This is a genomic window from Pedobacter sp. MC2016-24, from assembly GCF_015223055.1.
GTDB lineage: Bacteria > Bacteroidota > Bacteroidia > Sphingobacteriales > Sphingobacteriaceae > Pedobacter.
In genome coordinates, this window is sequence record NZ_JADFBX010000005.1 from 288358 (window position 1) to 346028 (window position 57671).

The window sequence follows — 57671 nt, forward strand, 5'->3', positions numbered from 1 at the left end:
ACAAAGAAGATACTAAACCCGGTTTCCAGGCAATAGATCAGATAGCCAAGAAAAATAGTCAGGAACAACATCAAACGTTCTTTGTTGCGCACATTTAACAGCAATGTTTGCTGCATGAAAATGTTTCCGATCAGGTATACATTAAACCAGACCAGACATAAAATGACAATGCTGATCCAGCTGACCCAACCCAGATTGATGATATTGGTGATGTCAAAGTTGATTTTTGAATTGAGGATCAATCCCAGAAAAACCTGGTCAAACAAAATCGCCATGCCACAAAAGATGATCAGCAAGACCAAATGAAAACCCAGTCCGGCTACCTTATTCCGGCAAAGCCATCCGGGCAGGACATATTTATCCGAATAGGTATAAATAAACAAGACAACCCAGGTAATGGCAATAACATTGAGTAAAAAATCGCCTAAAGAAGGCAGGAAAAAACTTTCTCCAAAAATGGTCGGACTAAAAATCACCAGGTTAAACTGATGGTTAAACCAACCATATTCCAGGTCTGTAACCCGGATGGCAATGAAAAAGAAGGCAATCAATGCTGTACCCAATAGCAACTGGCCTCGTTTTGCCAGCCATGCACAGAAAGAATTGAAGAATAAACAAAAGCTGAAAAGACCGATAACCCAAAGCCATACTTCAATTGCGGCATAAATACTTTTGGAATAGCTGGCTTTCAGTTTAACATCAAAAAGTAAATTGCCTTCCAGGTTATTGATACTGTACACCTCTGTATCGGTAAAGGTTGCCCTGGACAAGGAGTTATCCGGACAGAGCGAAGCGGAAAGGGTATTGCTTAAGTATTGGTTTTGAATGGAGTAATCGTTTTCAATTTCGATCAGAAAAATCAGCGAATAATCACCGGATACTTTCTTGATCACTTCATAATAACCATTTGAAAACTGTTTGAAGGAAGAGCCTTCTTTAATCACCCTCGGACTTGGGGGAAAGGTTTTAAATGAACTCCAGAACTTAAGCTGATCGTTTTTATACGTCAAAAGAATAATCCTTTTGTCGCGGTAATTGTCAATAAAGCTTAAGCCCTGGCTTTCGTTTGCCTGATATTTTTTTGCGCTTTCAACCTGTTGTGTATCGGCTAAAAAATCATAAATAATCCGTTCAGTAGCAGCCAGGTTCTTTTGAAGTTTCCCGGCTTCATGACTTAAAAGATCTTTCTTGGTAATGGAATGTTTTAAAGAGATCGCAGTAATAATACAGCAGGCGCCCAGTATCAATAAAAGAAATCTGATTTTACCTCCTATACTCACGCCAAATCTATTTTAAACATCCATATGTACTTATGCGTTGGTCGCAGAACTTGTTTGCAGCGCTCTGTTTACTTTTTTAACTAAGCCTTGTAATACATTTCCCGGGCCAACTTCAACAAATTCATCAGCACCGTCTGCAATCATTTGCTCAATTGTCTGTGTCCATCGCACTGCACCAGTCAGTTGCGTAATTAAATTTGCTTTAATTTTAGCCGGATCAACATTAGCAACCGGGTCAACATTCTGATAAATAGGACATACCGGAGGTAAAACATTCACCTGCTCGATGGCTTCCTGTAATTCCAGACGGGCCGGCTCCATTAATGGAGAATGGAAAGCTCCGCCAACATTTAATTTTAAAGCTCTTTTTGCACCTGCTTCTGTCAATTTCTGACAAGCAAGATCTACCCCTTCAATGCTTCCTGAAATGACAATCTGCCCTGGACAGTTGTAATTTGCAGCAACAACAACTTCAGGAATCTCATTACATATATTTTCTACAATTTCATCTGCCAGACCAAGAATCGCAGCCATTGTTGAAGGTTGAAGTTCACAAGCTTTTTGCATGGCATTGGCACGGGTAATAACCAATCTTAATCCATCCTCAAAAGATAAAGCTGAAGCGGCAACGAGTGCAGAAAACTCACCTAAAGAGTGACCCGCAACCATATCTGGCTTAAAAGATTCACCTAAAGTTTTAGCCAGAATTACAGAATGCAGAAATATAGCTGGCTGTGTAACTTTGGTTTGTTTTAGTTCTTCTTCAGTACCAGAAAACATGATGTCGCTGATTCTGAAACCGATAATCTCATTTGCCTGCTCAAACAAAGCTTTTGCCTGCTCGTTTTCGTAAAGTTCCTTACCCATGCCCGAAAACTGAGCGCCTTGTCCTGGAAATATATATGCTTTCATTATTTTAATGTAGGTTAGCTGTTATTAATCTTAAAAATTCTGCCCTGGTTTTATCTTTGGCGAATTCACCGGTAAAGGCAGAAGTTGTAGTTACCGAATTTTGTTTCTGAATTCCCCTCATAGCCATACACAAGTGCTTGCATTCAATCACTACGGCAACGCCCGCAGGCATTAAAGTATCCTGAATACAGTCCCTGATCTCATTGGTTAAACGTTCCTGCACCTGCAACCTACGTGCAAAAGCATCAACAATTCGTGGAATTTTACTTAAACCGACAATATGACCATTTGGAATATAAGCCACGTGCGCCTTGCCGAAAAATGGCAACATGTGGTGTTCACACATCGAAAACACTTCGATGTCTTTAACCACTACCATTTGGCTGTAATCTTCTTTAAACATTGCTGAGCGTAAGATCTCAGCAGGATTAAGGTCATAGCCATGTGTCAGGTACTGCAGGGCTTTAGCCACACGCTCTGGAGTTTTAACCAGGCCTTCACGCTCGGGATTTTCACCCAGTTGTCCTAGAATATCTTTATAATGGTCTGCAACAACACTGATTTTACTTTCATTATAACGGTCAATTTTGATGTAACCGTTCTCTTCCTCATCTAAATGATTTGTGTGATTATCCATATGTACAGTTATTAACCGAAGTACTCTACAAAGTTATTTTCGGTCTCGTAAATTTTGATGCTGTGCAGTATTGCACCTGATTCAGCTATAACTTCAACCAATTGATCCCATACTGCAATGGCCAGATTCTCGGTCGAAGCCAGCTTTCCTTTCATGAAATCAACGTCCAGGTTTAAGTTTTTATGGTCAAGTTTATCCACCACGTGAACATTTGTAATGTCTTTCAGCCATTTCAAATCTACCAAAAAACCGGTTTCAGGATTGATCTCGCCTTTCACAGTCACATACAACTGATAGTTATGTCCATGCCAGTTCGGATTGGCACATTTTCCAAAAACCTCTTCGTTATGATCGTCAGACCAGTCGGGTCTGGATAACTTGTGCGCTGCGTTAAATGATGCTTTTCTGGTTATATATATCATTCTGTATTATATTATTGACAAATATACGCAGAAAGGTTAAAGTAGAAAGGTTAATTCTCTAACTTAGCTACTATGAAGATTCTTTTAGTTGTCGCTACAAGGGCTGAAATTGCTTTACTGGCCGAACATTTCAATTTGCCGGAAAAGGATTTCATAGTCACTCCTGCGTTTGATGTCCTGATTACCGGGGTAGGCATGACCGCTACCGCATTTGCCCTTGGGCGGCACTTATCTAAAAACTATGGCCTGGTTCTCAATCTGGGCATAGCCGGGTGTTTCAACAAGAGCATTCCACTTGGCAGTCTTTTTAACATTACGGCCGACTCCTTTTACGAACTTGGTGCAGAAGATAAAAATGACTTTTTAACGATAGAAACCCTGGGCTTCGGAAAGTCAAAATACACCGCCAACAACAATTTACTCCATGACGCGGTCAGTGCATTGCCCAAAGTAACAGGCATCACCGTCAACAGGGTACACGGAAATACAGAAAGTATCGCACGTGTTTTAAAAACAGGCCAGCCAACCACAGAAAGCATGGAAGGTGCGGCAGTCTTGTATTGCTGTGAAAACGCCGAATTGCCTTGTCTGCAAATCCGCAGCATTTCCAATTATGTAGAACCCCGAAATAGGGAAAACTGGCAAATCGGCCTCGCCATCAAAAATCTGAACAATTGGGCAATTGGATTTTTGACAAATACATAACCAACAACCTTTTTCTAGTCCTTATTTTTACCGCATGAAACTAACACTTGGATTTTCTCCCTGCCCCAACGACACTTTTATCTTTGATGCTTTAATCCACCATAAAATTGATACGGAGGGATTGGAATTTGACGTGTTCTTTGATGATGTAGAAACCCTAAATCAAAAAGCCTTCCGCTCCGAGCTGGACATGACCAAACTTAGCTTTCATGCTTTTGCTTATATGACCGGGCAGTATGCCCTGCTGGATTCTGGCAGTGCGCTTGGCTTTGGTGTCGGGCCCTTGCTCATCTCCAAAAATGAGTACCTGGCCAATCACCATGACCACATCAGTGCCGACCTTCGTGTAGGCATCCCCGGAAAATATACAACGGCTAATTTTCTATTGGGCATCGCCTTCCCCCATTTGTTGCAAAAACAGGAAATGGTTTTCTCAGAGATCGAACAATCCCTTTTGGCAGATCAAATCGATCTCGGATTAATCATTCATGAGAACCGGTTCACTTATATGGACAAAGGTTTACATAAGGTTATGGATCTTGGAAATTATTGGGAGCAACAAACCGGCTGCGCAATTCCATTGGGCGGTATTGTAGTCAACCGGAGATTGGATCAGGAAACCAAAGAAAAAATCAACAGGGTACTTCGAAAGTCTGTCGAGTTCGCTTTCGCCAATCCAAAGTCTGGCATTGATTTCATTAAACAGCATGCACAGGAAATGAGTGAGGAAGTGATGTACAAACACATTGACCTGTACGTTAACCAGTACTCTATTGAACTGGGCAAAGCAGGTCGAAAAGCGATAGATGTGATGTTTGCGATGGCTGAAGAAAAAGGCTTAATCCAACCGACACAACAGTCTATCTACTTAATCCCTTAATTACAAGGCCCTTCAGGGATCTCTTTGCTAATTTTCAAAAGTTTGGTAACCACCAGCGTCGAATCAAAATCTGCAGAAACACTCAAACTGTCCGATTTGACAACACGGCACTCCGCTTCGATATAAACGGGCTCATAAGGCTTTTCGAAATTTAAATTACTGTAAGCCAATTCCAGTGTTTTAGCGCTATCTGCTACCCAGTATTCCCTGCCCTCCTCACAATCGGTAAATGATTTCATCTCCGGACCATAGCTATACAAGCCCTTCATAATTCTAACCTGAGTTGCTTTAACGTCAGTACGGTTGGAATTACAGGCAACGATTACCAGGGTAATAGGGATGATCAATAACAATTGTTTTTTAAATATATTCATGATTTTAAAGATCTTGATTTAAATGATTTATCTTCTTCACGCTTAAATTAGATGACAAAGCTGATGCCATAAAAGAAAAGGTACTCACAGTTAAGAAAACAAGTAAAAAATCCTTCCATTTTAATACGCTTGGATAAGCACTTGGTATGGCCAGATTTTCCTGGGACATTTTAACCAAACCAAATTTCTGTTGTAACAAACAAAACAAAAAGCCTATGACCAATCCGGCAATACAACCAGCCATAGTGATCATCATACCCTCAAAAAGAAATATGCGCTTGATTAATTTTTTACCGGCGCCTAAGCTGCTTAAAATGGCTATATCTTTCAGCTTATCAATCACCAGCATGGTTAAAGAACCGATGATATTAAAGATGGCAATAACCAGGATAAAGGTCAAAATAATATATACCATCCATTTCTCACTGCCAAGAATATTATACAACACCTTATTTTGCTGAATCCGGTCTTTAATTTCAAAATCCTTATCCAGGTGCTGGGCAACCTCTTCGATAAACTGATCTACGTTTATGCCTTTATTTAAATTAATTTCTATAGCCGAGACCTTTTCCGGTTCGCCCAAAAGTGTTCTCGCAAAACGTAAAGGAACAATAGCCACATTGTCAAAATCCTGCTGCACTTCAAATACGCCTGAAACCGGAATAGACAAAATGGTAAAATCATCCGCCGGATTGATGCTACTGCTACTCTGCGCCTTCTTTTTAGGAGAGAAAACCTGTATCGGATTAAACGGATCAGTCGTATTTACCATCAAATAGGTTTGAATGGCCGATCCAATAACTGCATAATTTAAGCTCCTGTTCTCCAATTTAAAATCACCATCAATTGTAATGCTGTCCAGACTTTTATTCTTCAGATAGTCTGAACTCACTCCCTTAACCAACGCCACAGATTGTTTATTATTATACCTTAAAAGCGCATTTTCGGCAAGTACCTCAGTATAAGAGTAAATGCGCTTATCTTTTTTTAAAGTATTAAAATAGGCCACATTGGGATCAAAAGTTTTACCTTTTTTAGGTGAAATGATGACCTGAGGGGTGATGGTATTGAACATTTTAAGCACCACTTCTTCAAAACCATTGAAAACAGACAAAATGATGATCAGTGCGGCGCTTCCAACAAAAACACCGGTCACAGAAATGGCCGAGATGATATTGATGGCATTGGTAGATTTTTTTGCAAAAAGATACCTGCGTGCTATGTAAAATGCTGTGTTCAATGTCTCTTTATGGTAAACCTATTGTAGAAATGGATTGTGTTGCTTTTCGAAACCAATGGTTGTCGATTGACCATGTCCAGGATAAACCCGGCAATCATCAGGCAATATAAACAAGTTATTTTTGATACTATTGATTAATTGCAAATGGTTGCCCCCAGGCAGGTCGGTACGTCCGATGCTGGAATAAAACAAAACATCCCCCCCGATCAGGAAGTTATCGGCAGCAGCATAGAAACACAAATGCGCAGGAGAATGTCCTGGGGCAAAAATAAGTTCCAGCTGGCTGCTTCCAAAGTGAACCGTTCCTGTTTCCGGCAGAAATACTTCAGGCTCCGGAGAAAGTTCATACTGTAGCCCCATTTGTGGCAAATAGCCCGGAATAGCCTGCAGTATGTAAAGTTCACCCTGATGAAATTGCGGTTTCAGCCCCCAGTTGTCAAACACAAATTTATTCCCAAATACATGATCGTAATGACAATGAGTATTTAAAAGCAATACTGGCTTTAGATTCTCTGAGCGGATAAAATTAACCAGTACATTTTGCTCAGCCGAATCATACATACCTGGATCAATGATGACGCATTCACCGGTCTCATCATACAAAACGTAAGTATTTTCCCTGACAGGGTTAAAAGTAAACTGCTTAATGCTAATCATGATGTTATTTGTTTAGTCTTTCCATTTAAAGGTACTGATCATTTTGTCGATATCCTTTTTGATAAATGAAACGACGGGTTGAATCGAATCGTATTGTGGGCGCTCATTGAAATAAAGTGCTGCCCTGAAATAATGTTTTACGCTGTCTGTTAAAAAGAACTGAACAGAAGAAGCTGTATTGCCTTCTATGGCGTAATAAATGCCATAAACCTTTTTATCCGGATAACTGATTAGCTTCTGATCAATCGAATTTGCCTTCACCGTATGCTTGAAAGCAAAAGTACGGGCATCTTCCACCAAATTTTCATACTCCTTTTTGGAAGATACATCATAATACGTAAGGTGTAAGCGTCCGTTAAAGCTTGGGAAGGCTAAATTATACCAGCAAGGCTGGGTATCAGAACTTTGATCGGGCAACATTTTCGCATAAGTCGGATATTCAAAGCTATAAGCACAGCCCGATTGAAACTGCTGATATTTTTTTACTGGAAAATCGATTTTAAAATAGCCTCTGGGTTTAGGCGAGTAACCATCGCTTTGACAAGCCGTAAAGGCCAGAATCAGCACACAAGCCGAAAACCACAGCAAACGTTTCATATCTATTTATTCCAAATTTCCCAGGAACGGATGGCCTGCAGATACAACATCTCCAGTCCGTTCTTTGTTTTTCCGCCATGCAAACGAACTTCTTTTAGAAATAACGTTTCTTCAGGATTGTAAACCAGGTCATAGGCCACATGCTGCTCAGTCAAAAACTGGTAAGGAATCTCTGGCTGCGTATCGTAGCTGGGCGACATGCCCAATGGTGTCGTGTTGATCAGTACGGTATATTCGCTGAGCATCGCTTCGTCAACTTCACTATACAGAATACTGGTTTCAGAAGGCTTACGGGTAACCACCAGAAAATCAATGCCCAGCTTACCCAGTACATATTTGATGGCTTTGGCAGCACCCCCATCACCAAAAACAAGTGCCCGTCGGTGTGCTTCACCAAGCATCGGCTTTAAAGATTCTTCAAAACCATAAGCATCGGTATTGTAACCTTTCAGGTATCGCTTTCCGTTTTCCGCCCATTCAATTGAAATGCAGTTGACCGCACCAATTTGTGTTGAAGCCTCATCCATCTCATCCAGAAAAGGCAGAACCTTAACTTTATAAGGAATCGTCACATTCATTCCACACAATTCCGGATCATCCGAAACCAGTGCAGAAAAAAGGTCAATATGTTCAATCGGATAAAGTTCGTAAGCAGCGTTTTTTATTTCCTCTGCGATAAATTTTTCCGTAAAGAACTTTTTAGAAAAAGAATGTGATAACGGATAGCCGATTAAACCAAATTTTCTCATTTAATGATCGATGCGGATAAGCAATTTATATACCCAGGTTTAAGAAATGGTCAAAAGTATCGCCCCTAAGGCCCAGACGTATGGTTTCTAAAGGTATCACTTCTGCCGGTGCAATATTTCCAAGATTGACATTCGCACCAAGTAATTTAATAAACCAAACCTGCTGCTCTTTTTGCGGAGCTTCCCAGATGATGGTTTCTTCAGGTATTTGCGTTAAAATCTCATCAACCAAACCTTCACGAACCTCTCCAGACCCCCTGTATATACCAACATTACCTCCTTCTCGGGCTTCTGCAATCACTTTCCATGATCCGGCTTCGATTTCAGCATTCATCAATTTGATCCATTTGTAAGGGGCAAATATCTTAGTTGCATCTTTTGAGCCTACTTCAGAGATCACGGTTACCTGTTTCGAAAGCTTTTGAATATACTCGCATTTCAAATCATGTTCAATGGTGATCGAACCGTCAGAAACTTCGGCATACTCCATTCCAAACTGATCCAACACCTTACGATAATCGTCAAATTGATTTCGGATAATAAAAGCCTCGAACAGCGTACCACCAAAATAGGTCGGAATACCCGCGTCTCTATAAATCTGTAATTTCTCTTTCAGGTTAGGCGTTACAAAGGAAGTTGCCCAGCCCAGCTTTACAATATCGGTATGTATTCCGGCTACTTCTATAAAATCTTCAGTTTGTCTCAAGCTCAATCCCTTGTCCATAACCATTGTAATTCCTTTATTACGTGGTTTTGCCGGTCGCTCCGGGATATTATTTAATGGGTAGTTCATATCAGTCACAAAGGTGAAAAAAAATTAGACAGTTTTTATCAATCCTGTCTAATAAAAGGCTTTTACTTATTTTACGTATTTACGGATCACATCTACAATCGCATTGTTGTCTTGTAATTGCGGCAAATATTCAAATAAAATGTAGTGTTTCTCCGGATCTGTTGCCAATGCAGTTTCCAGATAAACCAGCGCTTCATTTTTTTCCCCTAAAGCAAACAGGTATGCCACCATCCGATAATACAGTTCTGCAGCATCCGGATTGTTTTTAATGGCATCAGCGATGGTTTCAGAAGCTTCCAGCGTTTTTCCCTGCTCGTAAAGTACGGTTGAAAAATCGAGCCAGGCCTCTATATCCACCGGGTTATATTCCAAAACTTTATAGTATGCTTCTACAGATTGTTCGATCTGACCAAGCTTGTAATATGCATCAGCCATAGCAAACCAGAAGTCTGGATTTTCTCCATCCAGCTCCAATGCTTTTTTGTAAAAATGAAGTGACTCAAAAAAACGTTCCTCAAAATTGAGGGTTACGCCAATTCCGAACCAGGCATCTGCCATGCTGGGATCCATTTTTACGGATTTCTTATAATAAGCCCGGGCTTCATCCATCCGCTCCAGCTTTTCGTAGCATTCGCCAATGGCACAATACGTATCTGCATTGGGCTGCTCGTATTCAAATGTCTGCTTATACACATCAATGGCCTCCTGGAAACGATCCAGTTGTACCAATGCATTTCCTTTATTATAGTAGGCAGAAGCAAAATTATCCTTGATCAGAATGGCATAATCATAAGCGTCAATCGCTTTTTCATACAAATCCAGCTTATGGTAAGAATTTGCCAGATTGTACCAGGCCGCATAAGAATAAGGATCATTGTCAATATATTCCTGGTAAAATTGTATGCTCTCCTCTTGCTTATCCAGAATGTCGTAACAAAAAGCCAGTTCGTACAAGCCATCTTTGTTTTCCATATTCTGCTCCAGGCTTTGCTTAATGTAGACAATGGCGCTTTCGTAATCCAGCATATTCTGGTATACATAAGCGATTTGCAGCAAAATCTCGTCTGTCGTTTCGGCAAAGGTTAGTGCAATCTGAAAATTATCAAGCGCTTCAGAGTAACGTTCCAGACTGTTGTAAATGTTCCCGCGCAAAATATAAATCTCTGCTTCAGAAGCCTCAAGTAGTTCTGCCTTCTGCAGGGCTAAGAATGCGCGTTCCACCTGATCGGTGATAAAAAACAACTGCGCCTGCTTCACTAAAAAAACCGCAGCATAAGGGTGTTGGTTTAAAGCATATTCAATAACCTGCAATGCTTTTACCGGATCGCTCTTTTCAATATAATAATCAATGATGTTTTCAAAAGCCTGTGCATCAAAAAAGTACTGATCCTGATTACGTATCATCTCTTCGTAACGTTCAACAGAACGTTGTGCATCATCGCTAAAATCAAAATAAAATTCCTCTTCCATGTTTTGAATTATTAAAGAACAAATCCCCTAGTTAATTATATCATAAGTTTACAACTAAAAAAACTAGCTTAAATCAAATAATTTTCAACATTCACACAAATTAAGGGTAAGTAACTGATAATATTCACAGTTAACCATTCGTATTTTTGATGTCGAGCTGTGTATTTCTTCTACAACAACAGGGGGGTATGATCAGAATTCTACTGCAAAAGAACACAACTTTATTTAAAAAAAGGTAAAATTCAAGTCACGAAACTCCTTTGACTCCTGGCAACAACTGCGCACGATTGCCTTAAACATAAAAAAAGAGCATGAATCATCAAGCTCTTCTTTTACACCCGGCCCTCCCGTCCGGGGATTTTCCTCCCTTTATTTTTTGCTTCTGGCTTTATTTCCGGCCAGTAAAGTATCGCTCACTTGCGCTGTACTTACAATTAATTCCTCATCTAAGGCTTTTGTTGTAGTATTTACCGCTGCAAATTCTTCCATTTTTAGTTTGGCTACTTTTCCTTTAACAGACATGTGATCTGTAGAAGTTCCTCTTAATTTTAAAGCAGAGTTGTCGATCACGTAAGTGTATAAGCTGCTTGCTGTTGCATTTACATCTGCACGGGCATTATCTTTAAGGAATACCTGCAATGCCTCTGCTGAAAATTTCCCCTTAGTAATTACTGAAGCTGTATTTGAGGCATCGATTCTTTGTAAGTTTTTTACATATACAATAATAGTTATAGGTTGATCTTCATTTGAATTGATAAACAGTTTATCTCCTCTTTGTACTACTGTGGTTAAATCCTTGTTATACTCATTGTAAATGATCACTCTTTGTCTGTCGGCCTGAACCAGCTCTACATGTACATTTCCTTTAACCACCACTTTATTAAAATCGATACCGGACGAGATTGTAGTTAAATTTGTTACCGGACCTGCCGCATTTGAAGTAAATGCTGAAGTAGACAGAACGATTGCAGTTAATGCTGAGGCGAATAATGTTTTTACTGAAGTTTTCATATTTTTAAGCTTTAAGTTTTTTAAATTGTTTACATATAAGTCGCCCCAAACAGCAAAACGTTACAACGTTTTTTTCGCTTTTATGCAAGCTCGATGTAAATCCCGACGAACGGCCTAAATTTTTCGACAAACAGATTTAAAAAATCTGTAATAATTGAGCCTTTTATTTGAAAGCACCTCAATTTGATGTAAGTTTAAAACTTTTTAATTCCTTACCCTTTGATTGTTTTAATCTTCAGCTAATGTTACGTGTAGATAGTTCCAAACCATGCAAAATTGTATATTCATTATGTAAACACGCATATTTTGGCTATTTAATTGAACCACATATCGTTCAGCTGAACCCGCAGGGGGATTTTTCCCTGACTTATCAGCGCTTATTTTCCCATACCGCTAAAGAGTTTGCAAAGCATTTATCTGACACCGATTTTAAACTGATTAAAACGCTTGATGAAATTGAACAGGATTTCATCATTAAAAAGTACCACAAAAAAGTAATCCGGCCTGCAGAGTTTTTTGGGAAATTTTTTAACGACAAGTTCTATGAAACCGTCAGACCTAAAATTGAGAAAAAACTAGCCGAAGTCCTCAATTTCCTGAGGGCAAACGGAACACTATACCTGATGGATAAAGATGGCTGGCCTGCAGAGCGGAAAATTGATATTGCCACCGAACCAGCTACGGTACTTTTCCATTTCCGGCGTAATGAAGAAGAAACCCGGTATTTTCCAACCATCAAATACCAGGGCATGCGGATTGATTTCATGTTTAAAGATGCCCAGGTAGTGAGTAATCAGCCAGCCTGGTTGCTCCTCAATGATGTCCTTTATTTTTTTGAACAGGATATTGAGGGTAAAAAACTTCAGCCCTTTCTAAATAAAAGGTTCATTACCATCCCAAAAGCCACAGAAGAAACCTATTTCGGGAAATTTGTTTGCCCTCTTATTGAAAAATACCACGTTTATGCCGAAGGTTTTGACATCAAAACAGAGAAACATGAACCGAGACCAGTCCTAAAAGTCATTTATGTAGACTCTGGCATTTCGCAATTGCAATTGTATTTCAAATACGGCACACATACTTTTGCCATGGGCAATGAGAAAAAGGTAACCGTTCATCTGCACAAAGAAGACGACAATTACATCTTTACCCGCATCAAGAGAGATGTAAACTGGGAAACTGAGAAATTTCATTACCTGACCAACCTGGGACTGAAAAAGGCAAGCGCACTTTATTATAACCTGGAAGTGGTGCCACATCAGAACGAAGATCAGTCGTATGCCATTCTAAACTGGGTAAATGAACATTTTGAACAGCTAAGCGCCGACGGGTTTCTGATTGATCAGCACCAGGGGCCAAAACGATTTCTTTTCGCTACCAGTAAGATCAATTTTGAAATTAAGGAGGATAACGATTGGTTTGACATCAATGCCATTGTGTATTTTGGGGAACATCCCATCCCTTTCATTTCACTAAAACAACATATCCTGCATAAAAAACGGGAATTTACGTTACCTGATGGTTCCATCGCCATTATACCAGAAAAATGGTTTACCCAATATGGAAGCCTGTTTAGCTTATCAGAAGGCGGAAAAGCTTTAAAGCTAAAGAAACACCACCTGGGACTCATCAATGAACTGGCAGAAGACAGCATTGCCAACGTAACGCTAAGCCGAAAACTTCAAAAACTCAATGACTTTGAAGATATCGCAGATACACAAATGCCGCTGCATTTCAACGGCGACCTGCGCTCCTACCAAAAAGCCGGCTATAACTGGTTTAGCTTTTTAAGAGCGTATAATTTTGGTGGTTGCCTGGCTGATGATATGGGTTTGGGGAAAACCATTCAGACCCTCGCTATGCTGCAAAAACTAAAAGAAGAAAATGAAGCAAGCGGGACCTTCAATACTTCCCTGATCATCATGCCGACCTCCCTGATTTACAACTGGCTAAACGAGGCTAAGAAATTTACACCAGAACTAAAAATATGCGCCCATACCGGTAGCTCCAGGAATAAGGACATTAGTTATTTCGCTGATTTCGACATTGTCATTACTACATATGGGATTACCCGGGTAGACGTTGACTTGTTTAAGAACTTCTATTTCAGCTACATCATACTGGACGAAAGCCAGAACATTAAAAATCCATCATCAAAATCTTTCAAAGCTGTAAAAGCATTAAAATCTCGGCATAAGCTCATCTTGAGTGGTACCCCCGTAGAAAACTCGGTTAGCGACCTTTGGACGCAGCTGACCTTTTTAAACCCGGGCTTACTGGGTACCCAGGCTTTCTTCAATGAAGAGTACGTGCAAGCCATTGAAAAAAGAAAAGATGAAGAAAAAGCGCGTAAACTTCAGGCCATCATCAAACCCTTTGTTTTACGCAGAACCAAAGAGCAGGTGGCTGCAGAACTGCCTTCTAAAACCGAACAGGTGTTTTATTGTACCATGACAGAAGATCAGGCTGCAGTTTACGAAGAAACCAAGTCAGCCTACCGTAACGACCTTTTGAGTGGTATGGAAGATGGAACTGCAGCGCAAAAACAAGTACAGCTTTTACAAGGCTTAACCGCTTTGCGTCAACTGGCCAATCACCCTTTGATGATTGATGAGCATTATCATTCCGATTCTGGTAAATTTGAAAGCGTGATCCATACCCTCGACAATGTATTGAAAGGCGGCCACAAAGTTTTGATATTCTCCCAATTCGTCAAACACCTCAATATTTTCAAGCAATATTTCGAAAAAGAGGAAATTCCTTTTGCTTATCTCGACGGTGCCACAAAAAACCGCGGTGAGATTGTAGCTGAATTTCAGGAAAACCCAGACCTCAAAGTATTTTTAATCTCCATTAAAGCTGGCGGCGTAGGATTAAACCTTACCCAGGCCGATTATGTATTTATACTTGATCCCTGGTGGAACCCGGCGGTAGAACAACAGGCCATAGACAGAAGTCACCGCATTGGTCAGGAAAAAAAGGTATTTATTTATAAATTCATTGCAAAAGATACTGTTGAAGAAAAAATCCTGGCTTTGCAAAACCGCAAAAAGAAGTTGGCCAGTTCTTTAATTACAACCGAAGAAAGCTTCTTCAAATCATTGAGTAAAGCTGATATTCAGGAGATACTTAGCTAAGTATTTCCTGATAAGCATCCCGACTGATCATCTCCGCTCCGAGGCTCATCAAATGGTCATTTGGAAGCTGGCAGTCGATCAGCGTATAGCCCCCTTCCTGACACAACCAGATTAAAGCTGTTTTTGATGCATTACTGACCAGGCTAAACATGCTTTCACCACAAAACACGTTATTGATCTGCACACCATACAGGCCCCCAACCAATTGTTCTCCCTGCCATACCTCCACACTATGGGCATAACCCAGTTCATGTAAGCGGATATAAGCCTGCTGCATCTGTCCGGTAATCCAGGTACCTGGCTGATCTCTTCTGGCTACAGTAGCACAATGCCCAATTACCGAAGCGAAAGCTTCATCAAAGCTAAGCCTGAACACATTACTTTTGAGCACTTTAGCCATGCTCTTGCTCAGCTTCACACGTTCGGGATAAATGACACAACGCTCATGCGGTGCGTACCAGCAAATGGGATCATCTTCATTAAACCAGGGGAAGATACCGTAGTTGTAAGCCAGCACCAAACGTTCAGGCCGTAAATCACCGCCAATTGCCAACAGGCCATCTTCCTCTGCTAAAGCCGGATCTGGAAAAATAATCGCATCGTCATCTAATCTAAAGACCATATGCAATATTACAAACTAAAAGCATTCCGGCCTACTTACTTTTTCTTTCAGCAGGCACAGGTAGTTCTGCGATCAACCCAATTTGGTTCGAGTGTACCATAGCCTCCTGACTGTCGTTAAACAAGCAAGTCTCGATCTGATATTCGGCTTTAACCTCTCCCAATAGCTTTTTCGTTTCAGCTTCTTTAGATTTTCGGATATTACGGATATAAATCGCAGTAATTTTTTCAGGATACTTCTTCGCGATAGTCGCATAAATCACGGGATCCCGCTGAGAGTTGTCGCCAAAAAATACAAACTTCTGGTTTGGAAAGGCATCAATAATGCGCATTACCCGCATCAACTTCCCCTCATGCCCTGTTTTACCGGTCTTAATCAAATCTTTCAATTGCTTAATCTGGTTCAGCAAAAAGGCCCCTTCAGGCAGGCGGTTAAACCTGAAAGTCTCTAACAGGTAATCGTATAAATTCCATTCGCTGCTCGATACGTAAAAAAAAGGGTTAGGCTGCTGTGCATTGGTATGCGATAAGGAAAGCATTTTATAGTGTAACTGGGCTTCAGGAAAAGTTTTCCGCGTCCTGGGATTTTTGATGAACAACTCCCTTAACCTCCGGCCTATGGTAGCCGAGTGAGAGATCATCACCGTATCGTCTATATCTGAAATGAAAGCATATTGTGTAACGTGTGGCACATAAACCAATCCTTCGTTACTGGCCAGCACATCATTATTTTCATCCAGCGCTTCCACCTTAACGCCATGCCATCCGGCAACAACATCCCCTTCGGCCTTCCATTCAAACTTAAAAAAGCCATCGTATGCTGTATTGCTGTACACCGTTTGGCTGTAAAACTTCAACCTCACGCGGGCATGCGGATAGGGCTTTAGCCTGAACAGCCGCAGCAGGTACCGTATGTTTACAAAGATGTTGTCGCTGTAAACCTGTTTGGTTTTGGCTTTAGACTGAAATACGTGGCCATACGCCACCAGATTATGCTTATGCCCATACCCATGATATACTTTAACGCTGACAGATTTATTCATCATGAATTAAAACAGGATAAGGCTTAAGTTGTTTGTGCTATTAAACATTAGGGATGACCTCAATTTCAGATTTAAAAATACTATTTATTGTGAACCCAAAGTCTGGAACAGCACAAGTAAATTTTACAGAACTCATTTCAAGCCAACTCACAGCTAGTAAAACAAAATTTGAAATTTATGAATTACCGAAAGACTGCAGCATCAAAAAACTGAAAGCTGCAATCAGCAAGTCTGCCGCAGACCGTGTCATTGCTGTAGGTGGAGATGGTACTTTAAAAATGGTGGCAGAATGCCTTTTGGGACAAGAAACACCAATCGGCATTATCCCTGCAGGCTCGGCAAATGGCATGGCCAAAGAATTGGGTATTCCAGAAGATCCCGAGGAGGCAATAGCACTGGCCATAAAGGGAAAACCAAAAACCATCCATGCGGTTATCATCAATGATGAACTCTGCATCCATTTGGCAGACATTGGCTTCAATGCCTATTTGGTTAAGAAATTCGACGCATTAACTCAAAGAGGGATGCTGGGTTACGCCAAAGCAGCCTGGACTGCGCTCTGGAACCATAGAAAAATGACAGTAGAGATTCAGTTAAAGGACAAAACTGTTCAGGCCCAGGCAGCGATGGTGGTCATCGCCAATGCCACCATGTATGGAACAGGAGTTAAAATAAATCCAGACGGTAAATTAAATGATGAAGTTTTTGAAGTCATCCTGGTCAAGGAATATTCGGTTATGGAAATCCTTAAAATCAGGTTTACCAACCTGGCATTCAATCCCAAAAACATTGAATCTTTTCAAACCACGGCCTTAAAGATCCATACAAAACACAAAGTGCATTTTCAGATTGATGGAGAATACAGGGGAAAAATCAATAACATTTCTGCGCAAATCAAACAGAAAGCCATACAAATTATTGCTTAAATTACTGGCAGTATTTAGCCAACGCCTCATTCGCTAAGTCTGAGCCCATATATTTTACAAATCGAAAATCCTCACAGGCCCCCTGCATATCCTTTTGTTTGACTTTTTTTAATCCATCGTCTACCCTTTCCTGCAGATATACATCGTCATACCCCAATTCTTTTTTCAATGCAAGAATCCTCGGTTCTTCACCTTCCTTAAATGTCCCCGCTTCTTTATTGCGGTAAAAGTTAAGAATGGTATTTGTCGCCCCCTCATTTGACCGGTAGGCAGCAATGGCCTGTCTAATCTCCGCCTGATTTTTATCTCCGCAATTGTAACCCTCCAGCGTAAATTTAATTGGTGCAACTAAAGAAACCGTGGTATCATGACCGGCAGGAACCTGCCATTTCCCACTACTTAGCCGAATTAAACGCAAGGCCTCGTCATCCAGGTCCGTCCCCATACCGGTTCTGATCTTAGAATAATAAACTTCTCCTTTTTGATTAAGCTTGAAACTAATGGTTACTGTGCCCTCAATGCAGTTGTGCATGGAATAACCCGGATAAACTTTATTATTGGCAACAAAGGCAGCTAAGCCCCCTTTTAGCTGAGGTTGGGTTTGCGCTGCCAGGTCTAAAAAACATAGCGTCAAAAACAGGGTTAGAATCTTTGCCATATACCAATTTACGCATTTCTCATAGAACGAGATGACAAAGAGGCAATTAATCTGCCTCTTCGTTGGTTTCTTTACGATCCTTTGATATTTGATCAAAGATCTTATCCATATGCTGTACGTACTCGTTGGTATCGTCAACAAAGAAAGTTAAAGTCGGAACTACACGTGCCTGGTGGCGAATTCTGGCTCCCAGTTTATACCTGATTTCACTGGCATGTGAATTGACTTCAGCTACAGATAAAGATGTATTATTTGTATTTAAAAAGCTTAAATATACTTTGGCAACGGCTAAATCCGGAGAAACGCGCACCTTGGTAATGGTTACCAGTGTATTTGGCAAATACCCAGCCCCCTCACGCTGAAAAATAGCAGCGAGCTCTTCTTGTAAAATTCCCGCAAATTTCTGTTGGCGTTTACTTTCCATAATGTTTAATATTTATTTAAGGCAATATTAGCCCATTTATCCTAATTAATATAACAGCTTATCGTAGGGATAACGTTCGGTATGTAAACCGACTACTTTATCGTACAACAACTGTTTAAACTCTTCTAAATTCTCTTTATGTAAAGCGGAAATAAAAAGTGCCGGCGCATTGTTTGTGCCCATCCAGCTTTTCTTAAAATCCTCCAACGTAAGCACCTGCGGTTCTTCCTCTTCATGATCCGGCTCCGGACTCACATAAGCATCAATTTTATTGAAAACCATAATTGTTTCCTTATCCCGGGCACCCAGATCCTTTAAGGTCTCATTGACCACATTGATCTGATCTTCAAAATTTGGGTGCGATACATCCACCACATGAATCAGCACATCAGCTTCGCGAACTTCATCCAGCGTAGATTTGAAACACTCCACCAAATGGTGAGGCAGTTTACGGATAAAACCTACGGTATCTGATAGCAAAAAGGGCAAATTCTCGATCACCACTTTGCGTACAGTTGTATCCAGGGTAGCAAACAACTTATTTTCTGCAAAAACCTCTGATTTAGAAAGCATGTTCATGATCGTTGACTTACCCACATTGGTATAACCAACCAGAGCCACACGAATCAGCTCTGTACGGTTTTTCCGTTGGGTTTCATTTTGTTTATCAATCAATTTCAGACGACTTTTTAACAAAGCAATCTTCTCCAGAATCATCCTTCTATCACTTTCAATCTGTGTTTCACCAGGTCCACGCATACCAATACCACCCTTCTGACGCTCCAGGTGGGTCCATAAACGGGTCAGTCTTGGCAACAAATACTGAAGTTGTGCCAGTTCCACTTGCGTTTTGGCCTGCGCGGTTTGTGCCCTTCTCGCAAAAATATCCAGGATCAGGTTACTCCTGTCCAGTATCTTCACCTGCAGCTCACGTTCTATATTTCTCAGCTGCGATGGCGACAATTCATCGTCAAACACAACCAGGTCAATCTCTTCAGATTTGACATAAGCCTGTATTTCTTCCAGCTTTCCAGTACCCACAAAAGTAGCACGGTCTGGTTTCATCATTTTCTGTGTAAATACATGGTCAACCACACCTCCGGCAGTGTCTACCAGAAATGCCAGTTCGTCCAGATATTCCTTGGTCTCTTCGGGGGTTTCACCTTGTCTAATTACGCCAACAAGAACAGCACGTTCAGGTTTAAGCGCGGTATCAAAATATTTTTGCTTTCCCATGTAAAGAACAAAGATACAAAAGTTATACCGAGATCAGCTGACTGACAAAGTCGGCCATCGATGCGCCCGGGTTTTGGGTTTTCATAAAGTTCTCCCCAATCAAAAATCCGTCAAATCCTACGGATTTCAGATCATTGATCGTTTGCGGATCACTGATGGCACTTTCAGAAATTTTCAAAAAGTCATCCGGAATCTCATCCACCAGATCAAAAGACGTCTGGATATTCACTGAAAAATCAGCCAGGTTCCGGTTGTTCACACCGATGGCATCCAGTTCAGGAATCACACTTCTTTGTAGCTCATCCAGATTATGAACTTCCAATAAAACATTCAAACCCAAACTTTTAGCTAGCACCGTGAGGTCTTCAATCTCATCCGGAGTCAGAATCGCTGCGATCAGTAAAATAATATCTGCGCCCATAGCCTTGGCCTCCAGAATCTGGTAGGGATCAATCATGAAATCTTTCCTTAGAATGGGAATCTGATTTGCTGCTCTTGCTGCCAGCAAATCGTTGGTATGCCCACCAAAGAAATCTGTATCCGTGAGTACCGAAAGCGCCGAAGCACCGGCAGCGGCATAACCAGTGGTCACTTCCTCAACGGTCACTTTGTCATTAATGATCCCTTTTGATGGGGACTGACGCTTAAATTCGGCAATAATGCCAGCGCGATTTTCGTCTAGTAAAAAGTCTGCAAAAACATAGGGCACACGGTTAAAGTACAATGCAGCTTCCAATTGTTTGATGGAAACCTGCTGCTTCGCCAATGCAATTTCTTCTCTTTTCCGCAGCACAATTTTATCTAAAATATTCATATCTATTCTTCTAACCAGTTTTTAACCATTTGTTTACCATATTCTGTAAGCACACTTTCTGGATGAAACTGCACGCCACGAACATCAAATTCATTGTGCCTTAAAGCCATAATTTCACCTGTTGAGTCTATCGCTGTAACAGTAAAGCAATCCGGTAAGCCTGCTGCGCTGACTACCCAGGAGTGATAACGGCCCACGTTGATGGTTTCAGGGCAATCCTTAAAAACAACCTCATTGCGGTCAAGAACCGTAATTGGCGTGGCAATACCATGCATCGGCCTGCCCAGGTTAAGCAAAGTGCCCCCAAAAGCTTCTGCAATTGCCTGCTGCCCAAGGCAAACTCCAAAAATACTTTTTGTTGCCGCATAAGTTTTAATCACATCCAGTAATAAACCAGCTTCCTCAGGTATACCAGGACCGGGCGACAAAATGATCTGGTCAAATGCTTCCACATCGCCCAGTTTAAATTTATCATTTCTCCAAACTTCTACATCTCTTCCCAATTCGTTTACCAAATGCACCAAATTATAAGTAAATGAGTCGTAGTTGTCGATCACCAGTACTTTCTTCTGTATATTTTTATGATTCTTCATTCTTTTAAATCTTATTGGCCATCTCCACTGCCCTGCGCAAAGCCGCAATCTTATTATTTACTTCATTCATTTCGCTCTCCGCAACAGAATCAGCAACTATCCCGGCTCCAGCTCTATAGTACAACTGATTATTTTTACTCATAAAGGTACGGATCATAATGGCATGGTTAAACTGATCATTAAATCCCATATAGCCAATTGCCCCGGCATAAAAATTCCGGCCTAAACCTTCATTTTCATCAATCAATTGCATTGCCCGGTATTTTGGTGCTCCGCTCAACGTACCTGCCGGATAAGTATCTGCAACAATTTTAAAAGCAGAAACCTCTTTTTGCAGGTTTCCACTCACTTTAGAAACCAGGTGGATCAGGTGAGAATAGTATTGAACCTCTTTAAATGATTTCACTTCCACACCCGTACAGTGTCGGCTCAAGTCGTTTCTAGCCAGATCGACTAGCATCACGTGCTCTGCACTTTCTTTCGGATCGGCCTTCAACCTGGTGGCAAGTTCTGCATCCTCAAGATCATTACCCGTGCGCTTAAAAGTTCCCGCAATCGGGAAAATGTTAGCCACATTATCTCCAATGGTAATTTGTGCCTCCGGCGATGAACCGAATAGTTTGAAACTGCCATAATCAAAATAGAACAAATATGGAGATGGATTGATCGACCGCAGGCAGCGGTAAACGTTAAACTCATCTCCTGAAAACCCCTGATTAAAGGCTCTGGATGGTACAATCTGAAACACATCACCACGTAAAATATGTTTTTTCAACTTTTCTACAATCTCCATAAAACCCGCATCGGTTAAATTCGATTGCTCTTCACCCACCGTGCTGAAGTTATATTCCGGGAAATTTTTATTCTGAATGATGTATTCGATTTTTTCTAACTCGTCATTATCATCCCCGTTGAAGGTATTTTTAAATAAGGTAACCTCATTTTTAAAATGGTCAATGGCGATGATGTAGCGGTAAATGTGGTATTGCATAACCGGGATTTGCTGATCCTTTGGTGTGGTAGCGCTAAATTTAATATCTTCAAAATGCTGCACAGCATTCCAGGTGAAATAGCCAAACAAGCCACTCGAAATGTATCGGGTATCTTCTACTACGTGTGGTGTAAAAGAGGATTTAAACTTTTCAATTTCTTCAGTAAGTACAAATTCTGTCTTACGCTCTTTCCGTCCATCCGGAAAATAAGTAGACAATACGTTGTCCTGCAAAACAATTCCTGCAACAGGCTCTGCACAAACATAACTTACAGAATTGGACCGGCTGTGGTAATCAGAACTCTCCAGTAAAATTGTATTCGGGAACACATCCCGGAGGCGGAGGTAAATACTTACCGGGGTGGTGGTATCTGCCAGTCTTTTTTTAGACGTTGTATTAATTAGATAATTGGTCATCTTATTCAAACTTTCTTTTATATGCTTTTATCATTCAATTTTTCTGCATCATCAGCAGGCTTAACAATTTCTTAAAGTCTAACCTGCCCTTTCCTTTCAACCTAAATTTTAGCCATAAAAAAACCCGACGTGTGGTCTACGTCGGGTTCAATGTGGTTTGGTTTAGGTTGATAAACTATAAGGTACACAAAGCTACGAGCAGACTCTTTGGAGTGCTACGCCATTGCCAAGTATGTATATTGTTAATCATATGTCACAAAAATATAAATAAATCTTACAAAGCAAAATTAAATTTGCAATTTTTATGAAACGCCAAAGAATGAACGACTTGGATCTACCATCGTCATCTGTATAATTGAGGCTATAATAATGATCAATCCGAGTCCAAAATACAAGGCAACAGAACGATGTTTCACAGCGGCATCAGTACCTTTTTTAGACCTTGCATTGCCTATAGTGACTAAAACAGCGGCAAAGATCATCATACCGATGTGTTCCATTTTCCAATATCTTACGCCGGCTTCTACAAGTGGACTTAAAAAATAAAGCACCAGACCAATTAAAATTTGGGTGTGCACAAAAATCAGGGTAAAGAGATTTAATTTTCTATTTCCCTCGGTGTAAGGCTTTTTACCCAACCATCCTGCTAATGCTTGAATGATCGCAACCACCAATAGAATTAAAACCAGGTAACGCCAACCTGAATGTGCGCTTTTTAAAATCTGATACATAATAGTTTTTCTTTCAAACTTAACCAATTCCTTGCGCATTTGTAAAAAAGGTCTTTTACGAATTCATATTTAAAATGATTATGAATAATCAAAAACAAAATTTCACAATGCAATTATTGGCCATATTATTGTAAGTAATTAAATCATCCAAACCAGCAAATCAATTCCTATGACGTTCAGAATTCCTTTGAATCTTTACTGTATTTTTTCACTAACGGTATTATTGCTCTTTACCGGATGTGATTCTAAAAAATCACAACAAAGCCTAATCTCAAAGATCCCGGATCCCAAAACACTTAATGAAAGCTATGTGAGTAATCCCGATCTCATCTTGTCTGCAGAAACCGTAGCAAGCTTAAACGAACAGCTTAGCGCTCTGGATCAGTCGGGAACAGCGCATATTGATGTGGTATTTGTCAAAAGTATTGGCGACCTTATCCCAAAAGATATTGCCCATGAACTATTCAATACCTGGAAAATAGGCAGTAAAGAAACTGATAACGGACTGCTGATTTTTGTGGTCGAGGATCAGCACCGGATAGAATTTGAAACAGGTTATGGCCTGGAAGGTATACTTCCAGATATGATTTGCCAGCGCATTCAGCAAGAGCATATGATCCCTTATGCAAAACAAGGTGACTACAATAAAGCAATTACCGAGGGTGTAACAGCCGTTATAACCCGGTTAAAGGGAGAAAACACCAGCGCAAATGAAAACCCTGCTCCCCCGGTCGCGGTTGATACCGTTCTTGCCGATGCTATAAAAGCAGATCCTGTAACCATTGTACCCGACATTGTTGTTGGAAATCCAACACAACAGTTTGCCAATACCAATATTCCTCAATCGAAACCTATGGGACCAGTTGGCAACCTTTTTACCTTAGGTATAGCCTTTCTTTTTGTATCTATAGCTAAATTAATTGGCCATAGGCTCCACCCCTCTCCGGGTAAACCAAGCTTTTTAAACCCGGTAACACTGCTTCTTTGTACAATCCCCATCGCACTGGTTGTACTCCTGAACCTCTATTATCCCATAAGCTGGATCAATGTCAGGGCAATTATAGTACTTTACCTTTGTCTTGTTGCCTATATACACCTGCATTTCTTTTTCAAAAGCCGAAGTCTCAAAGCAAAACTCGCTGGTAAAAGCAGGCATGAGCAGTTTATTGCCTGGCGCGATACTTATGAACCTTTGCGCGGCACCAGTAAACTGATTCCGGGCCTCTCTTCCTACTGGAAAAAATATACCGAACAACAGTATTCACTCCGAAATGCGGTCGAAGATTGTCCAAAATGCGGGAAGCCAATGGTACGGTTAAATGAAGAAAACGACGACAAATACCTGCTCAAAGGTCAGGTATCCGAAGAAAAGATCGATGCAGTAGATTACGATGTATGGCGTTGCGATCCTTGTCAAAATACGCTAACCATGGATTATCAGAACCTAAAATCATCTGCAACAACGTGCAAAAAGTGCGGGTTCAAAACCATGCAATATACCAGAAGCCGGATTATTGAAGCGGCAACCACCAGCAGCGCGGGTTGTGGTTGCGCCTATTACACTTGTTACAATTGCAAATTTTCAGAAACAGAAGAATACACGATAGCAAGAATTGCCAGTTCAAGCTCCTCTTCAGGTAGTTCTTCTTCATCGAGCTCTTCATCAAGCAGAAGTTCGTCGTCAAGCAGTCGTTCTTCCTCCAGCGGCGGCTCTTCAGGAGGGGGCGGATCGGGCAGTAGCTGGTAAGAAAAAAAGCCCTAAACAAAAAAAGAGTAATCTCATCCAAGATTACTCGTTTTTAACTAACTTATTATTCATAAAAAAACTGGCTGTTGGGGAAGGAGTCGAACCTTCAAGGGGTAGTTAGCTACAGTTCAAAAATTAATTTGTGGTCAACCCATAAACTGCGTTTATCCATTTATCCCCACCACCGAGACAAGAAGGCGTGTCTGCCAATTTCACCACCCAACAATAACTAAAGTACTAAAATATTAAGTAATAAGTTTGATAGTTTTGGTTCAGGTTGATTGTTTCAAACTTATTACTTAAATGCTGTAGGGGAAGGAGTCGAACCTTCAAGGAGTAGTTAGCCCTTACGGGTTTTCCATTTTCTCCACCACCGAGACAAGGAGGTGCGTCTGCCAATTTCACCACCCTACAGAGTATAAGCATGTGTTAAAGAACTATTTTTTGTTACTTGCTTGATACAAATGTAACAACAACCTTAATACGTTACAAATATTTTAATCAATTAATTTTATTTTTACCATTATTATAATTAATATTGTGTACCGTTAACAAATATCAAAATCATGCTTAAAAAAGAAAGCCAAAATTTAGAAATTGATAACCTGGATATCGACATCTTGAAGCAACTGATGTTAGATGCGACTAAACCGTATACAGAAATTGCAAAAGATCTGATTGTTTCGGGCGGAACGATCCATGTTCGGATGAAAAAACTTCACGAAATGGGCATTATTAAAGGTTCACACTTAATAATTGACCCTCAAAAGGCCGGCTATGACATTTGTGCCTTTTTGGGAATTTACCTTGAAAAAGGAATTCAATATAAAGATGCCGTAGAACAACTGAGCCGTATTAAAGAAGTTGTAGAACTACATTATACTACTGGAGCTTATAGCATGTTTGCAAAAATTATTTGCAGAGATACCAATCATCTCAGACATGTGCTAAATGAAGAAATACAGGCAGTGAATGGAATTCAGCGTACAGAGACCTTGATTTCACTGGAAGAAAGCATCAAAAGACAAATTGAACTATGATCCAAGGTACTGAACCGGGTGGTTCAGTACCTTGGTACCTACATGATAAGTGCAGGCAAAATACAGCTAAAGTACAGCGTCCCCTTACTTCTGCCTTACCTCTTCCTTACCCCTGCTTTACCCTAGAGGTAAAGCAGGGGTAAGGAAGAGGTAAAGAGGGGGTAAAGCAGGGGTAAAGCGGGTCTGTATTTTAGGTGTACTTTAGCTGTAGAAATCCAGTACTTATATAGAACCTTTTCTGATATGAACTTTACCTTTTACAGTGCTTAGTAAAAGTCTTCATCTTTTAAAAAAGAAAACATATCTTTGCACCAATTCCTTCATTATAGAACACTTAAGTATAGGAATCATGACAGAATTTAATAACATATCGCCCCTTTTGCTCATTGCCTAAAACAGGCAGATGTAATTCTGTTTCCCTTTAATTTTATCGGAATTCAAACTGTTCAGCCATAAGCCGCCGAATAGGAACCATTGCGTCTGCCTTTAATTTCAGGCTTCATCGAGCTCAGGAAAGGGTATATCCCTACTGGGAAGAATTTTTGAAATCAACAATCAACAAAAATTTCAAATGAAGTCTAATGGACAACTATGAATTGCCCTTTGATGCCATGCCCTATAAATTGAAAACGGCAAGGCAAAAAAAACGGCTACAAAAAAAAGATTTCGACAAGCAGGTTATACAAATCATTAAAAAAAGAGAACAATACTGGCAACAGCGATGCGACCTGCCCTGGATTCCATTGGCAGTTCCTTACCAAAGGGGCTGGAAACGGCATTTTGTTTTGAGAGCAGATATTAAAAGATCGACATTGGCCGATTTTTACGAAGGATTACTGAAGCAGATCAACACCGTTCAGCATTCCGCAGATCGATCATTTAAAACAAGAAAACGCCGCCGACGAAGGAGAGCTAAGGAAGAGCAGAAGCAATTGTTACATGAATTTCCGGAATGGCAGTGGGACAATGAACGTTATCAACGTCTCAGCCCAATTGAAAAAACACATTTTCACAGGTATGAAAAGTGGGATAACAACAGAAAAAATGTACAACTGTTTTATCGGTTCAATGAACCCTGGAGATATGTTTTGAAAATAGTGCCACACCTGGTGACGCATGTAAAAATGGTGGATGAAGAGCTGGAAGGCCAGATTCAATTGCTGGACAACTACATCCGCAATCACCATTTGGAACCAAAGATAGCAAAGCTAAAAGGCGGCGCTTACCACTACTGGAAATGGGCTGACTTTGATAAACCACGCTATGTCGAAGCTAAAAAACAAGCATTGCTCCAGATTAAGGACGCAATAGCAATTAAAAGACAAGAAAAATTTTAAACGCGATGAGCATTTTAAAAACAAAAGAATTAAGTAAGATAGGTTATACCAATGATAAAGCAAGGAGCCTGGTGATCAACATCATTTCCAAACACTACAAACATCATACAAAAACCGAAATCATAGATTTATTAACCCTGATCTTAAAACAACCGGAGGATTACATCCAGGACGAAATTGTAGGGAAAATAGCCGAAACCCTGATCAACAGGCCAAAGCAATTGAATTTCAACACCTATACCCTATTACAGGAAACTGGCATGCTAAAAATATATGGCGGAAAGGAAATAGACCATGGAGCTAAAAAACAAATGGAAAATACCATGGCCTTACCCATTGTGGTACAAGGCGCACTGATGCCTGATGCACATACGGGTTACGGCCTGCCCATTGGAGGTGTATTGGCGACTAGCAACGCGGTGATCCCATATGCCGTTGGTGTGGATATAGGTTGCCGTATGGCTTTGTCCATTATTGGCGAAAGTGATAGCTTTTTTAAACGTTACTCGCATCAGATGAAAGTAGCGCTGAAGGAGCTGACCCATTTTGGCATGGAAGGCAGTTTAAGCAAACCAGCAAATCACGACATATTAGACAGCCCATTATTTGGCGAAACGGAATTGCTAAAGCGATTGCAGGGTAAAGCTGCCCGGCAACTGGGCACGTCGGGAAGTGGCAATCACTTTGTGGAATTTGGTGAAATTGAATTGTTTGAAGGGAACGATCTGGGATTGCTGCCCGGGAAGTACATGGGTTTATTGTCTCATTCGGGAAGCCGCGGACTGGGTGCCAATATTGCCCAATATTACACTAAAATAGCGATGGACAGTTGTAAATTACCTTCTGAGGTAGCGCGAATGGCCTGGTTGGATATGGATAAAGCAGCTGGACAGGAATACTGGCTGAGCATGAACCTTGCAGGAGATTACGCTAAAGCTTGTCATGATGTCATTCACCAGAGCCTGTTAAAATCTCTGGGTATTGAGGCACTGGCCAAAGTGGAAAATCACCATAATTTTGCCTGGAAGGATACGCTGTTAGATGGCAGGGAGGTGATTGTACACCGCAAAGGGGCAACGCCTGCACACCAGGGTGAACTGGGCATTATCCCGGGCAGCATGACAACAGCAGCCTACCTGGTGCGAGGAAAAGGAATCGCAAATTCACTGTACTCTGCGTCACATGGCGCCGGCCGGGCAATGAGCCGTAGTAAAGCCAAAGACAGCACAACGGCTTCGGATCTGAAAAAGGTTTTAAGTAAGGCTGGCGTGACCTTGATTGGCGGAAGCGTGGAAGAAAGTCCGAAAGCCTATAAGGATATTGAGAAAATCATGGCGGCACAAACAGATTTGGTTGAGGTTCAGGGTAAGTTTAAACCAAGGATTGTTCGGATGAACAAAGACTAATGCCTATCTCAGAAAAAGCGTAAATTAACGTTTACGCTTTTTCTTCAACCAGATGATCAGACCGGTAACCGGTAGACTAGCAGAAATCAAGGCGGCAAGAAAAGCAACTGTTTTTCCAAATAGCCCAAATAATCTGCCGGTATGAAGGTCATAATTTGTAGCCTCCACCAGGTCTGCCCCGTTAAAATCCCGGTAGAGTTTTGCCCGAAGCAACTGTCCACTGCGTTCATCAAAGAAAAAAGTATTTTGGTTGCGCGCCCAACGATAAGGATAAATCAACCGAAGCCGGAGTTCGCCCCCCTTTCGAACAGAGAAACTACTAGATTCCGCCCCTGGGTATTTTTGTACAATGTTTTTGTATAGTGTATTATATCGTGATGCCAAGGGCTCTACTACTGCTGGCTTCACTGAGTTTACAGTTTTACCGTTGCTCAGCTTAAAAGCAAGGATTTTGATTCCTTTTAGATTTCCTGATACTGAGCAGCCGATTGTTCCAGCCTTTTCCTGATTCTGGATGCCAGATTACGTGGTGCCAGAACCTTCATACATTCCCCGAAACCCAGAATTTCTCTTTCCAGTTCAAAGTTTAACACGACATCAATTCTAAAGACCAAACCATCGGGATCTTCTTTGAGCACTTGCTGACTGTGATGCAATGGTTTAGTTAGTACATAAGGCGCATTTTGCTTGTTTACTTTTAGGATTACTTTATGCGGGCGGTCTTTTTCAGATTTGGTTACACCAAGGAGATCTTCGAAATAACGATCAAAATCGATGCCTTTATGTGCTACATAAGGTTCATTTGGGAGTTCCTGAAATTCGACGATGCGATCAAGTGCCAGCGTAAGCAACTGGGTTCCCTTTTTCGCTTTGACAATTACAAACCAACGGTTTCTATATTCTTTTAACAGATAAGGGTAGTAAATATTCTGGCTAGCCTGCAATGCCTTAAAAGAACGATAAACCATAAGGAGTGACTTTTGTTGAAGGATAGCCTGGTAAAGGGGATTGATGTATTCTAAGCCGCGGAGTTGTTTATTGCTTTCAAACTGAATGTAATTTTTACTTGGATTGGTAGATTTATTCAGGTTGTTTTCGAGTTTGGCAATCATATCGCTCATTTCGTCAAAATAATTAAAGCCATTAAACTGTTTTAACACGCCAACAATCTCCTTCATTTTCTCGACATCACCGCCATTGATCGGAACCTTGGTAATGCTGTAAGCCGGGTCACTATAGCTGTAGAATTTCCTGTCCGTAACCACAATTGGCGCGTTATAACCAAGTTTATCGCTTCGCATCAGTTGAATATCTGCCTGAACTGTACGTTTACTGACTCCAGATGTGATTCCCTCATACTCGTATAATCTGGAAGCAACTTTTTCAATGATGTCATCAAGTGTCCATTTTCTAAATCTGTTTCTCAGGCATTCATCAATGGTTTTATATCGGATTAAAGCAAGTTTATTTACTGACATAAAGAGATTAGGGGTTAATAAATCAAATTTAGCGTCACATAAAGATATAAAATGAAATGTACTACGCAATAGAATTGCGCAATTGAAATAAAAAAACAAAAACAAAGTGTTAAATGAAAATTAAATCAACTGACAAACAACTTATTAAGCAATAAATCTGATTTATTTTTTACTGCGCAATTGTGCTGCGCAGCACCTCAAGCATCTTTGTAATGTCAATAGCAATTGGCTTTTGAAAACAAGAAGTATAGCAATTAATACAACGATTATGAAATTCAACTTATTCAACACCAAAAATCAGGTATCCAGAAATTATGAAAATGCAGTAGCATATACCATGAGTCCTGAAATGGAACTGTACACTGCAGTTGTAACTACAGGATTGAATGACTCATTTTACGAATCAGACAAGTTAAGATTGGAAAGAATTAAGTTGCTGATTGCACAATGTGATGCGACGTTCACAGCTAAATTAGCAGTATATGCACGAACTGAAATGCACTTAAGGTCAGTACCCATGCTCTTGTGTGTAGAATTGGCAAAAAAAGCTTCAGGTAATGCTTTACTTGGCAAAACAGTGAATAAAGTGGTGCTTCGTGCTGACGAAATCACTGAACTGCTAGCTTGTTATCAATTATTTAATCAAAGAACAGAAACAAAGAAATTAAATAAACTTTCAAAGCAGATTCAAAAAGGATTAGCTGAATCGTTCAATAGATTTGACGAGTATCAATTTGCAAAATATAACAGGAAAACGGATGTAAAGCTAAAAGACGCGTTGTTTTTAGTTCACCCAAAAGCAAAGGATGAAGGTCAGCAAACCATCTTTAACAAGATAGCCTCAGACAGCTTATCGACACCTTACACCTGGGAAACGGAACTATCCGATTTGGGGAAAAACAAATTTGCGAATGCGTGCGAAAAAACACTTGCGTTTACCAAAAAATGGGAGGAAATGATCGATAGCAAGAAGATAGGCTATATGGCGATGATAAGAAACTTGAGAAACATACTTGAGGCTAATGTTTCTGGTAAACATATTGAAGTGGTATGTGCATATATCTCTAATGAAACTGCAGTATTAAAGTCCAGACAATTGCCTTTTAGATTTCTCTCTGCTTACAGGGAAATCAGCAAGTTAAAGTTCAACTACACGTCATTAGTTTTAACGGCATTAGAAGATGCGGCAATGTGTAGCGCAAAGAACATTAAAGGCTTTGGTTATGATACATCGGTTGTTATTGCCTGCGATGTTTCAGGATCTATGCAAAAACCGGTTTCGGCCAAAAGCTCCATATTGCTTTATGATATCGGTTTGATGCTGGCCATGCTTTTACAATCGCAATGTAAAAATGCTGTAACAGGCATGTTTGGAGATATTTGGAAAATTATCAGTATGCCCAAAAACAGCATTCTCGCCAACGTTGAAGCATATTACAGACGCGAAGGTGAAGTTGGATACTCGACAAATGGACATGCTGTTATTGAGGATCTGATAAGGAGGAAAGAAGTTGTAGATAAAGTCATGTTATTTACCGACACACAAATGTGGAACAGTGATTATACAGGACTTTGTCTTTCAAAATCCTGGACCAATTATAGAAAAATAGCACCAAAAGCCAAATTGTATGTGTTTGATCTGGCGGGTTATGGCCAACAACCAATAGACATCAAACAGAACGATGTATACCTGTTGGCCGGATGGTCTGATAAAATTTTTGATATCCTGGAGTCAATGGAAAACAGTGTTTCGGCTTTGGAAAAAATCCTCCAGATAGATTTATAGAGGCCTCCCCACGGCAATATGGCTGTGGGGATAAAAAAGAGATTAACAGAATGCCGTAGAAAAAAGTTACTTCGTCGCCATTGTGGGGAGGAATAATGAAGTTGTAAAATCAGCAAGATTATCCGGTTCGACTCCGGCAAGACATGCCCCGATACTTTTTTCGTCCTTTGCTTCTGTTGTAAAAAGAGTGCCGTTGTCAAATGTTACTTCGCTTTAAGAAACCAATACATTTCACACCCATCGCCTCTTTCTAATTTTTATCCTTAATCTTTATTTCCCAGTTTAAATGATCAAGCTCTTTTTCATTGTAGGAGAGAATTTCGGTTTCCTTTTCTTTTGTGAATTTGCCATTATCACCATTTGACAGTGTGTCACGATTAGAAATAAATAGATAAAGGCTGGCATTTTTATCTCTGGCTATGAGTTTCTTCCAACCATTTGTTGGCTGAAATAGCGTTAATGTATCTTTACCAGACAATTTAGTTTTCGTGTAAAAAGGCACCCCGTAACCTCTTATTGATAAAACAGTATCGATCTTTAATACGACATCAAAAGCCTGATCGGTACCATTGATAACCTTCAGAACCGAATATCCAGGACAATAAATACATCCTGAAAAAAGAAGAATAATAACACTTAAATAATGTTTCATTAAAGCCAATCAGTCATGAAGTGCTATATAAAGATAGCTGTTAACCACGGATATGACAAGGTTAAGGTGTTAAAAAATCGACAGCATATAGGTATAGGACGAAACAAACTACGCAATAGAATTGCGCAATTGAAACAACAAAATAGGAACAAAGTGTTAAAATAAAATTAAAATACCTGACAAACAGATTGTTAAATAATAAATCAAATTTATTATTTAATGCGCAATTGTGCTGCGCAGCACCTCAAGCATCTTTGTAATGTCAACAATAAGACATGTTCTTTGAAAAATAAAACGTACAAAAGTACATTAAGATATTCCCGAAAGGGAATGATAATCGAAAGGATAAACATCCACAGTTGTGAGTTTCTAATGGCTCCAAAGCATTGCGCTGTTCAGCAGTAATGTTCTGATGTTTAAAATGGTTGATTGTCAATTTGTGTGTCGCAGGTTCGAATCCTGCTCCTGGTCAAACAGGATAACTCAGGGGTAGAGTAACAAATCACATGCAGGTTCGAATCCTGCCTCCAGAGTATGGAGTAGCAAAATGGTAATGCTCCGGATTTAGGTCCGCAAAAAAGAAGGAAAACTTTTCAAATGTTCCATTGGAAAAAGCACCAAGAAAGACATTCAGCATGATGGAAATAACGCTCCATCCCATCAGGCAGTTTGATTTATGCTTTGCAGGTACAACATAGAAAGGCGGATTTTACTGCTGCTATCGGTTCTTAGAAAGATCAAAAATGCGCTAAAATGTTCTCAGACGTTCTCAAAGATCTTTAAGAATGGCATAAAGGCTTTGAAAAGAAACCGAGTACACTTTGAACCTCCGCATGAAACAGATGAATGTCTTTTGAACGTGCTTTAAAAAAGAAGAAAAACAAAGTAGAAACAATTACAGCAACCAACTAAAGATTAAAATATGAAGAGAGTAATGATCAATACCAACTCTGTGGGGTTGGTGTACAGAAAAAATGAAATGAAACGTGTACTGACTGCCGGAAATCACTGGCTGGGTTTTGGAGAGACAATGATCAGCCATGATATGGCGAAATCATTCTACGCATCGACAGAAATAGACGTACTGTTATTAAACAAGGATTTTGAGGCCCTGGTAACTACTGTAGAGGTAGCCGATAACGAATTGATGCTAGTTTATCAAAATAAGAATTTTAAGCAGGTACTGACTGCGGGAAAATATGCATTCTGGAAAGGTTTAAACAAATACTCGTTTGTAACCGTGAATCTGGAAGACTACGAAATCGCATCAGATATAGACAAGAATACGATTGAAAAGCCACAGTTGGCAGCTTACATCCGGGTTTTCAAGGTAGAAAATTACGAGAAAGCACTATTGCTCATTGACGGGAATTTTGAAAAAGTAATCGCACCAGGGATTTATATCTTCTGGAAAAACAGAACTGTAATCCAGGTTTTAAAGACGGACATGCGTCAATTGAGTATGGAGATTATCGGGCAGGAAATCCTAACCAAAGACAAAGCACAGTTGCGCATCAATTTCAGTATGCAATACAAGGTGACCGATTTGATCAAGGCCTTATTGGAAAATAAAGAGTTTGACAAGCAATTGTATGTCAGCATCCAACTGGGCTTGAGAGAAATTGTCGGAAAAATGACCTTCGATGAACTCATGGAAAACAAAGACAAGATCTCTGAAAGCATCCTGCGAATTTGTGCAGACAAAGCGGGGAATTTAGGTGTAAAATTGGTAGACTGTGGTGTAAAAGACATTGTTTTACCAGGAGAAATCAAAGAGATTATGAACCAGGTTCTGATTGCAGAGAAAAGAGCACAAGCCAATTTAATCACACGCAGAGAGGAAACTGCTTCTACCAGAAGTTTGCTGAATACCGCAAAGCTAATGGAGGACAATGCCATGCTCTACAAGTTGAAAGAAATGGAATATGTAGAAAAGATTGCAGAAAAAATCAACACCATCAGCTTGTCCGGAAGCGGGCAAATTGTAGATCAGTTGAAACAAATATTTGTAAAATAGGTAAGGTTACAGGCCTTACCTTTTAAAAGAAGAACAATGAAAACAAGAATAAACGGAAATGATCTGCTGGAAGCAGGTTATACTCCAGGAAAAATACTAGGAATTGCTTTGGCAGCTACAGAACACCTATCAGAACTGTCAATTGAAGAGATTAAAGTGTTACTTAAAACGGTAAAAGAAAATCCTGAAGATTATATAAATGATGTCGTTTTAAAAGTACTGGCGACAGAAATAATAGCGGAGAACCAGGTTGAGCCTCTAATGGCATTGAGGGAAAATGCCCTCCCGTATACTTTATATGGAGCAGCACACATTGAAGAAGGTGCAAGAAAACAAATGGACGTGGCCATGCGACTACCAGTTACCGCAGCAGGTGCTTTGATGCCAGATGCACACCAAGGTTATGGTTTACCAATTGGCGGTGTTTTAGCTACCCGTAATGCAATTATTCCATATGGTGTAGGTGTTGACATCGGTTGTCGAATGGCATTGTCTGTATTTGACATTACGCCCACTCATTTTTATGAAAATGAGGCTAAATTTAAAAGAGAACTGATTGCACATACTAAGTTTGGTGCCGGACATGGATTTCACGGACGGTACAAATCCGACCATGAGGTTTTGGATAGGGATGAATTTAATTTGACCCCTTTTATCAAGAACCTGCACGATAAAGCTTACTCACAACTGGGGAGCTCTGGTGGAGGGAACCACTTTGCAGAATGGGGAATTATTGAGTTTGAGCAAAAAGATGAAGTTTTGAACATTGAAAAAGGTAGCTATCTGGCTTTGCTTACCCATTCCGGATCACGTGGACTGGGCGCCACATTAGCCGGTTATTATACCAAATTGGCTAAAGAAAACTGTAAACTGCCCCCGGAAGCTGCCAACCTTGCTTATTTGAATTTGAACGCTGAAGCCGGTCAGGAGTATTGGCTAGCGATGAACCTGGCCGGGGATTACGCATCCGCCTGCCATGAGATCATCCACAATAAATTAAGCAAGGCTGTAGGTGCTGAGGTATTGGCCAAGGTTGAAAACCACCATAATTTTGCCTGGAAGGAAACCTGGAATGGCGAAGAGGTTATTGTCCATAGAAAAGGAGCTACGCCGGCGGCAAAAGGCGTAATGGGGATTATACCAGGTTCAATGACTGCACCGGGATTCCTGGTTAGAGGTAAAGGGGTTGCTGACGCAATCAACTCGGCCTCACATGGTGCCGGAAGGCAAATGAGTCGTTCAAAGGCGATTAAAAACATCACTAAAGATGAAATGCGGGCTGTACTGAAAAACCATAACGTGACCCTGATCGGGGCTGGTCTGGACGAAGCCCCTATGGCCTATAAAGACATCAACCTGGTCATGGAAGCACAAAAAGACCTGATTGACGTGGTGGCTAAATTCACACCTAAAATGGTAAGAATGGCCGATGACGGCAGTCGGGAAGACTAACAAAAAAGGAGCCTTTCAGCTCCTTTTTTGTTATTTAAACATATTTTTTAATGCTTCCAGTTTCAATTGTAAATCACCTTCAGGGTTTGCTTTTTCTTTCTGCCCACCTTTATGACCATTTGAAGCCGGCCTGCGTTGCTGATCTGCTTTTGCAGGTCTAGCTGCTTTTTTAGCTCCGTCATGATTTCTTTTTTGCTCCTTCGGTCTGGCGCCCTGTTCTTTCTTCATCGACAGCGAAATACGCTTACGTGCTACATCTACTTCTACCACGGTCACCTCTACCTTTTGCGCCACTTTAACAACATCATTTGCATTGGCAACAAACTTATCAGAGATCTGACTGGTATGTACTAAACCATCCTGGTGCACACCAATATCAACAAAAGCACCAAAGTTGGTAATGTTGGTTACAATACCTGGCAATTTCATCCCGATTTTCAGGTCGGCAATTTCATTAATGCCATCGGTAAAGCTAAACACCTCGAACTGTTCACGCGGATCTCTTCCTGGCTTCGCCAACTCGGCTAAAATATCGTTCAAAGTGGGCAAACCAATCTCATCATTGATATATTGTTGAGGTTGGATCTGTTTTTGCAAAGCAGGATCTTTCATCAGTTGATTGACACTGCAATTTAAATCTCTGGCCATTTTATGAACCAAAGCATAACGCTCCGGGTGTACGCCACTGGCATCTAATGCTGCCTCGGCATCTCTGATCCTTAAAAAGCCTGCCGCCTGTTCAAAAGCTTTATCGCCTAATCGAGGAACTTTCTTCAAACTTTCACGATTTTTAAAAGCACCATGCTCATTTCGGTAGCTGACAATATTTTGTGCCAATTGCGGACCAAGACCAGATACATAAGCCAAAACCTGTTTAGAAGCCGTATTGAGCTCTACCCCAACTGCGTTTACACAACTCATCACGGTATCATCCAATGAGGCCTGTAATTTAGTCTGGTCAACATCATGCTGGTATTGTCCAACGCCAATAGATTTTGGATCGATTTTCACCAATTCAGCCAATGGATCCATTAATCTCCGACCGATGGAAACAGCTCCACGAACTGTAATATCCTGTGTAGGGAATTCTTCACGGGCAACTTCAGAGGCAGAATAGATAGAGGCTCCGTTCTCGTTCACCATCACCACTACAACACCAGGTAGATTTAAACCACGCACAAATACTTCTGTTTCTCTTCCGGCAGTACCATTACCAATGGCAACGGCCTCTATTTCATGCTTTTTGCAGAGTTCGGCTACTTTATCAGCTGCTTTTTTCACATTGCCTTGTCCGGTATGCGGAAATATGGTTGCGTTTTCCAGCAATTTTCCTTGTCGGTCCAGGCATACAACTTTACATCCGGTACGGAAACCCGGGTCAATGGCCAGCACATTTTTTTGTCCCATTGGGGCAGCCAATAGCAATTGTCGTGCATTTTCTGCAAACACACGGATCGCTTCCTCATCTGCTTTTTCTTTAGAAACACTACGTATTTCTGTTTCCATGGCAGGGCCAAGTAGCCTTTTATAGCTGTCGTGCACAGCCAGCTGAACCTGATTGGAAAAAGCATTGTTGCCTTTTACAAACTGGCGTTCCAGGATAGCAATAGCACCCTCCTCTTCAGGAGCAGCGGCAAGTTTTAATATCTCTTCATTTTCACCTCTGCGCATAGCTAGCACACGATGCGACGGGGCATTTTTTAGCGGCTCATTCCAGTCAAAGTAATCTTTGTATTTGATTCCTTCTTCTTCTTTACCTTTAATCACTGCAGACTTAAATACAGCCTTTTGCTGATAATAATTCCGCATGGCTGTTCTGGCCTCTACGCTTTCATTTACAATTTCTGCAATGATATCTCTTGCACCAGCCAAAGCATCTTCCGCAGACTTCACACCAAGTTCTTCATTTAAAAAGCGCATAGCTTCTGTTTCAGGATCTCCTTTAGTTTGTTCCAGGATTTGCAAAGCCAGTGGCTCTAGTCCTTTTTTGCGTGCTTCAGACGCCCTTGTTTTACGTTTGGGTTTATAAGGCAAATAAATGTCCTCAATGGTTGCGATGTTCTCTGCAGCATTGATCTGGCTTTCCAGTTCAGGGGTCAGTTTATCCAAAGCGGACAGCGCTTTTAGAATGGCTTCCCTGCGTTTGTCCAAGTCTCTCAATTGCTGAAACCGATCACGGATTGCAGCCACCTGAACTTCATCCAGACTACCGGTTACTTCTTTCCGGTAACGTGAAATAAAAGGAACTGTAGCCCCTTCATCCAGTAATTCAATAGTAGCTATAACCTGCTTTTCTGCAACTGCCAGCTCAGCAGCAATGATTTTTGAATGATTGCTCATTTAATTTCTGTTTGGTAACCTAACGTACAATTGGCGCCAAAATTAATTCTAACTATTGACATCCTCAAATAAATAAAATGTTAAGTGTGGGTTGTAAGGATTAAGATACAATCAAGTGCACAAAAAAAGCCCAACAGGAGATCCTGATGGGCTTTATTGTGAAAGACAAAGGCCTTTACTTATTATTTTCTAACGTACATTACTTCTTTTACCGCTTTAATTACACGCTCTGCATTTGGCAAACTAGCTGCAATCAGTGTTGGCGCGTAAGGTAAAGGAACATCAGCACAAGTGATACGCAATACCGGAGCATCTAAATAATCGAATGCATTTTTCTGCACGTTGAAGGCAATTTCAGAAGAGATAGATGCCAATGGCCACGCCTCTTCAACAACTACCAAACGATTTGTTTTCTTCACAGATTCAATTACTGTAGCATAATCGATTGGGCGTACTGTACGTAAATCAATCACTTCTACACTAATTCCTTCTTTTTCCAGTTCTTCTACTGCCGGGTTTACTACGCGGGTTAACATTTTACCGAAAGTAACAATTGTTACATCAGTACCTTGTTTAACTACGTTTGCTTTACCGATTTCAATGTAGTACTCACCTTCAGGAACTTCGCCTTTATCTCCGTACATTACTTCAGATTCCATGAAAATCACTGGATCCGGATCAAGGATCGCTTGTTTCAACAATCCCTTTGCTTCGTATGGTGTAGAAGGAACAACCACTTTTAAACCCGGACAGTTGGCATACCAGTTCTCAAAGTTTTGAGAGTGCTGCGCACCTAGCTGACCTGCGTTACCAGTTGGCCCACGGAATACCGCCGGAACTGAAAACTGGCCACCGCTCATTGATAAAATCTTAGCAGCACCGTTAATGATCTGATCTATAGCAACCAGAGAGAAGTTAAAAGTCATGAACTCAATGATCGGAATTAACCCGTTCATTGCAGCACCAATACCGATACCGGCAAAACCCAACTCAGCAATAGGTGTATCGATGACGCGTTTATCGCCGAACTCATCCAACATACCCTGACTCACTTTATAGGCACCATTGTATTGCGCAACTTCCTCGCCCATTAAAAAGACGTTTTCGTTTTTACGCATTTCTTCGCTTAAGGCTTCACGCAAAGCTTCTCTGAATTGAATCTCTCTCATTGTATATTCAAATATTAACTACGGGCAAATATAAGTATTGTAATGCAATTATAAAGTAGTGTTTTGATTACACTTTGTATTGTCGGGAAGGCCAAATAAAAAACTTGATTTCAGATTATTTACACTCCACATAAGGTCAGATATGGTGAATACATAAAATTCGATTCGTTTTGCGTAGGCACAAAAGGAATATTTTCATCAAAAAGTTCAGCAAGTCTGGCACTTAAGAAAGTCAAAAACTCTGCTTTTATGCTTTCCAGCTTCTCTCCGTTTAATTTCGTTTTCTCTTTGCCTTCCATAAAAAAGGTGCCCTCTTTACGCATGTTCCTGGTACTATAAAGATTGGGTTCTACGAACTGTTTGCCATTCGCCTTTTCAAAAACATAGGTGTAAAAAAGTGTCTGGATCAGGGCTTTATTCTGCTTGTTACCATTGGTATCAAATACATCGGCCAGATTGCTGTAGCGAAGCACGTCGCTACCTGTTTTATAATCTACAATACGGGTTATTCCATTTTTTAAATCGATCCGGTCTATGATTCCGTGCAGGGATACTTGTTTCTCTATACCATTTACTTCAAACTTAAAGGTAATGTGGTCTCTTTGTTCCAGGGCCAGAATCTCAAAAGGCGCTTCTTTTTCATCATGGTCTAAAATTAAGTTGGCATACTCCTCTACAATGGCCAACACGACTTTTTGCATCCCATTGTGCATGATCTGCAATTGCTCATTTTCAAACATAACCTGAGAAAAAGCCCTGATCGCCAATGCAGGAATGGTTTTACGATGTTCCACAATACGATCTTTAGTCATTTCCGGATCTGTAGCTTTCAGTTCTCCATAAAAAGTTTCCAGTACATAATGGAGCATGGAGCCGATGTAGTTGGCTTCCAGATTTTCCGATATTTCTTTGGGTTCATCTATCTTAGCCACATATTTATAGAAAAACTGAAGCGGACAATTCACATAAGCTGTTAAAGCCGAAGCTGATAAAGCAGATTTTCCGGTGAGGTAATTATTCAGCACAGCCATTACCTTTTCATCTTTGGGGATGAGCACGGGCTGTTTCTTTTCGGTAGTAATGTGTTGTTTATGCTCCAGGTAATTGAAGGTATACCCGCTTTCATATTCCAATTGCCTTAAAAAGCGGGTAGGTTCGCCGGTATTGGTATCATCTGCCTGCGCATTATAAACCAGGCTTACTTCATTGGATCGCTGCAACAACCGGTAAAACATATAGGCAGAAATGGCATCCTGGTTTTCCAGAACAGGCAATCCGTAGGCCCTGCGGATGCTATCGGGAATAAAGCTAGGATTTACATTAGTTTGTGGCAGGAGTCCTTCATTAACCCCTAAAATATAAACCCGTTCAAAATCAAGGTTCCGGCTTTCCAACAATCCCATCACCTGGATGCCTTGTAAAGGCTCGCCACTGAGCGGCACGGCAATGCCTTGAACGGCCTTCTGAATAAGGGACAATACAAATGCGAGCTCTTTAGCACTATTTTGCTTGGGCAGATGCCCGGCTAAAGCATCGTGTAAACGATTAAGCTCTTTAATGGTATTGATAAATAGATCTGCTTCAGTTTGACGTAGTGTTTTATCAGCCAGTTGTTGTTCCAACACATGTTTAAAAATGGCCTGCAGGGTTCCTGTAGCTTCTATACTACTGGTAACCTTGCTGAAAAATAAGCCAAGCAATCCTTTTTGACGCTGTAACCTGGATAAAGGCACCTCAGCCAATTGCTCAGCCAACAAGCTTTGTTGAACTTTAGTCCGCAACTGCTCACTCACACCTGTTAATGGATGAGACAGAAAAGCCTCCACTTCATGATGATACACCGTATCCTTTTCTCCCTGAATAACTTGCGCCTGCACACTGAGCCAGAGGTCGGCTAAACCAAATATAGAGGAAGCCACCAAGGGATACCCCATAGTGACATTGACATGGATCGGTCTGAATTGATCGCCATCCCGGTAATGCGTAGGAATCGTTTGAAGCACGGGCAACAACAAACTTTCATCGGCCAGAATCAACGCGATTTTACCTGCATTATCGGTATCTTTAAGTAAATCATATTTACTTTCCAATGCAGTGCTGAGTATTTTTGCCTGAGCAACCTGACCCTGGGTTTTATAGACGTTGATTGTTTTGGGCCGCGACTTAATTAAATCCGGTACTGTACCTAAAGCATTGATCAATCCTGTTTTTTGCAAATTCTGACGGAGAAACAGGCCGGCTTCTTGTAAAGGATCATCCAAGTAATAACGGTCGACATCAAAGTAAAAAATGGCCTTTTCAGCATCCTGCCAGCGTTTAAAAGCAACAGCTTCAGCTCTTGTTAAAGCATTAAAACCTACAAAAACAAGCTTCCCATCTTTAAACGGCGCGGTAAATTGTGCTGCGCTGCTGTTGTTTTCTGCCAACTGCCGGTACACATGCCCCATTGTAGTTAAACCTACTTTTTTTAAGGCCAGGTGATAAGCCTTATAAAGTTCAGGCATGCGTTTCCACATTTTGATAAACTGTTCCTGCTGTTTTTTTTGCTTTCCTTCGGAATACGAACTCCAGAATCCTTTCAAAAACTCCTGCTGTTCTTCACTGAGGTAGTCGAACTGATAGTCGATCTCTGCGAAATCCTCCAATTGCCGGAACAATCGATCTGCATCAACGAGGTCGTTGTCGATCTGGGCAAAATCACTCAGGATGATTCTAGCAATTGGGTAAAACTTCGCCGGCTCGATCGGGCCTTCTGCGTCTTTAAAAACCAGCTTATTGTATTCCCGGTAAAGGGTAAAAAACTGGGTGAAGGCATCTGCAATCTTCAAATCCGATGAGGCCGCGAAAAACTCCTGTATAGTAAAAAAAGCCGGACTCCAGAAAGGTTTCCCGATAACTTTTGCCAGGTGATTCTGCAAATAGGCCACCGGCCTTTTATTGTTAAATACGATAGCCGCATGTTGAAGATCAGAACCAAATCTGGATACCAGATCTTCCGCAACTTCTTGTAAAAATGGTTTCATGCCATTTAATCCCTTATTCTTCATTTCCATCCCCTACACTAATTTTAATTGTCCTGTAACCGCGTAAAACAAATAGGTTTTCACATCGGTATAGCCCATAGCTAAAAGTAAATCCCGGTAATGACTCACCTGTTCAATGTGTTTATCACTTTCCTGCAAAGTAAACTTATAATCGATCACGATCACAGCATTGCCATTAACCAGTACCTTGTCCGGTCGATAACTTTTACCATGAATATCTATAATACTACGCTCATTTAAACTGTGTTCTGCTTTTTGCAAAATTTTCTGAAGTGCAGGGTTTTGTAAAACAGATTCAGCACGTTTTTGTAAATCAGCCAGTTCTTCCACCTTAAATACGCCATCCAGCAATAAGTTTTGCAATACAGAGGCAATTTCATCTACCTGATTTACCTGGGCCAATACTTCATGCAATATGGTTCCGATTCTTCCAGCACTTTCGCCCGTTAGCAAATCAATATCCTTACGTTTCAAACTGGCATCAAAAACCTGACTTAAGCGGTTTGATACGGGGTAACATTTCATTTCCACCTCATTTGGCTTCCGATCTTTTTCGGGTTCCTGTTGTACAGGTTCATCGATCAGATAGCTACCATCTGCCAGTATCTCGTCTGCAAAGACTTTACACAACAAATCGCCAATATTGGTAATGGTATCTGTTTTTTTGCCCATGGTGCTGAGGTATAAATACTCCTTTGATCGTGTTGTAGCCACGTAAAGCATGTTTAAGGCATCCATATTGTTGTACAAAAGCTCCTCAAAATAGGCTTTGGCTACACTGGAACGTCCCAGGTCTTTACTGTATTTTAAAGGGATGCTTTGCAGGTGATGATATGGAGTATCGGTAGCTGGCACCCAGAAAACACCATTTGTTTTGCCATTGATGTCCCAGTTGCAAAATGGTAAAAGTACGGCTCTAAAAGCCAAACCTTTAGACTTATGAATGGTGATGACCTGTACGGCATCGGTATTTTCAGACGAGGGTAATGTTCTTCTTCCGCCCTCTTCATCCCAGTACCTTAGGAAAGCTGCGATACCTCTTTCACCTAACAATGCAAAGCTGCCCATCAAATCGCGCAAGGCCAACAAGTAAGGCAAATGCCCCACATTGGCCTCTTCGTTTAAGCCATAAGCAGCAATGATTTTCTCCAATAAGGCTGGTAGCGGTTGCTGCATCCAACTTTGCCACTGTTCACAAAGCGTCGCAGGTAGCAAATCAGCCAGCTGGGCAAGTGTTTTATGTTGAAGAGAAAAATAATGATGTGGCTCGGGCAACCGTCCTTGTAACTTTGCATATAAACTGATACAATTGGCTTTGAATAAGGCGGTATTTTCTGTCAGCCCGCCCATTACCTGCAAGGTGTTCAAAATGAGTTTTATTGCGTTATTGTTGCTGAGCAAAAGTGCTTCGCCAGAAATGACATCAATGCCCCTGTCCATCAATTTTTCAACCGTTGCCACAGCCTCAGAATTGGAGCGCACCAACACACAAATGTCCTGGGCCTTATATCTTTTCACCTGGATCAATTGATCTATTTCCAGGATCATCTTTTCCAAAGCAAGATCTCTGAAGCTCGTTTTTGTTAGGGTATTGCCTTCTTCATCTTCTTTGAATACGTTCAGACTAATGGTTCCACCGGCTAAAGTGAAAGGGGTAGTTTTCTGTTCTGCTTCCTGGTAAACATCGGTTACGATATGGTTAAACCCTTTTTGCTGCCACCAATCGCTAACAGGTTTAACGTCCTGTTCTGCAATAACCCCGTTCAGGTAGTTTTGCATTTTTTCTGGCAACTGCTTAAACAAGCGGTTATTGAACTCAATGATATTGACCGTGCTGCGGTAGTTTTCTTCCAGACTATCGTCTATAACGTTGTGCGCTTGTACATCCAGTTTAGCTTGCTGATGCAAAATATTCCAATCTCCGTTTCTCCAGCGGTAAATGGATTGTTTGGTATCACCAACAATCAAATGGTCGATCAATTTTCCACTTGGTGACGCCATTGCGTTGGTCAGTAACGACCTAAAGCTCCCCCACTGGTTGGCCGAGGTATCCTGAAACTCGTCAAAGAGGAAATTACGATAACGATTACCCATTTTTTCCCATATAAAAGAGGGATTGTCATTGGCATCATCGGTAATTCCTTTAAGTAAAGTTTGCGCATCACTGATTAGCAAATTCGGACTTTCGTTTCGATATTCTTTCAGCAGATTGGCCATTTCCTGCATCAAACGTAGGTAATACAGGTTTTTATTAAATGCCAAAGCCAGTACATAAGCAGACAGACCATCTTTATAAGTATTGACCAGTTTGGAAATTACAGGATTTAACTCTGTATAAGCGCTGGTGTCGCTACCTTTTTGAAACCATTCCTCTGGCTGGTCTACTAATTTTTCCAGGCTACTGATCTTCGTCAGGTCTCCGTCGGCTATTTTAGTCAGGTTATTTAAAGGTGAGCGCGACTTACCTTTCAGGCTGGCCGGATCTATTCCTTCAACCTGAAATATCTCCAACGCCTGGGTTGCCAGGTCGGTTATGCTCAATTCAAAAGCCTCAATGCCGAGCCGTGTGATTTTGTTGTAATCTTTAAATAAGGTATCCAGATCGGTGGCCTCACCAAGTTCCTTGATGGCCTGCTCAAATGGTTGGTATCTTTCTTTAAAAATTTCGTTGGTCAGATCAATAAGCTCCCTTTTGTAGTTCCAGCTCAGGTTATTGTTGATGCGGTCTAATGCCAGATCTATGATCCATTGTAATAAAATTGGATTTTTATCGAGTGCTTTATCCAATCGCTGTGCAAGTTCATTTTTAACTTTATCATAGTTCATTTCCAAACCATAACCGGTATCTAATCCCAGTTCAAAAGCAAAACCACGGATCACTTTTTGGACAAAGCCATCAATCGTACTTACAGAAAACCGGCTATAATCGTGTAGAATTTTACGATAAATCCGATCAGATTTATCTTTTAAACTCGCTGCGTTTAGGTCTGGATGTGCTTTGAGCACAATTAACCGGTAAGCATCAATCTTTTTGGAAGGATCGCCTTCTGCAAAACCTTTAAGCACTTCCATAATTCGGCTCTTCATTTCTTCAGTTGCCTTATTGGTAAAAGTTACAGCCAGAATTTCCCGGTATTTTGTTTCAGCAGACAACAAAAGAGTTAAGTAATGGGCGGTTAGACTGAAGGTTTTTCCTGATCCCGCTGATGCTTGTAATATTTTTAGTGGTTGTAAAAGCATTAGGTAAATATCATTATAATTACATTACAATCCTTGTCTAATAAATTCTTAAAATTGTATATAAATTTCCCAAAGATGAAGAAATTAGTTTTAGTAGCTATAGCTTGTTTAATGGTCTCATCCGCTGCATTTTCGCAGGAGAAACCCGCAGCAAAAAAAGAAGCCGTACACCTCTACAATCCAAATGCAGATGCCAAGGCTGATATCGATGTTGCTGTAGCCAAAGCAAAAAAAGCAGGTAAACATGTGTTTATCCAGGTTGGTGGAAATTGGTGTGGCTGGTGTATCGCTTTTCACAACCTGGTAGACAGCACGCCGGAACTTAAAAATTACCTGAACGAGAACTATGAAACCGTACTGGTAAATTACAGTCAGGAGAACAAGAATGCGGCGGTAATGGCAAGCTTAGGTTATCCCGGACGTTTTGGCTTCCCGGTGTTTGTAGTTCTTGACGGCAATGGAAAAGTACTGCACATCCAAAACTCGGCCTACCTGGAAGAAGGAAAAGGGCACAGTGTAAAACTGGTGATGGACTTTCTGAAAGGCTGGACTGCAGCAGCGGTAAAACCAGAGAACAACAAGTATTAACAGCAGACTTAAACAGCCTTCTTTTTCTTTTTTATAGCGATCCTTGGGGGCCTTTCGGCCATAGCTATAGGCTCGCCTAACAAGTCCCGGATTACAACCGAAGCACAAGTTCCACCGAAGGCAGCAGGCAAATAAGAAACCGTACCATAGGCCGAACGCTTAAAATTGCTACCATCTGTCATTACCAGGGAATCCTTAAGCTCTTCTTCTGTTGAAAACACGGCCTTGATCTGTGTGTAGTTCTCATGTCTTTTCAAGCGCTTTCGTACATATAAGGCTAAGCCACACTGGTAAGTATTGGGCAATGTGGCTACTTTAAGCTGTGTAGGGTCCAGTTTACCACCAGCTCCCATAGAACTTACAATGGGCACATTTTTTTCCAGGGCCTTAGACAGTAAGATTACTTTAGGTGTAAGGCTGTCGATACAATCCATGACGTAGTCAAATTGTTGTTCCATGATTTCGCGGCACTTTTGTGGGGTTAAAAAATCCTTCACCACATGCAGCTTGAGTTCGGGATTGATGGCCAATAAGCGTTCGGCCATGATATCCGCCTTACTTACACCATGATTGGTAGCTAAAGCAGGCAACTGCCGGTTTCTATTGGTTGGATCAACCACATCTCCATCTACAATAGTCATTTCCCCGACTCCTGAACGGCAGATAAATTCTGCAGCAAAAGAACCTACTCCACCAAGCCCAACCACCAGCACATGTTTTTGTTGCAGGAGATTGATTCCTTCATCACCAAGCAGTAAGGCTGAGCGCGATAACCAGTTTAAATCAGACATTTTTTAAATGAGGTTTATTTTTTTCCAATTGGCAAAAATACGGGCTTTTAATTCCTCAATTGTACATTTTTTTAAATTTGCTGCCGCGTGATAAATTTCCTGAATATTACAATCGGCATCATCTGTCTCCAGAAAGAAACTGTCGAGCTCTCGAAGTAGCAGAGCTGCACCTGAATCAGCATTCAATATGGCAGAACCAAAAGATAGCTCAAAGCCTTTAGCGAGCAATTGCCGTCCAAGTTCAGGGTGCTTGTTAAAGCCATGGACGATTAGGGGCACTTTAAGCTTCAGTTCTTTTTGAACCGTCATCAATTCATCAAAACACTTTACGCAGTGCAAAATTACAGGTTTAGATAAAGCCTGAGCCAGGCTTAACTGCGTCTTAAAGATGGTCAATTGATGCTCCAGCTTTTCTCCCCTAAGCCTGTCTAATCCACACTCTCCAATCAATTTGACGTTGTTTCTACCAGCGATTTGCTCCAGTCGATAAAGATCTGCTTCCAATTTACCGATGGTTGCATACCAGGGATGCAGACCTACGGAAACCTGCTGATCTTCAGGAATTTCGAATGGTGCATCCCCGGTTAACGAAAGGCTCAAAATACCAGTAACTCCGGTTTCTCTTTGGGCACGATGTGTATGGATGTCAAAATATTCCACAATGCGGTATTAAAGCCCGTCGCCGTATTTAAAAAAGCCATTTACAGTAACAGGCAATTTCCCAGTAGCAATCACTTTATTTTTAAGCACTTCGGCAGCAGCCTTTTGCATAAAGTCTTCTTTCTGATAGGCCACAACCAAACCTTTACTATTCTCTAAACCAGGAAGGGCAGCCAGATTATATGGATTTGCAAATAAAGCGAATACCGCATTTTTCTGGGCCATATCTTTCACAAACATTTTCAAATCTGCACTGAGCACCATACCATTACCCGGACGGGTTCTGGTATCATGAATTCCTATAATCACCTGATCAAAATCCTGGATGCCTTTAAGAACTTTAGCCACGGCATTGGCATTGGCCAGTTTATCCAACGTATAATAAACGGCATTTTTATAATGACTTCCGAGCTCCTGCTGGAAAACAGTCACATTTGGTGTCCCGATACTGATAATGATGGTTCTCTTTTCTGCGTTCAACTGCGCAATCTGCTGCTTACCTGTTAAAACTGTCATAGCGGCATTGGCCAATTGTGACAGCAAGGATAAGCTTTCTGCCCGGTTTACCTCCGCCACCACATTTTGGGTATCAATTGTATCCCGGCGATTTAAGCCAGCCCAATACTTTGCAGTAAGTATTTTTTTTACGCTTTCATCTATACGGTCCATCGTTAAGCGGCCCGATCGGACAGCCTTACGAACCAATTTGATTGCCCTTGCGCTATTCTCTGATAATTCAATGATGTCATTTCCAGCTATAATTCCCATCACATCGGCTTCGCCATCTTTAAAGTTTTTCACGACACCAGCCATTCCCATCGCGTCAGAGATGACGATCCCTTTGAAACCAAGTTCTTCTTTTAAAATGCCAGTCACAATTGGCTTAGACAATGTAGAAGGCATATTGGGTGTACTGTCTAAAGCGGGAATATTCATGTGAGCGATCATTACACCTGCTGCCCCCTCATTGATCAACTGTTTAAATGGATAGATCTCCAAACTGTCTAACCGTGCCTTGGTAAAATTAAGCTGGGGCAGATCATAATGCGAATCCACATCAGTATCTCCATGACCAGGAAAATGTTTGATGCTAACCAGTAGTCCTCCTTCTTGCATGCCTTTCATGTAGGCTGCCGCTTTTGTGGCCACATTGTATTTATTTTCTCCAAAGGAGCGGAAATTGATTACCGGATTTTTAGGATTGTTATTCACGTCTACATCTGGAGCCAGATTCATATGCATTCCTATTCTCCTGTAATCTTTGGCTACTTCCAGTCCCATTTTATAAAGCAAATCGGTATTCTGAACGGCACCTAAGGCCATTTGGTAAGGATAAGAGACGGTACTGTCCAGACGCATACCCAAGCCCCACTCTCCATCCGAGGTCATGAGCAATGGCACCCTGGCCAATTTCTGATATTTATTGGTTAAAATGGCTTGCCGTCCAGGTCCTCCCTGAAAGAATACAACACCACCCAGGCGTTCTTTTTTGATGACCAGTGCAACTGAATCTTCATAAGCTTTTCCAAAATTGGTATGTGCCCTTACAAAAAACAATTGTGCTATTTTCTGACGTTTACCTAACCTGTTAAAGACAGAGTCAACCCAGGCGTTCGGCTCCGCAAGTGTTTTCAGATAACTTTTATGCTGTGCCTGGGCTGGTATTTGTAAGCTCAAATAGATTATAGAAAGGACTGAAAATGTTCTGAATTTCATTTTGTGACGGTTGGTTAAAATTCAAAGTTAATAAAATTATATTCCTTCAGATCATCACAGAGGCTTTTAACATTCCCAGCATCCGGCAAGCTTAATTGTATCAAATTTAATACAATTAAGCTTTTTAAAAGCTAATTTTATAAGGGCCAACTACATTGGGAATGGCATTGAAAAGGCCAAACTACCACCACTAAGCAATAAATTCGCCTAATTCAATAGACTTTTAGTATTCTGGCACATTTCTTTCAACAGAGGACCTAAACATAACACATATGAAAAAAATAATTATTTTGGCTATAGGCCTATTTGCAGCAACAGTTGCGAATGCACAGGATCCAATAAGATTTGGGATCAAAGGCGGAATTAACTTTCCGAACATCATTAAAGGAGATGGAAATAATGACTTTAAAACCAAGGTTAACACTGGATTTAACGTAGGTCTAACCTTAGATATCGGACTAATCAAAGGTCTCGCCTTTACCCCTGAAGTACTTTACTCGACTAAGGGTTATAAAGCCCAAACCGCATTTGGCGATTTCAACCAGACGACAAGTTTTATTGATATTCCAATTTTGGCCAGCATTAACATTGGCGGCAGTGGATTAAATCTTGTTGCCGGACCTCAGGTTTCATTTTTACTATCGACAAAAAACAAATTTGAAAATGGTTTCGGGACGGTAGAGCAACAGATTGTTGAAGATAAATCTGATCGCTTCAAGAAAAGTCTTGTTGGTGGTTTGATTGGTTTCAGATACGATGTAAATGATCAATTTGACATTCATGGAAGATATGCTTTGGATTTCCAGAAGAACAACGAAAATGGAAGTAAAGAAACTCCGGAATTTAAAAATCAAGTGTTTTCTTTAGGTATTGGCTTGAAGTTTTAACAACAAAATACAGTATTGGAAGGCCGCAAATTGCGGCCTTTTTTTATGAAGTTGTATCAGATTCAAGACACTTTGTAACCTTGTACACTACAAAAGAAAACCACTAAGACATCAAGCCAACAAAACATTAAAAATCAGACATTTAACATCAAAATCAAGAAATAAATCACTTGAAAAAGCTCACAATTGGCATGGTTATTACCATACAGATCCCAGTTTTTAACTAATAAATTCTAAAAAAATGAAAAAATTATTCATACTCGGCTTGGGGTTAACTGTAAGCAGTTTAGCTTTCAAAGCCAACGCACAAACTTCACAACGGGCAGCAAATGATCAAATGAGATTTGGTATCAGAGCTGGGGCAAATTTGATGAATATGGGTAAATTAAACTTTGCAGGTCAGGATTACTCGACTGATTCTAAAGTTGGATTTCAGGCTGGTATTTATGCGGATTTACCAATGGGTGGAAATTTTGCTTTTATGCCAGAGATTAACTACGCCCAAAAAGGAGGCAAATTGAAACAAACAATTGTTGGGGTAAATAATGAAGTGGATACCCGGGTATCTTATTTGGACATCCCGGTATTGATCGGCTACAAAGCAACTCCAGAATTAACCGTTTTTGCAGGTCCGCAAGTTTCGTTTTTACTGGCACAAAAAACGGTAACTAAAGCAGATGGTAATCAAGTTGGTTCTGACAATACCAGTACCAAAGATTTCAGTAAATCTATTGCTGGTGGAGCTTTTGGTCTGGGCTATAGCGTCACCCCAAATATAAATGTCAATGCGAGGTATAGCATGGATTTTCAAAAGGCGATGAAGGACGATTTAAATCAGGATAAGTTGAAAAACAGAGGTTTTGCCTTATCATTGGGTTATACTTTCTAAGCTTTGATAACCTACGAAAAGCGAGCCCGGTACTAAATTCAGTACAGGGCTCGCTTTTTTTAAAACATATTGATTTAAGTGTTGTTACTTATTTAATCATCAAAAAACCCTATTTAATCATCCCAAAAATTACTGCTATGAAAAATCAATCATTTCAAAAACAGGTCCCCGCTGAACAGGGACGTCCAACATCAGATCGAGTACATCACAGTGTAAAGGACGATAAAAAACAGCAAGGTATTACCAATGGTGGTGGTCAGCGTTCTGATCAGACCTCCAACAAAGACAACCAGCGAAAGCGGGAAAATAAATAATCCAAATAGGTGTGTGTATTCCTAAGACTTGTACCTAGATAAAGCATCCCCCAGGGGGTGCTTTATTTGTTTATAGTATTTGCATCCGCTTGTTTAACGCTGCGCGAAATGCATCAGATACAGGCACCATCATATTGTTTATAATCAATGTACCTCCTTCTACTGTATCTATTTTACTGACATTTACAATGAACGACCGATGTACTCTTAAAAATACGTTTGGAGACAATTTCTGTTCCACAGACTTGAGTGAGGAATGAATGTTGTAAACCTGATTTGGAACGTTAATTTTCACATAGTCTCCCTTAGCCTCAAGATATAAAATATCGCTAACTTTCAGTCGCCTTACGATGGAGGAATCACGAATGAATATAAATTCATCCTCTTTATTTCCGACGGTTATATTTTTATTCCGGTATAATTCTCTTGCCTTTTCAATAGCCTGCAGGAAACGCGCAGGTACGATTGGCTTAATCAAAAAATCAACCACATTTAAATCAAAAGCAACGGCAGCATAATCTGTTGTACCTGTAGTAAAAATAATCATCGGCCTTCTGCCTTCCAGGCTTTGAACCAATTCTATCCCGCTCATTCCGGGCATTTCGACATCTAAAAACAAGACATCTATCGGATTGGCCAACACCATCCTGTAAGCTTCGACAGCATTCTCGCACTCCCCAATCAGGTCTAAATCAGGATCCATACTGACCATTTGCTTCAGTACGGTACGGGCAATTAAATTATCGTCAACAATCAAACAGTTCATTTTACTTTTATAATAGTAAGCTCTAATTTAGGGAATATAGCAAATACATTTTAGTATTGAACAAACTGAACAGGAGAATCCTCAATGATCAGTTCAATTAAATATTAATCTGCGCGCATCCTATTTACGTAGCCCGTACAGTTAACGATGTAAAATAAAAGAAAATTTACACCTTACAATAAAATTTAGCTCCTAATTTATCTGATCAAACCTAAGCAAAGCAGGCCACTAACGATTAGATGTTGATGTTTCCAGGAGTTTTGCTCAGATTTCCGGACTATACTTGATGATTTTGAACAAAAAAGCCTGCAGAAGTAATTTCTACAGGCTTATAACCTTTTTTAAAAGTTTGCGGAGAGTGAGAGATTCGAACTCTCGATACCCTTTTGGGGTATACACACTTTCCAGGCGTGCTCCTTCGACCACTCGGACAACTCTCCGTTTTTAGGATTGCAAAAGTAGAAAAATTTTTGAATCCTAAGGAATATTATTCAACAACAGTAATTTTTAACATATTGGTTTTTCCTTTATGTTCCATTGGTATTGCTGCCGTGTTGATAATCACATCTCCTTTTTTAACCATTTTAAGCTTTTTAAGCAGGTTATTTACATCTTGTATGGTTTCGTCAGTACTTTCAAACTTATCGTAATAGAAGCCTTGTACGCCCCATAATAAACTAAGCGTATTGAGTAACGACCTGTTACTGGTAAAAATATACGTTAATGCTTTAGGTCTGTGGCTAGAGATCTCAAACGCCGTGTATCCACTTAATGTCATGGAAACAATACCCACAGCATTGGTCTGTTTAGATAAGAAGCAAGCTGTATCACAAATCGCATCGCTTAAAAAACTATCCGACTTTGGTTTAAGGAACTTCTCCGGGTGAAATGGATAATTATTAGTTTCGATGTTTTGAATAATTTTTTGCATCGTTTCGATTACGATCAAAGGAAATTCTCCTACCGATGTCTCTCCACTTAACATCACAGCATCAGCTCCATCCAACACAGAGTTGGCTACGTCATTCACTTCGGCACGTGTAGGCCTAGGCGTAGTAATCATGCTTTCCAGCATTTGTGTTGCAATAATTACTGGCTTAGATGCAGCACGACACTTTTGAACAATCATTTTTTGCAACAAAGGAACTTCTTCCATTGGCATCTCAACACCAAGATCTCCACGGGCAACCATGATCCCGTCAGAAACTGCGATAATTTCATCAATGTTTGCAATAGCCTCTGGTTTTTCAATCTTAGCAATTACACGAGCTGTTTTACCCCTTTGCTTGATGATTTCTTTCAATTCGATAATGTCCTCAGCATTACGTACAAAAGATAAACCAATCCATTCTACATCGTTTTCGAGAACAAATTCAAGATTTTTACGATCTTCGATTGTAAGCGAAGGAATAGAAACTTTAGTATTTGGCAGGTTTACTCCTTTTCTTGAAGTCAGGATACCACCATGAACAATTTCACAAACCACTTCATCAACAAGGTTGGTTTCCAATACACGCATTTGCAGCTTACCATCATCCAATAGAATAATCTCGCCCGCTTTTACATCCTTAGGAAAAGTATCATAAGTAATGTAGATCCGTTCTTCACTACCGATACACTCTTTAGTGGTGATGACGGTTTTACTACCATTAATCAGGTGAATACCACCATCTTTAACCATCCCAATCCTAATTTTAGGCCCCTGCAAATCTGCGAGAATACCCACATTGTAATTGTATTTTTTGTTGATATCACGGATGGTATCCAGTACTTCCTGGTGGTCAGCCTGGGAACCATGAGAGAAATTTAAACGACAAACATCCAGTCCGGCGTTAAACATGCTATACAAAACTTCAGGTTTAGCTGAGGCAGGGCCTAAGGTAGCTACGATTTTTGTTCTTGAATGAAATGGTTTCATTGAATTCTTTTAATTTATTTGCTCGCCGGCCAAGGTTTTCCAGTGATAAGACCCCATTTAGCCGGTTTGTTTGTTATGTGTCTGGTTATGTAAAATCAAATATAGTGTATTTTATACACCTACAACAATAAATATTTAAACAATCAAATTCTCTTTTGATTTAAGTTTGGCAGGATCAATCTGCGCAGCAACCTGAATATCAGGCAGTTTATTCAAACCAGAAATGATATAATTTAAATCTTCTTTATCGATATATTGATGAATAATCATGAAAAAATCTACCTTGTTCATCTCTGGAATTAAAAAACCTTCGGCATTCCTGTTGTTGAGAATATAGTATTCAATCTCACCTTGTTCCACAAAAAAATAATATTTGGAGAAGGCGAGCGGATCTTCGTCAATGTTGAAGTATACTTCGTGGTCATCTATTTTCACAAAATCGAAATTCAGACGCGTATTAATTTTATGACAAAGCACATAATCCTTTAAAGATGCCGTGATTGCGATGAGCACAAAATCCAGATCTAATGAAAGTTTTAAGTAAGTTTTGTTCAAAACAGAATAATTTAGGGGAATACGAAATTATAAAACTATTTTTACATTGATGTTCAAAATAAAAACATTAAAATTGGGAGAGAAATAAAAACATTTGAAATGTGTCAGAATTTATTTTTCTTTGCACTGAATTATTTAACCATTAAATTATAAACATTATGTCTGATATTGCTTCAAGAGTTAAGGCTATTATCGTTGAAAAATTAGGTGTGGATGAAAACGAAGTTACACCAGAAGCTTCTTTCACTAACGACTTGGGTGCGGATTCTCTAGATACAGTAGAACTTATTATGGAGTTTGAAAAGGAATTCAATGTAGCAATCCCTGATGATCAGGCTGAAACCATTGGTACAGTTGGTCAAGCAATTGCTTACTTAGAGAAAAACGTTAAGTAGAAATACGGTCTCCGTATAATCCGTATAAATGGAATTAAAAAGAGTAGTAGTTACAGGGTTAGGTGCGCTCACTCCAATTGGCAATACCATTCCAGAGTTCTGGGATGGTTTGGTCAATGGGGTGAGTGGCGCTGGCCCTATTACCGGTTTTGACACTTCGAAATTCAAAACTAAGTTTGCTTGTGAACTGAAGAACTTCAATCCGGAAGATCATCTGGATAAAAAAGAAGCACGCAAACTAGATCCATTTGTTCAGTACGCCCTGGTATCAACCGAAGAAGCCGTTAAGGATGGCCAGTTTGATTTTTCACAACTGGATACCAACCGGATCGGTGTAATATGGGGATCTGGAATTGGTGGTTTTAAGACTTTTCAGGATGAAATGAAAGCCTTTTTCTTAGGCGATGGTACTCCGCGTATCAATCCATTCTTCATTCCGAAAGTGATTATAGACATCGTTCCGGGCCATATTTCAATTAAATATGGACTACGAGGTCCTAATTTTGCAACAGTTTCGGCTTGTGCATCTTCTACCAACGCCATGATTGACGCCTATAACTATATTCGATTGAATATGTGTGACGTGATCATCAGTGGTGGTTCTGAAGCCATCATCAACGAAGCCGGAATTGGTGGGTTTAACGCAATGCATGCTCTGTCTACAAGAAATGATGATCCTAAAACTGCTTCGAGGCCTTTTGATAAAGACCGCGACGGCTTTGTAGCTGGTGAAGGCGCTGGAACGATCATTCTGGAAGAACTGGAACATGCTAAAAAGCGTGGTGCCAAAATTTATGCTGAACTTGTTGGCGGCGGAATGAGTGCCGATGCAAATCACATTACAGCTCCACATCCTCAAGGACTTGGCGCAAGAATGGTGATGTCGAATGCTTTGAAAGATGCAGGAATGACAACTGCAGATATTGATTATATCAATGTTCATGGAACATCAACCCCACTGGGCGACATTTCCGAAAGCAGGGCAATTGTGGACTTATTTGGTGAACATGCTTACAAATTAAACATAAGTTCAACCAAATCGATGACAGGTCACTTACTGGGCGCTGCAGGTGCTATAGAAGCGATAGCAGCAATTTTAGCAGTGAAGAATGACATCGTTCCACCAACAATTAACCATTTCAATGACGATCCCGAATGCGATCCTAAACTAAATTTCACATTTAATAAGGCGCAAAAACGCAGCATTCGTGCAGCTCAAAGCAACACATTCGGTTTTGGCGGTCACAATGCGTCGGTCATATTCAAGAAATACGAAGAATAAGCCCGGTTTATAATGGAAGTGTCAACCTTTTGAGGCTTCCCTTTTAATTTTTTAATTATTAATGCCATTATTTGACCTGTATAAACTTTATCTATCTGCAGATAAAGTGTTTATAAAAAAGTTGAGAAACATTTTGGGCTTCGTGCCTGGAAATACCACTTTATATAAAATGGCATTCAGGCACAGGTCTGTGGCAAAAGTTTTAAAAAATGGCAGTAGAAGCAGCAATGAACGCCTCGAATTTTTAGGTGATGCCATACTAGGCTCTGTGATTGCTGAACTTCTTTTTAAGAGCTACCCGTATAAAGAGGAAGGCTTTTTAACGGAAATGCGCTCGAAAATCGTGAACCGAGTAAATTTAAACCAGCTTGCCCGTAAAATGGGCTTTGATCAACTTATTGTTTTTGATCAGAAAGCCGTTAATGTACAAACCAAGCATCATTCCATGCTGGGTGATGCTTTTGAGGCACTGATCGGGGCAATTTATCTGGACAAAGGTTACAATTTTACTAAGGATTTCTTACTCAAAAGGATTGTCAAACCGTATATTGATATCCATACTTTAGAACTTACTGAAACCAATTTCAAAAGTAAATTGATCGAATGGTGCCAACGTCATGGCAAAGATATCATGTTTGATATGATTGAAAATGGCGAGGGTGAAAGCGCTAAACTTTTCACGATTCAAGCAGTTATTGAAGGCGAGCCTTATGGTGTTGGCCGGGATTATAACAAGAAAAATGCAGAAAAACTTGCGGCGGAAAAAGCCTGCGAGGCGCTGTCTATTTAATTCCCTTATTATTTTGGCGACTTATTAAGCGTATCTGTATACTTTTTATAGGAATCCCGAATGTATTTAATGGCGTCATATTCTGCCCAATTCT

General features: G+C 40.5%; 53 protein-coding genes and 3 tRNA genes (2 of these 56 only partly in view). 18 read left to right on the forward strand and 38 right to left on the reverse strand.

From position 1 onward, the window contains the following. The 4 genes in view from IM797_RS14435 to IM797_RS14450 are tightly spaced (at most 30 nt apart) and all read right to left on the reverse strand, a layout consistent with a single transcriptional unit that may run on beyond the window. Nucleotides 1-1280, reverse strand: partial view of an ATP-binding protein gene (locus tag IM797_RS14435; RefSeq protein ID WP_370583083.1) — the 5' end (the start) only. The gene continues 2443 nt to the left of window position 1, outside the view; 1280 of the gene's 3723 nt are visible here — the first part of the coding sequence; it begins with the start codon at nucleotides 1278-1280; its stop codon lies beyond the left edge, outside the window. Nucleotides 1281-1310: 30 nt separating this feature from the next. Then, complete coding sequence (gene fabD, locus IM797_RS14440) at nucleotides 1311-2192, reverse strand: ACP S-malonyltransferase (protein ID WP_194127852.1); 882 nt, start codon at nucleotides 2190-2192, stop codon at nucleotides 1311-1313. Nucleotides 2193-2196: 4 nt separating this feature from the next. After that, nucleotides 2197-2829 (reverse strand): GTP cyclohydrolase I FolE, encoded by a 633-nt coding sequence (gene folE / locus IM797_RS14445; protein WP_194127853.1) that lies wholly within the window; start codon nucleotides 2827-2829, stop codon nucleotides 2197-2199. An 11-nt stretch (nucleotides 2830-2840) separates the two neighbouring features. Next, nucleotides 2841-3251, reverse strand: coding sequence for a 6-carboxytetrahydropterin synthase (locus IM797_RS14450; protein ID WP_194127854.1), 411 nt, complete (start codon nucleotides 3249-3251; stop codon nucleotides 2841-2843). Nucleotides 3252-3323: 72 nt separating this feature from the next. Between IM797_RS14450 and mqnB the strand changes: the two genes are divergently transcribed. Both mqnB and IM797_RS14460 read left to right on the forward strand, forming a co-directional pair. Beyond that, nucleotides 3324-3956 (forward strand): futalosine hydrolase, encoded by a 633-nt coding sequence (mqnB, locus tag IM797_RS14455; protein ID WP_194127855.1) that lies wholly within the window; start codon nucleotides 3324-3326, stop codon nucleotides 3954-3956. Nucleotides 3957-3990: 34 nt separating this feature from the next. Next, nucleotides 3991-4836 (forward strand): menaquinone biosynthesis family protein, encoded by an 846-nt coding sequence (locus tag IM797_RS14460; protein ID WP_194127856.1) that lies wholly within the window; start codon nucleotides 3991-3993, stop codon nucleotides 4834-4836. Here the strand turns inward: IM797_RS14460 and IM797_RS14465 are convergent. From IM797_RS14465 to IM797_RS14500, 8 genes are all read right to left on the reverse strand, one after another. After that, nucleotides 4833-5210 (reverse strand): hypothetical protein, encoded by a 378-nt coding sequence (locus IM797_RS14465; RefSeq protein WP_194127857.1) that lies wholly within the window; start codon nucleotides 5208-5210, stop codon nucleotides 4833-4835. The two genes, IM797_RS14460 and IM797_RS14465, sit on opposite strands and share 4 nt — an antisense overlap. Nucleotides 5211-5214: 4 nt before the next feature. Further along, complete coding sequence (locus IM797_RS14470) at nucleotides 5215-6450, reverse strand: ABC transporter permease (RefSeq protein WP_194127858.1); 1236 nt, start codon at nucleotides 6448-6450, stop codon at nucleotides 5215-5217. 18 nt (nucleotides 6451-6468) lie between these two features. After that, entirely contained in the window at nucleotides 6469-7107 is a 639-nt protein-coding gene (locus IM797_RS14475; RefSeq protein WP_194127859.1) for an MBL fold metallo-hydrolase, read from the reverse strand. 12 nt (nucleotides 7108-7119) lie between these two features. Continuing rightward, a complete protein-coding gene (gene gldD / locus IM797_RS14480) occupies nucleotides 7120-7704 on the reverse strand; it encodes a gliding motility lipoprotein GldD (protein ID WP_194127860.1) in 585 nt (194 codons plus the stop codon). Nucleotides 7705-7706: 2 nt separating this feature from the next. Next, nucleotides 7707-8453, reverse strand: a complete 747-nt coding sequence (locus IM797_RS14485) for a shikimate dehydrogenase (protein WP_194127861.1) — start codon at nucleotides 8451-8453, stop codon at nucleotides 7707-7709. Nucleotides 8454-8478: 25 nt separating this feature from the next. After that, the gene (locus IM797_RS14490) at nucleotides 8479-9246 is read right to left on the reverse strand and encodes a phosphosulfolactate synthase (RefSeq protein WP_194127862.1); all 768 of its coding nucleotides are present in this window, start codon (nucleotides 9244-9246) and stop codon (nucleotides 8479-8481) included. 66 nt (nucleotides 9247-9312) lie between these two features. After that, nucleotides 9313-10716 carry a tetratricopeptide repeat protein gene (locus tag IM797_RS14495; protein WP_194127863.1) on the reverse strand — a complete coding sequence of 468 codons (1404 nt, stop codon included), beginning with the start codon at nucleotides 10714-10716 and terminating at the stop codon, nucleotides 9313-9315. A 369-nt stretch (nucleotides 10717-11085) separates the two neighbouring features. Next, nucleotides 11086-11727, reverse strand: coding sequence for a GIN domain-containing protein (locus IM797_RS14500; protein ID WP_194127864.1), 642 nt, complete (start codon nucleotides 11725-11727; stop codon nucleotides 11086-11088). Between the two features lie 242 nt (nucleotides 11728-11969). On the opposite strand from IM797_RS14500, the gene IM797_RS14505 reads away from it, so the two are divergent. Continuing rightward, nucleotides 11970-14864, forward strand: coding sequence for a DEAD/DEAH box helicase (locus IM797_RS14505; protein ID WP_194127865.1), 2895 nt, complete (start codon nucleotides 11970-11972; stop codon nucleotides 14862-14864). On the opposite strand, the gene aat is transcribed toward IM797_RS14505, so the two are convergent. Together aat and IM797_RS14515 are read right to left on the reverse strand one after the other, a co-directional pair. Next, complete coding sequence (aat, locus tag IM797_RS14510) at nucleotides 14857-15486, reverse strand: leucyl/phenylalanyl-tRNA--protein transferase (RefSeq protein ID WP_194127866.1); 630 nt, start codon at nucleotides 15484-15486, stop codon at nucleotides 14857-14859. The genes IM797_RS14505 and aat overlap by 8 nt on opposite strands. 31 nt (nucleotides 15487-15517) lie before the next feature. After that, nucleotides 15518-16531, reverse strand: coding sequence for an App1 family protein (locus IM797_RS14515; RefSeq protein WP_228098868.1), 1014 nt, complete (start codon nucleotides 16529-16531; stop codon nucleotides 15518-15520). A 50-nt stretch (nucleotides 16532-16581) separates the two neighbouring features. Here IM797_RS14515 and IM797_RS14520 point away from each other — a divergent pair, with 50 nt between their 5' ends. Further along, a complete protein-coding gene (locus IM797_RS14520) occupies nucleotides 16582-17454 on the forward strand; it encodes a diacylglycerol kinase family protein (protein ID WP_194127867.1) in 873 nt (290 codons plus the stop codon). A 1-nt stretch (nucleotide 17455) separates the two neighbouring features. Here IM797_RS14520 and IM797_RS14525 read toward each other — a convergent pair whose 3' ends face one another. From IM797_RS14525 to IM797_RS14555, 7 genes are all read right to left on the reverse strand, one after another. Continuing rightward, a complete protein-coding gene (locus tag IM797_RS14525) occupies nucleotides 17456-18112 on the reverse strand; it encodes a TonB family protein (protein WP_194127868.1) in 657 nt (218 codons plus the stop codon). A gap of 46 nt (nucleotides 18113-18158) precedes the next feature. Beyond that, on the reverse strand, nucleotides 18159-18536 hold the full coding sequence (gene rbfA / locus IM797_RS14530) for a 30S ribosome-binding factor RbfA (protein ID WP_194127869.1): 378 nt from the start codon (nucleotides 18534-18536) through the stop codon (nucleotides 18159-18161). Between the two features lie 45 nt (nucleotides 18537-18581). Next, nucleotides 18582-19772, reverse strand: coding sequence for a GTPase HflX (hflX, locus tag IM797_RS14535; RefSeq protein ID WP_194127870.1), 1191 nt, complete (start codon nucleotides 19770-19772; stop codon nucleotides 18582-18584). 22 nt (nucleotides 19773-19794) lie between these two features. Next, the gene (trpC, locus tag IM797_RS14540) at nucleotides 19795-20586 is read right to left on the reverse strand and encodes an indole-3-glycerol phosphate synthase TrpC (protein ID WP_194127871.1); all 792 of its coding nucleotides are present in this window, start codon (nucleotides 20584-20586) and stop codon (nucleotides 19795-19797) included. Nucleotides 20587-20588: 2 nt separating this feature from the next. Further along, the gene (locus tag IM797_RS14545) at nucleotides 20589-21179 is read right to left on the reverse strand and encodes an aminodeoxychorismate/anthranilate synthase component II (RefSeq protein ID WP_194127872.1); all 591 of its coding nucleotides are present in this window, start codon (nucleotides 21177-21179) and stop codon (nucleotides 20589-20591) included. Nucleotides 21180-21183: 4 nt separating this feature from the next. After that, nucleotides 21184-22587, reverse strand: coding sequence for an anthranilate synthase component I family protein (locus tag IM797_RS14550; protein ID WP_194127873.1), 1404 nt, complete (start codon nucleotides 22585-22587; stop codon nucleotides 21184-21186). 302 nt (nucleotides 22588-22889) lie between these two features. Beyond that, nucleotides 22890-23357 (reverse strand): cytochrome B, encoded by a 468-nt coding sequence (locus tag IM797_RS14555; RefSeq protein ID WP_370583084.1) that lies wholly within the window; start codon nucleotides 23355-23357, stop codon nucleotides 22890-22892. 130 nt (nucleotides 23358-23487) lie between these two features. Between IM797_RS14555 and IM797_RS14560 the strand changes: the two genes are divergently transcribed. After that, nucleotides 23488-25065: a TPM domain-containing protein gene (locus IM797_RS14560; RefSeq protein ID WP_194127874.1), complete on the forward strand. Its 1578-nt coding sequence runs from the start codon at nucleotides 23488-23490 to the stop codon at nucleotides 25063-25065. Nucleotides 25066-25145: 80 nt separating this feature from the next. On the opposite strand, the gene IM797_RS14565 is transcribed toward IM797_RS14560, so the two are convergent. Together IM797_RS14565 and IM797_RS14570 are read right to left on the reverse strand one after the other, a co-directional pair. Beyond that, nucleotides 25146-25290, reverse strand: a tRNA-Asp gene (locus tag IM797_RS14565). Nucleotides 25291-25371: 81 nt separating this feature from the next. Next, nucleotides 25372-25479, reverse strand: a tRNA-Asp gene (locus IM797_RS14570). A gap of 152 nt (nucleotides 25480-25631) precedes the next feature. Here IM797_RS14570 and IM797_RS14575 point away from each other — a divergent pair. From IM797_RS14575 to IM797_RS14585, 3 genes are all read left to right on the forward strand, one after another. After that, nucleotides 25632-26105, forward strand: a complete 474-nt coding sequence (locus tag IM797_RS14575; protein WP_194127875.1) for an Lrp/AsnC ligand binding domain-containing protein — start codon at nucleotides 25632-25634, stop codon at nucleotides 26103-26105. Nucleotides 26106-26686: 581 nt separating this feature from the next. Then, nucleotides 26687-27442 (forward strand): hypothetical protein, encoded by a 756-nt coding sequence (locus tag IM797_RS14580; RefSeq protein WP_194127876.1) that lies wholly within the window; start codon nucleotides 26687-26689, stop codon nucleotides 27440-27442. Between the two features lie 5 nt (nucleotides 27443-27447). Next, nucleotides 27448-28848 (forward strand): RtcB family protein, encoded by a 1401-nt coding sequence (locus tag IM797_RS14585; RefSeq protein WP_194127877.1) that lies wholly within the window; start codon nucleotides 27448-27450, stop codon nucleotides 28846-28848. Nucleotides 28849-28872: 24 nt separating this feature from the next. Here the strand turns inward: IM797_RS14585 and IM797_RS28410 are convergent, their stop codons facing one another. Beyond that, nucleotides 28873-29256 (reverse strand): PepSY domain-containing protein, encoded by a 384-nt coding sequence (locus tag IM797_RS28410; RefSeq protein ID WP_370583085.1) that lies wholly within the window; start codon nucleotides 29254-29256, stop codon nucleotides 28873-28875. Between the two features lie 53 nt (nucleotides 29257-29309). Further along, entirely contained in the window at nucleotides 29310-30326 is a 1017-nt protein-coding gene (locus IM797_RS14595; RefSeq protein ID WP_194127878.1) for a YafY family protein, read from the reverse strand. A gap of 268 nt (nucleotides 30327-30594) precedes the next feature. On the opposite strand from IM797_RS14595, the gene IM797_RS14600 reads away from it, so the two are divergent. Next, the gene (locus IM797_RS14600) at nucleotides 30595-32112 is read left to right on the forward strand and encodes a TROVE domain-containing protein (RefSeq protein ID WP_194127879.1); all 1518 of its coding nucleotides are present in this window, start codon (nucleotides 30595-30597) and stop codon (nucleotides 32110-32112) included. A 250-nt stretch (nucleotides 32113-32362) separates the two neighbouring features. Here IM797_RS14600 and IM797_RS14605 read toward each other — a convergent pair whose 3' ends face one another. Beyond that, complete coding sequence (locus IM797_RS14605) at nucleotides 32363-32764, reverse strand: hypothetical protein (protein WP_194127880.1); 402 nt, start codon at nucleotides 32762-32764, stop codon at nucleotides 32363-32365. A 922-nt stretch (nucleotides 32765-33686) separates the two neighbouring features. On the opposite strand from IM797_RS14605, the gene IM797_RS14610 reads away from it, so the two are divergent. Next, nucleotides 33687-34781, forward strand: a complete 1095-nt coding sequence (locus IM797_RS14610) for a slipin family protein (protein WP_194127881.1) — start codon at nucleotides 33687-33689, stop codon at nucleotides 34779-34781. A 36-nt stretch (nucleotides 34782-34817) separates the two neighbouring features. Next, nucleotides 34818-36233 (forward strand): RtcB family protein, encoded by a 1416-nt coding sequence (locus tag IM797_RS14615; protein ID WP_194127882.1) that lies wholly within the window; start codon nucleotides 34818-34820, stop codon nucleotides 36231-36233. A 30-nt stretch (nucleotides 36234-36263) separates the two neighbouring features. On the opposite strand, the gene IM797_RS14620 is transcribed toward IM797_RS14615, so the two are convergent. The 4 genes from IM797_RS14620 to IM797_RS14635 form a co-directional block, all read right to left on the reverse strand. Further along, entirely contained in the window at nucleotides 36264-38573 is a 2310-nt protein-coding gene (locus IM797_RS14620) for a Tex family protein (protein ID WP_194127883.1), read from the reverse strand. A 182-nt stretch (nucleotides 38574-38755) separates the two neighbouring features. Beyond that, nucleotides 38756-39742 (reverse strand): pyruvate dehydrogenase complex E1 component subunit beta, encoded by a 987-nt coding sequence (locus IM797_RS14625; protein WP_194127884.1) that lies wholly within the window; start codon nucleotides 39740-39742, stop codon nucleotides 38756-38758. Nucleotides 39743-39861: 119 nt separating this feature from the next. After that, nucleotides 39862-42795 carry a PD-(D/E)XK nuclease family protein gene (locus tag IM797_RS14630; RefSeq protein ID WP_228098869.1) on the reverse strand — a complete coding sequence of 978 codons (2934 nt, stop codon included), beginning with the start codon at nucleotides 42793-42795 and terminating at the stop codon, nucleotides 39862-39864. A 3-nt stretch (nucleotides 42796-42798) separates the two neighbouring features. Next, complete coding sequence (locus IM797_RS14635; protein WP_194127885.1) at nucleotides 42799-46026, reverse strand: exodeoxyribonuclease V subunit beta; 3228 nt, start codon at nucleotides 46024-46026, stop codon at nucleotides 42799-42801. Between the two features lie 75 nt (nucleotides 46027-46101). Between IM797_RS14635 and IM797_RS14640 the strand changes: the two genes are divergently transcribed. Then, a complete protein-coding gene (locus IM797_RS14640; protein WP_194127886.1) occupies nucleotides 46102-46614 on the forward strand; it encodes a thioredoxin family protein in 513 nt (170 codons plus the stop codon). Nucleotides 46615-46622: 8 nt separating this feature from the next. Here IM797_RS14640 and IM797_RS14645 read toward each other — a convergent pair whose 3' ends face one another. Genes IM797_RS14645 through IM797_RS14655 form a run of 3 tightly spaced genes read right to left on the reverse strand, consistent with a single transcriptional unit; the run spans nucleotide 46623 to nucleotide 49781 of the window. Next, complete coding sequence (locus tag IM797_RS14645; protein WP_194127887.1) at nucleotides 46623-47405, reverse strand: ThiF family adenylyltransferase; 783 nt, start codon at nucleotides 47403-47405, stop codon at nucleotides 46623-46625. A gap of 3 nt (nucleotides 47406-47408) precedes the next feature. Then, nucleotides 47409-48065 carry a TatD family hydrolase gene (locus IM797_RS14650; protein WP_194127888.1) on the reverse strand — a complete coding sequence of 219 codons (657 nt, stop codon included), beginning with the start codon at nucleotides 48063-48065 and terminating at the stop codon, nucleotides 47409-47411. Nucleotides 48066-48074: 9 nt separating this feature from the next. Beyond that, complete coding sequence (locus tag IM797_RS14655; protein ID WP_194127889.1) at nucleotides 48075-49781, reverse strand: glycoside hydrolase family 3 protein; 1707 nt, start codon at nucleotides 49779-49781, stop codon at nucleotides 48075-48077. Between the two features lie 272 nt (nucleotides 49782-50053). Between IM797_RS14655 and IM797_RS14660 the strand changes: the two genes are divergently transcribed. From IM797_RS14660 to IM797_RS14670, 3 genes are all read left to right on the forward strand, one after another. Then, nucleotides 50054-50668: a porin family protein gene (locus IM797_RS14660; RefSeq protein ID WP_194127890.1), complete on the forward strand. Its 615-nt coding sequence runs from the start codon at nucleotides 50054-50056 to the stop codon at nucleotides 50666-50668. 241 nt (nucleotides 50669-50909) lie between these two features. Then, complete coding sequence (locus tag IM797_RS14665; RefSeq protein ID WP_194127891.1) at nucleotides 50910-51557, forward strand: porin family protein; 648 nt, start codon at nucleotides 50910-50912, stop codon at nucleotides 51555-51557. 137 nt (nucleotides 51558-51694) lie between these two features. Continuing rightward, nucleotides 51695-51871 carry a hypothetical protein gene (locus IM797_RS14670; RefSeq protein WP_194127892.1) on the forward strand — a complete coding sequence of 59 codons (177 nt, stop codon included), beginning with the start codon at nucleotides 51695-51697 and terminating at the stop codon, nucleotides 51869-51871. 70 nt (nucleotides 51872-51941) lie between these two features. Here IM797_RS14670 and IM797_RS14675 read toward each other — a convergent pair whose 3' ends face one another. The 4 genes from IM797_RS14675 to IM797_RS14690 form a co-directional block, all read right to left on the reverse strand. Next, nucleotides 51942-52637 (reverse strand): LytTR family DNA-binding domain-containing protein, encoded by a 696-nt coding sequence (locus tag IM797_RS14675; protein WP_194127893.1) that lies wholly within the window; start codon nucleotides 52635-52637, stop codon nucleotides 51942-51944. A gap of 352 nt (nucleotides 52638-52989) precedes the next feature. After that, nucleotides 52990-53077: transfer RNA gene (locus IM797_RS14680), tRNA-Ser, on the reverse strand. 47 nt (nucleotides 53078-53124) lie between these two features. Beyond that, the gene (gene pyk / locus IM797_RS14685; RefSeq protein WP_194127894.1) at nucleotides 53125-54555 is read right to left on the reverse strand and encodes a pyruvate kinase; all 1431 of its coding nucleotides are present in this window, start codon (nucleotides 54553-54555) and stop codon (nucleotides 53125-53127) included. 135 nt (nucleotides 54556-54690) lie between these two features. Beyond that, nucleotides 54691-55110 (reverse strand): IPExxxVDY family protein, encoded by a 420-nt coding sequence (locus tag IM797_RS14690; protein WP_194127895.1) that lies wholly within the window; start codon nucleotides 55108-55110, stop codon nucleotides 54691-54693. 158 nt (nucleotides 55111-55268) lie between these two features. Between IM797_RS14690 and IM797_RS14695 the strand changes: the two genes are divergently transcribed. The 3 genes from IM797_RS14695 to rnc all read left to right on the forward strand — a co-directional run bounded on the left by IM797_RS14695 (nucleotide 55269) and on the right by rnc (nucleotide 57577). Then, nucleotides 55269-55505: an acyl carrier protein gene (locus IM797_RS14695; protein ID WP_008241990.1), complete on the forward strand. Its 237-nt coding sequence runs from the start codon at nucleotides 55269-55271 to the stop codon at nucleotides 55503-55505. Between the two features lie 28 nt (nucleotides 55506-55533). Further along, a complete protein-coding gene (gene fabF / locus IM797_RS14700) occupies nucleotides 55534-56787 on the forward strand; it encodes a beta-ketoacyl-ACP synthase II (RefSeq protein ID WP_194127896.1) in 1254 nt (417 codons plus the stop codon). Nucleotides 56788-56848: 61 nt separating this feature from the next. Then, nucleotides 56849-57577: a ribonuclease III gene (gene rnc, locus IM797_RS14705; protein WP_194127897.1), complete on the forward strand. Its 729-nt coding sequence runs from the start codon at nucleotides 56849-56851 to the stop codon at nucleotides 57575-57577. 8 nt (nucleotides 57578-57585) lie between these two features. Here the strand turns inward: rnc and IM797_RS14710 are convergent, their stop codons facing one another. Further along, nucleotides 57586-57671, reverse strand: partial view of a hypothetical protein gene (locus IM797_RS14710; RefSeq protein WP_194127898.1) — the end only. 631 nt of this gene lie beyond the right edge of the window; 86 of the gene's 717 nt are visible here — the last part of the coding sequence; the start codon falls outside the window, past its right edge; it ends in the stop codon at nucleotides 57586-57588.

What these genes read in the sequence shown, in the direction of transcription:
- fabD (WP_194127852.1), bottom strand. Translation starts at nt 2,192, where the DNA reads ATGAAAGCATATATATTTCCAGGACAAGGCGCTCAGTTTTCGGGCATG.
- folE (WP_194127853.1), bottom strand. Translation starts at nt 2,829, where the DNA reads ATGGATAATCACACAAATCATTTAGATGAGGAAGAGAACGGTTACATC.
- IM797_RS14450 (WP_194127854.1), bottom strand. Translation starts at nt 3,251, where the DNA reads ATGATATATATAACCAGAAAAGCATCATTTAACGCAGCGCACAAGTTA.
- mqnB (WP_194127855.1), top strand. Translation starts at nt 3,324, where the DNA reads ATGAAGATTCTTTTAGTTGTCGCTACAAGGGCTGAAATTGCTTTACTG.
- IM797_RS14460 (WP_194127856.1), top strand. Translation starts at nt 3,991, where the DNA reads ATGAAACTAACACTTGGATTTTCTCCCTGCCCCAACGACACTTTTATC.
- IM797_RS14465 (WP_194127857.1), bottom strand. Translation starts at nt 5,210, where the DNA reads ATGAATATATTTAAAAAACAATTGTTATTGATCATCCCTATTACCCTG.
- IM797_RS14475 (WP_194127859.1), bottom strand. Translation starts at nt 7,107, where the DNA reads ATGATTAGCATTAAGCAGTTTACTTTTAACCCTGTCAGGGAAAATACT.
- gldD (WP_194127860.1), bottom strand. Translation starts at nt 7,704, where the DNA reads ATGAAACGTTTGCTGTGGTTTTCGGCTTGTGTGCTGATTCTGGCCTTT.
- IM797_RS14485 (WP_194127861.1), bottom strand. Translation starts at nt 8,453, where the DNA reads ATGAGAAAATTTGGTTTAATCGGCTATCCGTTATCACATTCTTTTTCT.
- IM797_RS14490 (WP_194127862.1), bottom strand. Translation starts at nt 9,246, where the DNA reads ATGAACTACCCATTAAATAATATCCCGGAGCGACCGGCAAAACCACGT.
- IM797_RS14495 (WP_194127863.1), bottom strand. Translation starts at nt 10,716, where the DNA reads ATGGAAGAGGAATTTTATTTTGATTTTAGCGATGATGCACAACGTTCT.
- IM797_RS14500 (WP_194127864.1), bottom strand. Translation starts at nt 11,727, where the DNA reads ATGAAAACTTCAGTAAAAACATTATTCGCCTCAGCATTAACTGCAATC.
- IM797_RS14505 (WP_194127865.1), top strand. Translation starts at nt 11,970, where the DNA reads ATGTTACGTGTAGATAGTTCCAAACCATGCAAAATTGTATATTCATTA.
- aat (WP_194127866.1), bottom strand. Translation starts at nt 15,486, where the DNA reads ATGGTCTTTAGATTAGATGACGATGCGATTATTTTTCCAGATCCGGCT.
- IM797_RS14515 (WP_228098868.1), bottom strand. Translation starts at nt 16,531, where the DNA reads ATGATGAATAAATCTGTCAGCGTTAAAGTATATCATGGGTATGGGCAT.
- IM797_RS14520 (WP_194127867.1), top strand. Translation starts at nt 16,582, where the DNA reads ATGACCTCAATTTCAGATTTAAAAATACTATTTATTGTGAACCCAAAG.
- IM797_RS14525 (WP_194127868.1), bottom strand. Translation starts at nt 18,112, where the DNA reads ATGGCAAAGATTCTAACCCTGTTTTTGACGCTATGTTTTTTAGACCTG.
- rbfA (WP_194127869.1), bottom strand. Translation starts at nt 18,536, where the DNA reads ATGGAAAGTAAACGCCAACAGAAATTTGCGGGAATTTTACAAGAAGAG.
- hflX (WP_194127870.1), bottom strand. Translation starts at nt 19,772, where the DNA reads ATGGGAAAGCAAAAATATTTTGATACCGCGCTTAAACCTGAACGTGCT.
- trpC (WP_194127871.1), bottom strand. Translation starts at nt 20,586, where the DNA reads ATGAATATTTTAGATAAAATTGTGCTGCGGAAAAGAGAAGAAATTGCA.
- IM797_RS14545 (WP_194127872.1), bottom strand. Translation starts at nt 21,179, where the DNA reads ATGAAGAATCATAAAAATATACAGAAGAAAGTACTGGTGATCGACAAC.
- IM797_RS14550 (WP_194127873.1), bottom strand. Translation starts at nt 22,587, where the DNA reads ATGACCAATTATCTAATTAATACAACGTCTAAAAAAAGACTGGCAGAT.
- IM797_RS14555 (WP_370583084.1), bottom strand. Translation starts at nt 23,357, where the DNA reads ATGCGCAAGGAATTGGTTAAGTTTGAAAGAAAAACTATTATGTATCAG.
- IM797_RS14560 (WP_194127874.1), top strand. Translation starts at nt 23,488, where the DNA reads ATGACGTTCAGAATTCCTTTGAATCTTTACTGTATTTTTTCACTAACG.
- IM797_RS14575 (WP_194127875.1), top strand. Translation starts at nt 25,632, where the DNA reads ATGCTTAAAAAAGAAAGCCAAAATTTAGAAATTGATAACCTGGATATC.
- IM797_RS14580 (WP_194127876.1), top strand. Translation starts at nt 26,687, where the DNA reads ATGGACAACTATGAATTGCCCTTTGATGCCATGCCCTATAAATTGAAA.
- IM797_RS14585 (WP_194127877.1), top strand. Translation starts at nt 27,448, where the DNA reads ATGAGCATTTTAAAAACAAAAGAATTAAGTAAGATAGGTTATACCAAT.
- IM797_RS14595 (WP_194127878.1), bottom strand. Translation starts at nt 30,326, where the DNA reads ATGTCAGTAAATAAACTTGCTTTAATCCGATATAAAACCATTGATGAA.
- IM797_RS14600 (WP_194127879.1), top strand. Translation starts at nt 30,595, where the DNA reads ATGAAATTCAACTTATTCAACACCAAAAATCAGGTATCCAGAAATTAT.
- IM797_RS14605 (WP_194127880.1), bottom strand. Translation starts at nt 32,764, where the DNA reads ATGAAACATTATTTAAGTGTTATTATTCTTCTTTTTTCAGGATGTATT.
- IM797_RS14610 (WP_194127881.1), top strand. Translation starts at nt 33,687, where the DNA reads ATGAAGAGAGTAATGATCAATACCAACTCTGTGGGGTTGGTGTACAGA.
- IM797_RS14615 (WP_194127882.1), top strand. Translation starts at nt 34,818, where the DNA reads ATGAAAACAAGAATAAACGGAAATGATCTGCTGGAAGCAGGTTATACT.
- IM797_RS14620 (WP_194127883.1), bottom strand. Translation starts at nt 38,573, where the DNA reads ATGAGCAATCATTCAAAAATCATTGCTGCTGAGCTGGCAGTTGCAGAA.
- IM797_RS14625 (WP_194127884.1), bottom strand. Translation starts at nt 39,742, where the DNA reads ATGAGAGAGATTCAATTCAGAGAAGCTTTGCGTGAAGCCTTAAGCGAA.
- IM797_RS14630 (WP_228098869.1), bottom strand. Translation starts at nt 42,795, where the DNA reads ATGGAAATGAAGAATAAGGGATTAAATGGCATGAAACCATTTTTACAA.
- IM797_RS14635 (WP_194127885.1), bottom strand. Translation starts at nt 46,026, where the DNA reads ATGCTTTTACAACCACTAAAAATATTACAAGCATCAGCGGGATCAGGA.
- IM797_RS14640 (WP_194127886.1), top strand. Translation starts at nt 46,102, where the DNA reads ATGAAGAAATTAGTTTTAGTAGCTATAGCTTGTTTAATGGTCTCATCC.
- IM797_RS14645 (WP_194127887.1), bottom strand. Translation starts at nt 47,405, where the DNA reads ATGTCTGATTTAAACTGGTTATCGCGCTCAGCCTTACTGCTTGGTGAT.
- IM797_RS14655 (WP_194127889.1), bottom strand. Translation starts at nt 49,781, where the DNA reads ATGAAATTCAGAACATTTTCAGTCCTTTCTATAATCTATTTGAGCTTA.
- IM797_RS14660 (WP_194127890.1), top strand. Translation starts at nt 50,054, where the DNA reads ATGAAAAAAATAATTATTTTGGCTATAGGCCTATTTGCAGCAACAGTT.
- IM797_RS14665 (WP_194127891.1), top strand. Translation starts at nt 50,910, where the DNA reads ATGAAAAAATTATTCATACTCGGCTTGGGGTTAACTGTAAGCAGTTTA.
- IM797_RS14670 (WP_194127892.1), top strand. Translation starts at nt 51,695, where the DNA reads ATGAAAAATCAATCATTTCAAAAACAGGTCCCCGCTGAACAGGGACGT.
- IM797_RS14675 (WP_194127893.1), bottom strand. Translation starts at nt 52,637, where the DNA reads ATGAACTGTTTGATTGTTGACGATAATTTAATTGCCCGTACCGTACTG.
- pyk (WP_194127894.1), bottom strand. Translation starts at nt 54,555, where the DNA reads ATGAAACCATTTCATTCAAGAACAAAAATCGTAGCTACCTTAGGCCCT.
- IM797_RS14695 (WP_008241990.1), top strand. Translation starts at nt 55,269, where the DNA reads ATGTCTGATATTGCTTCAAGAGTTAAGGCTATTATCGTTGAAAAATTA.
- fabF (WP_194127896.1), top strand. Translation starts at nt 55,534, where the DNA reads ATGGAATTAAAAAGAGTAGTAGTTACAGGGTTAGGTGCGCTCACTCCA.
- rnc (WP_194127897.1), top strand. Translation starts at nt 56,849, where the DNA reads ATGCCATTATTTGACCTGTATAAACTTTATCTATCTGCAGATAAAGTG.